General features: G+C 42.8%; 41 protein-coding genes and 1 pseudogene (1 of these 42 running past the window's edge). 33 read left to right on the plus strand and 9 right to left on the minus strand.

Features of this window, described 5'->3' with window-relative positions; all coding sequences use genetic code 11:
- On the plus strand, nt 1-180 hold a 180-nt coding region (locus tag AACZ11_RS01755; protein WP_290627505.1), incomplete at its 5' end, for a hypothetical protein.
- 13 nt (nt 181-193) lie between these two features.
- Here AACZ11_RS01755 and AACZ11_RS01760 read toward each other — a convergent pair.
- Nucleotides 194-1,369: a GlmU family protein gene (locus AACZ11_RS01760; RefSeq protein ID WP_290627507.1), complete on the minus strand. Its 1,176-nt coding sequence runs from the start codon at nt 1,367-1,369 to the stop codon at nt 194-196.
- A gap of 118 nt (nt 1,370-1,487) precedes the next feature.
- The gene (locus tag AACZ11_RS01765) at nt 1,488-1,772 is read right to left on the minus strand and encodes a type B 50S ribosomal protein L31 (RefSeq protein WP_034258631.1); all 285 of its coding nucleotides are present in this window, start codon (nt 1,770-1,772) and stop codon (nt 1,488-1,490) included.
- A 248-nt stretch (nt 1,773-2,020) separates the two neighbouring features.
- Between AACZ11_RS01765 and AACZ11_RS01770 the strand changes: the two genes are divergently transcribed.
- From AACZ11_RS01770 to AACZ11_RS01800, 7 genes are all read left to right on the plus strand, one after another.
- On the plus strand, nt 2,021-2,551 hold the full coding sequence (locus tag AACZ11_RS01770; RefSeq protein ID WP_034258632.1) for a DUF4199 domain-containing protein: 531 nt from the start codon (nt 2,021-2,023) through the stop codon (nt 2,549-2,551).
- 10 nt (nt 2,552-2,561) lie between these two features.
- A complete protein-coding gene (locus AACZ11_RS01775; RefSeq protein WP_290627510.1) occupies nt 2,562-3,515 on the plus strand; it encodes a glycosyltransferase family 2 protein in 954 nt (317 codons plus the stop codon).
- Between the two features lie 39 nt (nt 3,516-3,554).
- Nucleotides 3,555-5,264, plus strand: a complete 1,710-nt coding sequence (locus AACZ11_RS01780; RefSeq protein ID WP_290627512.1) for a phospho-sugar mutase — start codon at nt 3,555-3,557, stop codon at nt 5,262-5,264.
- Nucleotides 5,264-7,090, plus strand: a complete 1,827-nt coding sequence (locus tag AACZ11_RS01785) for an ABC transporter ATP-binding protein (protein WP_290627514.1) — start codon at nt 5,264-5,266, stop codon at nt 7,088-7,090. The genes AACZ11_RS01780 and AACZ11_RS01785 overlap by 1 nt, the downstream gene beginning before the upstream one ends.
- A 493-nt stretch (nt 7,091-7,583) precedes the next feature.
- Nucleotides 7,584-8,135 (plus strand): RNA polymerase sigma factor, encoded by a 552-nt coding sequence (locus AACZ11_RS01790; RefSeq protein WP_290627516.1) that lies wholly within the window; start codon nt 7,584-7,586, stop codon nt 8,133-8,135.
- Nucleotides 8,136-8,159: 24 nt separating this feature from the next.
- Nucleotides 8,160-8,663 carry a hypothetical protein gene (locus tag AACZ11_RS01795; RefSeq protein WP_290627518.1) on the plus strand — a complete coding sequence of 168 codons (504 nt, stop codon included), beginning with the start codon at nt 8,160-8,162 and terminating at the stop codon, nt 8,661-8,663.
- The gene (locus AACZ11_RS01800) at nt 8,663-9,097 is read left to right on the plus strand and encodes a sensor of ECF-type sigma factor (protein WP_290627520.1); all 435 of its coding nucleotides are present in this window, start codon (nt 8,663-8,665) and stop codon (nt 9,095-9,097) included. The genes AACZ11_RS01795 and AACZ11_RS01800 overlap by 1 nt, the downstream gene beginning before the upstream one ends.
- A gap of 73 nt (nt 9,098-9,170) precedes the next feature.
- On the opposite strand, the gene AACZ11_RS01805 is transcribed toward AACZ11_RS01800, so the two are convergent.
- Nucleotides 9,171-10,214, minus strand: a complete 1,044-nt coding sequence (locus tag AACZ11_RS01805; RefSeq protein ID WP_290627522.1) for an oxidoreductase — start codon at nt 10,212-10,214, stop codon at nt 9,171-9,173.
- Nucleotides 10,215-10,291: 77 nt separating this feature from the next.
- Between AACZ11_RS01805 and AACZ11_RS01810 the strand changes: the two genes are divergently transcribed.
- Both AACZ11_RS01810 and AACZ11_RS01815 read left to right on the plus strand, forming a co-directional pair.
- Nucleotides 10,292-11,509 carry a methyltransferase domain-containing protein gene (locus AACZ11_RS01810; RefSeq protein WP_290627524.1) on the plus strand — a complete coding sequence of 406 codons (1,218 nt, stop codon included), beginning with the start codon at nt 10,292-10,294 and terminating at the stop codon, nt 11,507-11,509.
- Entirely contained in the window at nt 11,506-12,552 is a 1,047-nt protein-coding gene (locus tag AACZ11_RS01815) for an endonuclease (RefSeq protein ID WP_290627526.1), read from the plus strand. The genes AACZ11_RS01810 and AACZ11_RS01815 overlap by 4 nt, the downstream gene beginning before the upstream one ends.
- Before the next feature lie 50 nt (nt 12,553-12,602).
- On the opposite strand, the gene AACZ11_RS01820 is transcribed toward AACZ11_RS01815, so the two are convergent.
- Complete coding sequence (locus tag AACZ11_RS01820; RefSeq protein ID WP_290627528.1) at nt 12,603-14,786, minus strand: T9SS type A sorting domain-containing protein; 2,184 nt, start codon at nt 14,784-14,786, stop codon at nt 12,603-12,605.
- Nucleotides 14,787-15,032: 246 nt separating this feature from the next.
- On the opposite strand from AACZ11_RS01820, the pseudogene purL reads away from it, so the two are divergent.
- The 12 genes and pseudogenes from purL to AACZ11_RS01880 all read left to right on the plus strand — a co-directional run bounded on the left by purL (nt 15,033) and on the right by AACZ11_RS01880 (nt 34,860).
- Nucleotides 15,033-18,710, plus strand: a pseudogene (gene purL / locus AACZ11_RS01825) (phosphoribosylformylglycinamidine synthase).
- A gap of 61 nt (nt 18,711-18,771) precedes the next feature.
- On the plus strand, nt 18,772-21,171 hold the full coding sequence (locus AACZ11_RS01830) for a M14 family metallopeptidase (RefSeq protein ID WP_290627531.1): 2,400 nt from the start codon (nt 18,772-18,774) through the stop codon (nt 21,169-21,171).
- A 110-nt stretch (nt 21,172-21,281) separates the two neighbouring features.
- Nucleotides 21,282-23,060: an AMP-dependent synthetase/ligase gene (locus AACZ11_RS01835; protein WP_290627533.1), complete on the plus strand. Its 1,779-nt coding sequence runs from the start codon at nt 21,282-21,284 to the stop codon at nt 23,058-23,060.
- Between the two features lie 168 nt (nt 23,061-23,228).
- On the plus strand, nt 23,229-23,675 hold the full coding sequence (locus AACZ11_RS01840; protein ID WP_290627535.1) for a MarR family transcriptional regulator: 447 nt from the start codon (nt 23,229-23,231) through the stop codon (nt 23,673-23,675).
- Nucleotides 23,676-23,681: 6 nt separating this feature from the next.
- The gene (locus AACZ11_RS01845; protein WP_290627537.1) at nt 23,682-26,090 is read left to right on the plus strand and encodes a 3-hydroxyacyl-CoA dehydrogenase/enoyl-CoA hydratase family protein; all 2,409 of its coding nucleotides are present in this window, start codon (nt 23,682-23,684) and stop codon (nt 26,088-26,090) included.
- Between the two features lie 62 nt (nt 26,091-26,152).
- Nucleotides 26,153-27,343 (plus strand): acetyl-CoA C-acyltransferase, encoded by a 1,191-nt coding sequence (locus AACZ11_RS01850; RefSeq protein ID WP_290627539.1) that lies wholly within the window; start codon nt 26,153-26,155, stop codon nt 27,341-27,343.
- Nucleotides 27,344-27,375: 32 nt separating this feature from the next.
- Nucleotides 27,376-27,735, plus strand: a complete 360-nt coding sequence (locus AACZ11_RS01855; protein WP_290627541.1) for a four helix bundle protein — start codon at nt 27,376-27,378, stop codon at nt 27,733-27,735.
- 64 nt (nt 27,736-27,799) lie between these two features.
- On the plus strand, nt 27,800-29,611 hold the full coding sequence (locus AACZ11_RS01860; RefSeq protein ID WP_290627543.1) for an acyl-CoA dehydrogenase family protein: 1,812 nt from the start codon (nt 27,800-27,802) through the stop codon (nt 29,609-29,611).
- A gap of 127 nt (nt 29,612-29,738) precedes the next feature.
- Nucleotides 29,739-31,280: a nuclear transport factor 2 family protein gene (locus tag AACZ11_RS01865; RefSeq protein ID WP_290627545.1), complete on the plus strand. Its 1,542-nt coding sequence runs from the start codon at nt 29,739-29,741 to the stop codon at nt 31,278-31,280.
- A gap of 43 nt (nt 31,281-31,323) precedes the next feature.
- Complete coding sequence (locus tag AACZ11_RS01870; RefSeq protein WP_290627547.1) at nt 31,324-32,655, plus strand: M28 family metallopeptidase; 1,332 nt, start codon at nt 31,324-31,326, stop codon at nt 32,653-32,655.
- Nucleotides 32,656-32,659: 4 nt separating this feature from the next.
- Nucleotides 32,660-34,288 (plus strand): M1 family metallopeptidase, encoded by a 1,629-nt coding sequence (locus AACZ11_RS01875; RefSeq protein WP_290627549.1) that lies wholly within the window; start codon nt 32,660-32,662, stop codon nt 34,286-34,288.
- The gene (locus AACZ11_RS01880) at nt 34,288-34,860 is read left to right on the plus strand and encodes a YdeI/OmpD-associated family protein (RefSeq protein WP_290627551.1); all 573 of its coding nucleotides are present in this window, start codon (nt 34,288-34,290) and stop codon (nt 34,858-34,860) included. The genes AACZ11_RS01875 and AACZ11_RS01880 overlap by 1 nt, the downstream gene beginning before the upstream one ends.
- Here AACZ11_RS01880 and AACZ11_RS01885 read toward each other — a convergent pair whose 3' ends face one another.
- On the minus strand, nt 34,861-35,826 hold the full coding sequence (locus tag AACZ11_RS01885; protein WP_290627553.1) for an App1 family protein: 966 nt from the start codon (nt 35,824-35,826) through the stop codon (nt 34,861-34,863).
- 66 nt (nt 35,827-35,892) lie between these two features.
- Between AACZ11_RS01885 and AACZ11_RS01890 the strand changes: the two genes are divergently transcribed.
- Complete coding sequence (locus AACZ11_RS01890; RefSeq protein ID WP_290627555.1) at nt 35,893-36,777, plus strand: diacylglycerol kinase family protein; 885 nt, start codon at nt 35,893-35,895, stop codon at nt 36,775-36,777.
- Nucleotides 36,778-36,874: 97 nt separating this feature from the next.
- A complete protein-coding gene (locus AACZ11_RS01895) occupies nt 36,875-40,168 on the plus strand; it encodes an amidohydrolase family protein (RefSeq protein ID WP_290627557.1) in 3,294 nt (1,097 codons plus the stop codon).
- Nucleotides 40,169-40,341: 173 nt separating this feature from the next.
- On the opposite strand, the gene AACZ11_RS01900 is transcribed toward AACZ11_RS01895, so the two are convergent.
- The gene (locus tag AACZ11_RS01900) at nt 40,342-40,971 is read right to left on the minus strand and encodes a fasciclin domain-containing protein (protein WP_290627559.1); all 630 of its coding nucleotides are present in this window, start codon (nt 40,969-40,971) and stop codon (nt 40,342-40,344) included.
- A 209-nt stretch (nt 40,972-41,180) separates the two neighbouring features.
- Between AACZ11_RS01900 and AACZ11_RS01905 the strand changes: the two genes are divergently transcribed.
- Nucleotides 41,181-41,558, plus strand: a complete 378-nt coding sequence (locus tag AACZ11_RS01905) for a LysM peptidoglycan-binding domain-containing protein (RefSeq protein WP_290627561.1) — start codon at nt 41,181-41,183, stop codon at nt 41,556-41,558.
- Between the two features lie 49 nt (nt 41,559-41,607).
- Nucleotides 41,608-42,372: a sulfite exporter TauE/SafE family protein gene (locus AACZ11_RS01910; RefSeq protein ID WP_290627563.1), complete on the plus strand. Its 765-nt coding sequence runs from the start codon at nt 41,608-41,610 to the stop codon at nt 42,370-42,372.
- Here AACZ11_RS01910 and AACZ11_RS01915 read toward each other — a convergent pair.
- Both AACZ11_RS01915 and AACZ11_RS01920 read right to left on the minus strand, forming a co-directional pair.
- Nucleotides 42,367-43,830 (minus strand): magnesium chelatase, encoded by a 1,464-nt coding sequence (locus AACZ11_RS01915; RefSeq protein WP_290627800.1) that lies wholly within the window; start codon nt 43,828-43,830, stop codon nt 42,367-42,369. The genes AACZ11_RS01910 and AACZ11_RS01915 overlap by 6 nt on opposite strands.
- A 9-nt stretch (nt 43,831-43,839) precedes the next feature.
- A complete protein-coding gene (locus AACZ11_RS01920; protein ID WP_290627565.1) occupies nt 43,840-44,979 on the minus strand; it encodes a VWA domain-containing protein in 1,140 nt (379 codons plus the stop codon).
- A 128-nt stretch (nt 44,980-45,107) separates the two neighbouring features.
- Here AACZ11_RS01920 and AACZ11_RS01925 point away from each other — a divergent pair, with 128 nt between their 5' ends.
- The 6 genes from AACZ11_RS01925 (at nt 45,108) to AACZ11_RS01950 (ending at nt 53,385) form a co-directional block, all read left to right on the plus strand.
- Nucleotides 45,108-48,326: a hypothetical protein gene (locus AACZ11_RS01925; protein WP_290627567.1), complete on the plus strand. Its 3,219-nt coding sequence runs from the start codon at nt 45,108-45,110 to the stop codon at nt 48,324-48,326.
- A 12-nt stretch (nt 48,327-48,338) separates the two neighbouring features.
- A complete protein-coding gene (locus tag AACZ11_RS01930; protein WP_290627569.1) occupies nt 48,339-50,291 on the plus strand; it encodes an alpha/beta fold hydrolase in 1,953 nt (650 codons plus the stop codon).
- Between the two features lie 3 nt (nt 50,292-50,294).
- On the plus strand, nt 50,295-50,993 hold the full coding sequence (locus tag AACZ11_RS01935; RefSeq protein WP_290627571.1) for a DUF2490 domain-containing protein: 699 nt from the start codon (nt 50,295-50,297) through the stop codon (nt 50,991-50,993).
- 3 nt (nt 50,994-50,996) lie between these two features.
- The gene (locus AACZ11_RS01940; protein ID WP_290627573.1) at nt 50,997-52,211 is read left to right on the plus strand and encodes a bifunctional alpha/beta hydrolase/OsmC family protein; all 1,215 of its coding nucleotides are present in this window, start codon (nt 50,997-50,999) and stop codon (nt 52,209-52,211) included.
- 3 nt (nt 52,212-52,214) lie between these two features.
- Nucleotides 52,215-52,709 (plus strand): YdeI/OmpD-associated family protein, encoded by a 495-nt coding sequence (locus AACZ11_RS01945; RefSeq protein ID WP_290627575.1) that lies wholly within the window; start codon nt 52,215-52,217, stop codon nt 52,707-52,709.
- 82 nt (nt 52,710-52,791) lie between these two features.
- Nucleotides 52,792-53,385 (plus strand): superoxide dismutase family protein, encoded by a 594-nt coding sequence (locus AACZ11_RS01950; protein WP_290627577.1) that lies wholly within the window; start codon nt 52,792-52,794, stop codon nt 53,383-53,385.
- Nucleotides 53,386-53,651: 266 nt separating this feature from the next.
- Here the strand turns inward: AACZ11_RS01950 and AACZ11_RS01955 are convergent, their stop codons facing one another.
- Nucleotides 53,652-57,095, minus strand: a complete 3,444-nt coding sequence (locus AACZ11_RS01955) for a M36 family metallopeptidase (RefSeq protein WP_290627579.1) — start codon at nt 57,093-57,095, stop codon at nt 53,652-53,654.
- Nucleotides 57,096-57,309: 214 nt separating this feature from the next.
- On the opposite strand from AACZ11_RS01955, the gene AACZ11_RS01960 reads away from it, so the two are divergent.
- On the plus strand, nt 57,310-57,671 hold the 5' portion of the coding sequence (locus AACZ11_RS01960) for a sigma-70 family RNA polymerase sigma factor (RefSeq protein WP_290627581.1). It continues 175 nt past the right edge of the window; 362 of the gene's 537 nt are visible here — the first part of the coding sequence; its start codon is at nt 57,310-57,312; the stop codon falls past the right edge of the window.

Below are 57,671 nucleotides of genomic sequence, written 5' to 3' on the forward strand. Positions count from 1 at the left end.
CTCAATAGTACGTTCGGTGAACTTATCGATCATAAAAAAATGACTCCGGAAGCGTTTGAGGTCTTTAAACTAAAACTGAAAAAAGAAAAGAACGCTGCTCAGCGAAAGCAAATTATCATAATACTTGCTACCCTACTTATCTTAGCGTTCCTCTTTCTTGGCATGCCTTATCTATTCTGAAAGCGGTGAGCAGTTAATTGCGTCGCCAGCGTGCCGTTTCTTCAAACACATGTTCGAGTATGGTTGCATCTATTTCTGAAAATTCGATACCGCGCCGTTCCATAACGACTTTAGCCACCTCGAACGCTTTTTGTGTTTTATACGTGGTCATACCGCCACTGCCGCCCCAACTGAAGCTGGGAATAAAATTTCGCGGAAAACCACTTCCGAAGATATTGGCACTTACCCCAACAACCGTCCCTGTATTGAACATGGTATTGATACCACACTTGCTGTGATCTCCCATCATGAGTCCGCAAAATTGCAGTCCGGTGCGGGCAAATCCTTCGGTCTCATAGTCCCAGAGACGCACTTCGGCATAATTGTTCTTTAGGTTCGAATTGTTCGTGTCGGCGCCTAAATTGCACCATTCCCCTATCACCGAATTGCCCAAAAATCCGTCATGACCCTTATTGGAATAACCAAAGATCACCGAATTGTTCAACTCCCCTCCTACTTTGCTGAAGGGTCCTACGGTACAACCGGTATATATCTTGGCATTCATCTTTACGGTAGCGCCTTCACAGAGTGCAAAAGGCCCACGGATCATACTTCCCTCCATGATCTCTGCATTGGCGCCAATATAGATAGGTCCTTCGGTGGCGTTGAGGGAGCAAAGCGGCAAGCGGGCACCCTCCTCAATAAAGATCTGTTCTTTGTTGAATGCAACGGTCATTTCCGGAATGGGTTGTGAGGTTCGGCCCTTCGTCAACATGTCAAAATCACGGGCAATTGCTTCATGATTCTTTGAAAAGATGTCCCAAGTATGTTCAATGCGTAATACGTCGTTATGCGTATATTGGATCACTTCGTACGATTCAAAATCGACCTCTTGTCCTTCGGTAGTAAAAAAAGCAAGAGGTTCATCGTTATAGAATAGCGCTTGATTTTCCGTGAGTCCTTTAACAAGGTTTGCAAGATTTTCAGAAGGGATAAAAGAAGCGTTGATCAACACGTTCTTCTCCAATTCTACCAAGGGCCATTTTTCGGCTAAATAATCTTCAGTTACGGTGGTGGTTGTAAACCCCAAGAGGTGTTCCCATTTTTCCCGTATGGTAAGGATCCCGATACGAATATCGGCCACAGGGCGGGTAAAAGTGAAAGGGAGTAATTGATTGCGTACGTTACCGTCGAATAAAATATAATTCATGCGTAAGAACTGGCGTTGGTTTTTGTAAAGATAGTAAAGAAGTTAGGTTGCACTGTAACCTAAAATAAAAAAGCCTTCGATTTCTCAAAGGCTTTATTATATCTACAGAAATGAAGGCTTATTCTTCAGACTTCGTTTCTTCTTTTTTAGGTGCTTTCTTGAACTTGTCGTACTTGTTCTTGAACTTGTCGATACGTCCTGCAGTATCGATCAACTTAGACTTACCTGTATAAAACGGGTGAGATGATCTCGAGATCTCCAACTTCACTAACGGATACTCAACACCATCAACTTCGATTGTTTCTTTCGTATCTGCGGTAGATTTCGTTAAAAAAACATCGTCGTTAGACATGTCCTTAAACGCTACTACTCTATAATTTTCAGGATGGATTCCTTGTTTCATCAGTTCTATTTTTAAAATCTTTCTGTTTTTTTAAGTCTGCAAATTTAAGGATAATTTAGAAATGAACAATTTTTTTCAAGTATTTTTTATTCTGAAGTATTTTATCGTTCGCTTTGGCGTTCGATCCAGCTTAGATTGTTTGGAATGCCCTTCAGAAATACCCCTCAAGAATACCTTCTTCACAGCAATTATGTGTAACGTTTTCCTATCTTTGTTTACTAACAGACCAAACCAAAAAACTTCAATACATGGAAACTCAAACACCCTCAGTGAAAAAGATCGCTCTTAATTACGGATTGCTATTAGCACTTGGAACCATTGTGGTTTCGGTAATCGTATATGTTTTAGGCATGCACATGGACCAACCGTGGTGGCAATCGGCATTGAATTTTATCATTATGGCAGCGGCCATTGTCTACGGACTGAAAACATTTAAGAAAGAAAGTGGCGGATTTTTATCGTTAGGAGAGGCCATTAAGACCGGACTTGCCATATCCTTGGTTGCCGGTGTTATTGGTTCCATTTTCACCTACATTTTTGTTACCGTGATCGAACCGGATTTTGTAACACAACTCTTAGATGTAACCCGCGAAAACATGATAGAGCAAAATCCGCAAATGACTGAAGAACAATTGGAAATGGCCATGGGTATGACCGAAAAGTTCATGACTCCTTGGTTCATGACTGCCATGGGCCTTATCGCCTCTTTGTTCTTTGGCTTTATCATTTCGCTGATCGCCGGATTGATCATGAAACAAAACCGCCCGGAAAACTACTAGAAACAACTGCATGAATCTGTCTATTGTCATCCCACTTCTTAACGAAGAAGAGTCAATTACCGAATTATACCATTGGATCGCAAAAGTCATGCGGTCCAATGGTTTTTTATACGAATTGATCTTTATAGATGATGGTAGTACAGACGGCTCTTGGGAGATCATAGACCGTTTGGCAAAAGAGCATGCAGAGGTGAAAGGAATTCGGTTTTTGAAGAACTTCGGAAAGTCGCAAGCCTTGCATGCCGGATTCGCAAAAGCGATTGGCGATGTTGTCATCACTATGGACGCAGACCTACAAGACAATCCCGAAGAGATCCCGGAACTCTATACCATGATCACCACGCAAGGCTTTGATCTGGTCTCCGGATGGAAAAAGAAGCGCTTCGACTCGGTTGTTGCTAAAAATCTACCCTCAAAGCTGTTCAATTTTGCAGCACGAAAGACATCAGGCGTGCGATTACACGATTTTAACTGTGGTTTAAAAGCCTACCGAAACAATGTTGTGAAGACCATTGAGGTAACCGGCGAAATGCATCGCTATATTCCGGTGCTGGCTAAAAATGCAGGATTCAATAAGATTGGTGAAAAGGTGGTGGTTCACCAAGCTAGAAAATATGGCACGACCAAATTTGGCGCAGAACGTTTTGTACGCGGATTTCTGGACCTTATCACCATTTGGTTCTTATCCCGCTTTGGGAAACGTCCCATGCATCTGTTTGGTGCCTGGGGAGCATTCACGTTGTTCGTTGGTTTTGGATTCGCCTTGTATCTGGGAATCGACAAATTGTTTATCAACCCTACCGGACGACTTATAACTGAACGTCCGCAGTTCTATATTGCCTTGACGGCTATGATCCTGGGAACACAATTATTCTTAGCCGGATTTCTTGGCGAATTGCTCTTACGAAGCAAAAAAGAAGCAAAGAACTACATCGTTAAAGAACAACGAAACTTCAATCAATAACCACTAAGAATCATTATTTTTGCAGAATAATAAAGCAGAATGATTTACGTAGATCCAAAAATCTTAGAACGCCTGAACGCTTGGCTTACTCCTTTTTTTGACGAAAAAACCCGGGACACCATTAAGGAAATGATTGCCCACGACCCTGAAGGGCTTGAGGATAGTTTTTATAAAAGTCTTGCCTTTGGAACCGGCGGGATGCGGGGAAAGATGGGCGTTGGAGACAATAGAATCAATAAATATACGCTGGGGAAGAATACGCAAGGACTTTCCAATTATCTAAAGAAACAATTCCCGAATCTAAAGATTAGTGTGGCTATCGCATACGATTGCAGACATAACAGTAAGGAACTCGCGAAGGTAGTAGCCGATGTGTTTTCGGCCAATGGCATTCATGTTTTTTTGTTTTCTGAATTACGCCCTACTCCGGAACTTTCGTTTGCAGTAAAGCATCTTAATTGCCAGTGTGGAATAGTGTTAACAGCGTCCCACAACCCACCGGAATACAACGGATATAAAGTGTACTGGGAAGATGGTGGTCAGTTGGTGCCCCCCCAAGATGCCGAAATAATTTCAGAAATAAATTCGTTACAGTACACCGATGTAAACTTTGAAGCCAATGAAGCACTCATTGAAACCATCGATGCTGAAGTCGACACCGCTTTTGCGGAAGCGTCTCTTCGCAACGGGAGTTTTAATACGCCTAAAGAAGCAAAACAAAACTTAAAGATCGTATTTACGTCGCTTCACGGCACCTCCATCACCATGATACCGAAGGTTTTGGAGCAAGCCGGTTATACACAAGTACATATTGTAGAAGAACAAGCCACACCTAACGGTGATTTTCCTACCGTGACATCCCCTAATCCGGAAGAACCGGAAGCCTTACGTATGGCTATGGAACGTGCTGAAGCGTTACAAGCAGATATCGTTATAGGTACCGACCCCGATTGCGACCGCTTGGGCATTGCCGTACGGGATGCGAATGGCACTTTAACCGTTCTCAATGGCAATCAGGCCATGGTCATTATGACCTATTTTCTGCTGGAACAATGGAAAAAAGAGGGAAGACTCGATGGAAATCAGTTTGTGGCAAGTACGATCGTATCCACGCCCATGGTACGAAAGATCGCGCAACATTTTAATGTTGATTACAAAGAAGGTCTAACCGGTTTTAAATGGATCGCGAAAATGGTCAACGATTTCCCCGAAATGGAGTTCATTGGTGGCGGCGAAGAAAGTTTTGGATACATGGTAGGTGATTTTGTACGTGATAAGGATGCCGTCACTGCTACCTTATTGGCATGCGAGATCGCTGCTCAAAAAAAAGCCGCCGGAAGCAGTATGTTCGATTATTTACAAGCGATCTATCGCAAGGTAGGAACCTATCAAGAATACTTGGTGTCATTGGTAAAGGAAGGAAAAAAGGGAGCGGAAGAGATCGCCACTATTATGAAGAACCTTCGGGAGCATCCATTTAAAGAAATTGCGGACAGCCCGGTCATACGCATCGAAGATTATGAGTCGGGAGTTGCAAAAGATGCGCAGAACAATACTTCCGAAGTTTTAAAAATTCCGAGATCGAACGTCCTTATTTATTATACCGAAGACGGCAGTAAGATCGCAGCACGACCCAGCGGCACAGAACCTAAGATTAAATTCTACATAAGCGTCCACGACCCTTCAGGAGACCTTTCACTTCTTCAGAAGAAGATAGATAACATTCGCACTCACCTAACCCTTTCTTGATGAAGTACTTTAAAAAAATTCTTCGTTATGCCCGGCCTTATAAAGGGTATGCATGGCTTAACATTATCTCGAATGTGTTTTATGCGTTGTTCGGAACACTGGCATTTGTCTCCCTGATGCCAATGCTTAAAGTATTATTCGATAATTCGAAACGGGTAAGTGAAAAGCCTACATATGAAGGCGTTTTGAAACTAGGAGATTATTTTGAGAATTATATGAATTATTTCATCAATGAGAAGATCGCTTCAGATGGTGAAATGAATACGTTAATGCTAATGATTGGCTTGGTGATCGCAACCTTCTTATTGAAAAACCTGTTTGGATATTTGGCCATGTTCTTTATTACGTTTCTTCGGAATGGCGTCCTGAAAGACCTTCGGAACGACTTATACAAGAAGACTGTCGATCTTCCGGTCTCTTTTTATTCTGAAAAGCGCAAAGGTGATACCATAGCCAGAATTACGAGCGATGTGTTGGAGATACAGCATTCATTCCTGTCCATCTTAGAATTGATCGTACGGGAACCCTTGATGATACTGTTCACCATCATCGCCATGCTCGCCATTAGCACAGAGTTAACCATTTTCGTATTTATCTTTATTCCCGTATCAGGTTTTATCATCTCCCGAATAGGAAAAAGCCTAAAGAAGCATTCCGATAAGGTACAACAAGAACAAGGGTACTTCTTGTCGATCTTGGAGGAGACACTTGGCGGACTTAAAATCATTAAAGGATTTAATGCCGAAAGGATCTTCAGAAATAAATTCTCTGAATCTACCGATCGCTTTTTCAAATTTTCAAACACCTTGTTAAATCGCCAAAATCTGGCTTCTCCTATTTCTGAATTCCTTGGGATTGTAGTAATTGCCATACTCCTATGGTACGGCGGTTCGATGGTCTTGGTTGAACAGACCTTGGCGCCGGAATTCTTTATAGTATATATGGGACTTGCATATAATATTTTAACACCCGCGAAAGCAATTAGCAAAGCGAGTTATGGTGTAAAGAAAGGAAATGCTGCTGCCGAGCGGGTATTGGAGATCCTTGAAACAGAGTCTTCCATAAAGGATAAACCAAACGCCGTACAAAAAGAAGCGTTCGAGGATGCAATTGAGATTGAAACTGTTTCTTTCAAATACGAAGAAGAATGGGTGCTTCAGGATTTCTCATTACGTGTTCCCAAAGGTCATACCGTAGCATTGGTAGGTCAAAGCGGAAGCGGGAAAAGTACCATAGCCAATTTGATCACCCGGTTCTACGATGTGAATGCCGGAAAGATCACCATAGACGGCATTGACATCAAGGATATGACCCAGGAGTCACTTCGTGCGCTTTTAGGCTTGGTAACTCAAGATTCTATATTGTTTAACGATACGGTAAAGGGAAATCTCTTAGTTGCAAAAAAGACAGCGAGTGATGAAGAGATCATCGACGCTCTAAAAGTGGCTAACGCTTGGGAGTTCGTGCAAAGTTTACCAAACGGCATCAATACGAATATTGGAGACAGTGGCAATAAACTAAGCGGCGGACAAAAACAACGGCTTAGTATTGCTCGCGCCGTCTTAAAGAACCCTCCTATTATGATCCTCGATGAGGCCACTTCGGCCCTTGACACCGAAAGTGAACGACTGGTGCAACAGGCATTGGAGAATATGATGAAGAATCGTACTTCTGTAGTCATCGCACACCGATTGTCGACCATCCAAAATGCAGATCTTATTGTTGTCCTTTCCAAGGGGAAAATTGTAGAACAGGGAAAACACAACGAATTATTGACTAAAAAAGGAATCTATTATAATTTGGTGGAAATGCAATCATTGGCTTAAAAAGAAAAAGAGCGATTTGGGGCACCGCTCTTTGACTTCTTTTGTCATCGCATTTGGGGCACGCGATGACGGTTTTAACATAAGTATGATTCAAATATATATTTAACTTTTGAATCCACCAAATTTTTTTTGCATTTAATCTATGATCTGTGCATTTCATCGATTTTTTAATGAACTAATGTTAATATAATTCCTACATTTTTAGAATGTGTGGCGTGTTCAATATAGGGCATAAAAAAAACGGGTCAGCCCCCGCTTAGACCCGTTTAGTGCGTTCTTATTACAGTTGGGGCTAATAATAAAGAACATATACATAAGAAGTATGTGATAAAAGTAGTAAAAATTTTCCTACAAAAAAATATTTTCTACTTTTTAACTGAATTTTTTGCATTTAATCGATAAACGGCATGTTTTCAAAAAATATAGGGTCACATTTATTTTCATTTAAACCATTGCCAGTACCTTTAGTCCTAATAACATATACATCGATTTCGTGATCGAAGAACAAACATTAGTAAGTGCCTTACAATCGGAGGAGCAAAAGGAAGCTGCCTTCCGGGAGTTGGTATCCCAATACAAGGAGCGTTTGTACTGGCATATCCGTAAAATTGTTCTGGACCATGACGATACAGATGATGTGCTTCAGAATACCTTCATCAAGATCTTTCGCAACATAGATTCCTTTAAAGGGGACAGCAAACTTTATACATGGATGTATCGTATCGCCACAAACGAAGCGATCACTTTTATAAACAAACGCGCGAAGCGGGCACAGATCACTTCCGAAGAAATAAAAGAAAATGCTATTAAAAAACTGGAAAGCGACGTTTATTTTGAAGGTTCTGCCATTCAACTTAAATTACAAAAGGCCATACATACCCTTCCCGAAAGACAACAGCTTATCTTCAACATGAAGTATTTTGACGATATTACATACGAAGAGTTATCGGAGGTGCTAGAAACATCGGTGGGCGGATTAAAAAGCAGCTATCACATTGCCGTTAAAAAAATTACTGCCTTCCTTAAAGCAGATGAAACTATTTAATTTTTTTAGAGTCATAGTATTAGAATGAACGACGAACACAACATACCGGATCACGGTTTCAAGGCGCCAAAAGATTATTTTGATTCCTTGGATGCGCGGCTTTTCGAATCGATTGCTTCGGAAGAAATTCCAAAAAACACCGGTTTTTCAATGCCCAACAGGTATTTTGAAACACTGGATGAACGAATTATGGAATCTGTACTTCACAAAGAAGATGTCGGCAAAGTTCGACCGCTATTTAACCGCCGTTTTGTGGTTGCTGTCGCAGGGATCGCCGCAAGTCTCTTGTTGTTCTTCTCCTTACTGCAACAAAGTTCTCTAATGTCGGAAGGAGTCGAATACATAGAAACAACTATGCTCACTCAGTATATCGAAGAAGACGTGGATATCGATCTTTACGATGTGGTAGCCATCTTAGAGAATGAAGATGGTCCCGAAGTAACCTTTGAAAATTCCTTATTTACAAAAGCCGCTATGGAAGAGTATCTTTTGGAAAATGTGGAAGAAACAACCTTAATACAAGAATAATGAGAAGAATCGTATTTCTTTTGGTGTTTATTGGTGTGACCGCAACGGGACAGGAAGACCGCCATGAAAAGATAAAGGCACTAAAACGTGCATACATTACCGAAGCCCTGGAACTTACAACGACCGAAGCTGAAAAGTTCTGGCCTATCTACAATGCCTATGAAGAGAAGATGCATACACTAAAACGCAATGAGCGAAAAGAGTTTCGAATCTTCAAGGATGACGGTATCGAAACACTTAGTGAGTCGGAAGCGAATGCACTTATTGAAAAGGTAAATGACTATCATGCCAAAGAATATCAATACCGTACAGCCTTGCTTCAAGATCTTAAAAATGTGTTGTCGGCAAAGAAAATTCTTAGGTTAAAGAAAGCAGAAGATGATTTTAAAAGACAGTTGCTTAAACAATACAGGCAGCGAAAAGGAAAAGAATAATTGGTTGGTTTTTTGTGAATTGTGATTTTTTGTTAAATTCAATTCGAAAATGGGGTCTTCGGACCCCATTTTTTTATTGCTCAAATTGCAGTTTTGCTATTTTGTACTGACCGCTTGCGTATGCCAATGAATCGTTTACAAACTCCAAGGCAAAGAATCCTTCCGAAGATAATTCACTCCAAGACCGGCCTTCGTCCGGGCTGTAGGAGATACCCGGTGATCCAACAGCAACAAGTCCTTTTCCCTCACTGCCGGGTACAAACTTAACAGAAGATCGGTACCCCGGTCCGGTTCCGTTACTAATAAGATTCCATGTCTTCCCCCCATCTTTTGTCAAGGCTTTATTACCTTCATTGAACGCTTTATTCTCCCAGTCACCCCCAAAGATCACTCCCACTTTATCATTATAAAAATCGATACTGTAGATCCCGGTCATAGCCTTTCCTTGAATGATAGGCGTATTAAAAACCTCCCATGTCTTGCCTCTATCGGGCGAATGGAATACACGAGCACGTTTGCCACCGGTTGCGATCCAGGTGTGGTCACCAAAGATAGCGATGTTTGAATTACTTGCTGCAAAAGCTGCCTCTCCTTCCGTCACAGGAGGCAAAAGGTCGCAACTTAATTTCTCCCACGAATTTCCACCGTTTCGGGTAATAATGACCGACAAGCATCCATTGGTAGGATCGCCCATGGCAATGCCCTCTTTGTCATTCCAAAATGCCATTGAATCGTAAAAAACTCGTTCTCCTTCTTCAAAATAAACCTCTTCAATAAAGGTAGCACTTCGGCCGTCAAATCCAATTTTATAGAGAACTGCAGGATTGGAAATACTCAAAACAAATACGGCATTCTCGATGGCGGTGATCGCTCGAAAATGTAGAAAAGATTCCTCGTATTTAATAGTTGCCAGTTTTGGTATCGTTCCGTCTATGAGACCTACCATGCCCTCGTTGGCAGCAAACCATACTTTGTGGTCATCAATGGGCGCAATGGCTCGAATACTCAGGCTATCTGAAAAAATAGGTGTTATGCTGACGGAAGTGAATGTTCTTTTTGGCTCTGTGGAACAGGACACTAACAGTAAAGAAACGAAAAGGGCAAGAATCAAGCGCATGAAAAAAATTTTGTCAAAAGTAATCAAAACAATTCATACCGATTGTGATACCTTTGCAGTCCACATTTAATAAAGCAATGAAATTACATAGAAACTTAGTTTTTGCCACCATAGATTCACTTCACATGATCTTCAATGAGCAGAAGCAAGCAGATAAAGTCTTGAGGAATACGCTTAAGCGCGATAAGCGTTGGGGTTCACGGGATCGTAGTTTCATCGCTGAAACTACCTACGATATTGTTCGCTGGAAGCGACTGTATGCAGAGATTGCCGAAGTGAAGGAGCCATTTGATAGGCCCAACCTTTTTCGTCTCTTTGCTGTTTGGGCGACGCTCAACGGGATCAAACTTCCCGATTGGAAGCAACTGGAAGATACTCCGGTACGACGTATTAAAGGTCGCTTTGATGAACTGTCTAAAATTAGAAAATACAGAGAGTCCATACCTGATTGGTTGGATGAGTTAGGAGAAAAAGAATTGGGCAAACGATGGGACAAAGAGATCGCTGCGCTCAATGAATTAGCCGATGTTGTACTACGTGTAAACCCATTAAAAGCTACGGTAGTTCAGGTACAAAATGAATTGTCCGATCTAGAGATAGAAACCGAAACCATTCCCGGCAGCCCCTATGCCTTAAAGCTAAAGGAGCGCGCCAATGTTTTCAGCACGGACGCTTTTAAAAACGGTTGGTTTGAAGTGCAGGATGCATCGTCCCAATTGGTGGCGCAATTACTCGACCCGAAGCCCGGTATGCGCGTAATCGATGCCTGTGCCGGTGCAGGCGGCAAAAGCCTCCATATCGCTTCACTTATGGAAAATAAGGGTCAGGTGATCGCTATGGATATTTATGAAAATAAGTTACATGAACTAAAACGTCGCGCCCGGCGGGATGGAATTCACAATATTGAAACCCGTGTGATCGATTCGACCAAGGTGGTAAAAAAACTGATTGAAAAAGCTGATAAGGTCTTGATCGATGCACCATGTTCCGGTTTGGGGGTGTTGAAACGAAATCCCGATTCCAAATGGAAGATGGATCCGGAATTTTTGGAACAGATCAAAAAGAATCAAGCAGAGATCTTAGATTCCTATTCCAGAATGGTAAGACCCGGTGGAGAACTTTTATATGCCACCTGCTCAATTCTTCCTTCAGAGAATGATGCTCAAATCAAGGCTTTCCTAAAACGTGATGAAGGGAAGGAATTTAGTTTAGTAAAAGACAAAAAAATATGGCCAAGTGAATCCGGTTTTGATGGATTCTACATGGCGTTGCTTAAAAAAAATGATGCAGAATGAAAAACGTAATACTCCTTGGCTTTCTATGGGCTGTTCAATGTGCGTACGGGCAGCAACCGTATTATAACGACGTCGATCTTTCCTTAACCGGTCAAGATCTATACTTCGAATTACAATCCAAGATCGATATATCCAACAATACATTTACGTATGGGGATGTACGCGATGCCCTAAAGATTACAGATGAAGACCCAAATAACGCGAACAATGTTCTTTTGATCTATGGTTATAATGACACCGATGGAAATTGTACTACAGATAGGACAAGAGACGAGGACGACTTTGGCGGTTTAAGCTGTGAATATAATCGTGAGCATGTCTTTGCCCGTTCCAATGCAAACCCCGATATGGGTGATGTGAGCAATGGTACGACCGGCATTGGGGCAGATCCTCATAATTTACGAGCCAGTGACCAGCAAATGAACAATAATAAAGGCAGTAAGAAATTTGCAGCCGGCTCCGGTACTGCGGGAAATGTGGGTAGCGGTCATTGGTATCCCGGTGACGAATGGAAAGGTGATGTTGCGCGTATGATGATGTACATGTACACCCGTTATGGTGACCGCTGCCTGCCTGCTCTCAATGGAGTTGGAAGCACACAAGGTAGTACACAAATGCTTCAAGTTCTTTTGGAATGGAATGCGGAAGACCCTGTGAGTGAATACGAAGACCAGCGTAATCCTTATTTGGAGACTGCCTATGGAAACCGAAATCCTTTTATTGATAATCCGTATTTGGCAACCCTAATTTGGGGAGGTCCGGCTGCAGAGGATCGTTGGAACTTACTCTCGGTAAATGACGCTGTTGGTGACGCATTCGTGGTATATCCTAACCCTGCTTCGGAAGTGGTCCATATTAAAGTCACAGGTGCTTTTCAGCCTTCTTCGGTTGTTCTTTATGATACGATGGGACGCATCGTTCTTCAGCGTAATCTAAACACACAACAGACCACTATTTCCCTTGCTTCTTTTGCTGAAGGAATTTATCTTATAGAACTTCAGAATAGAGAAATGAAAGTAATCAAGAAGGTGGTAATTGAATAAAAAAAGAGCGGACATTGTCCGCTCTTTTCTTTTATAATTCTCTATAGAATTTATTCGACTATGATCTTCGCCGATTTGTAACCGTTCGACGTAAGTCCTCCCACTTTTACAATATAAACTCCGCTAGCAGCATAAGACATATCCAGTTTAAGACGGAACGCTCCCCCTTCATTCTGGACTGTTTTCACACCCATTTGCTGTCCTAACGTATTATATACAGCAATATAAGCCATACCTTCGTACTGTGACTTTAGTAAGACATCGTATTGGTTTTTAGCATTAGAAGTAATAATGAGTTTAGCATCGTCTGTAGCGAAATCATCAATACCAAGCGTAATGTTCTCCACTTCTTTAACGAATGCATCATTTGCAGCCAACTGATCTCCGGCTAATACGGTTCTCGCCTCCAACTCATAGGTTTGCTCTGGTGTGGATAAATCTACGGTAGCAGTAAATGTATAAGAACCTGCTTCGTTAGGAGCTATAGTGCCGGAAAACGTTTCTGAAGCAACTAAGTTTCCATCAAGATAAAGTTCTAACGGAATATTAGTTTGCGGTGCCAATCCGAAATTACGAATAGAGATATCCACTGTCTCGGCAGCGGTAAGTTCCCCGTCATTGGGCTCTATAATATTGTCAACTCCAACATCGTTTGCCAACTGCGTAGACAGCGAGAAAGAAGCGATTCGTGTTCTCCAAAAATTAGTTGGATTAAAATACTGAGCCGTATGCCAGAAGGTAGTTCCATTTGGATCCATACTTAGGTGAGAGTAATCTCCAAATCGGTTAGAAAAGGTTTGCACGCCGTTTCCATCGACAATTACTTGTTCGGCTTGTGTCATGACTCCCAAAGGATCATTATTGAATCGGCCTGTAAATCGAACACCAACTCGCAAAGTGGCACTGGCTATATTGAATCCCATTCCAATATTGCCTAATTCATCCATAGCGGCACTCCCCATGAATCGACTGTGTCCGTCATCTGGAGCATAGGTACCTTCTTGAAATAAGGTCCATGGACCCACTCCGCTATTTCGAAGCTCTATCCATCTCACACCGGATGTGTTTGCTAAATCTACATCCACATTAAAAGTAATAACCCATGAATTATGGGTGGCAAAACTTCTGTAATTTGCTGCGTACGAGATAATCCCTCCTTGCATATCAATTTTTTGAGAGGTCCCCGGTTGATTTACATCTCCTTGACCGAAAGGTGAAAAGGTAGAGTTGAAATCAGCTACCGGAATTTCCAAAGGTGCCGAAATCGTTGAGTTACCTATAGTAGTCCAATCCACGTCTATTTCCCAAACCTTTATATGGTCGAAACTAACACCACTCCAACCATCGTCTTGTAAGAACGTAATATATCCGGGGACATTTGCCGGAAAATTTGTGCCTAGCAAGTTCGCTGGCTCCGGACTCTCAATAGTGTTAGGATTAAAGACTATTCCCGGTAACGGGAATCCTACTATTTGAGGAGAGGGCCCTCCGGCCAATATAACATCGCGTTCCATGACATATACCCTGTTTGCGTCTCCACCAAGCTTATTTGCTGTAAGGTAATAACCGTCGGGCCAAACCGTGTAATGAGGGTAATCCGGAAAACCTGCAAAAGTAAACGTATATACGTTGTACGTTCCGGTAGGGTCGTTGGTAGTAGATACTCCAACAACCAAGGTGTTTGTTGGCGCCGAAGGATTTGCCGTTCCAAACTGACTCACAAAGAATCGATCTGCCAATTGGTCATACATCACAATGGGATCTCCATTGTTCATTCCGTTTCCTAAAAAAGTACCTAAGGCCACCGGCCCCACCAATAAGTTTCCTGTTTTATCAAAAATCTTCACCGCCGAATTAAAGGCGTGAACATAGTGATTTGGTCCTACAGCTCCAGTAGGGTCTGGTGGAATGAAGCCGGACTCATTCGCTAACCCACCGTCAAAATTTTGCTCCAATGCAAAACGATACTGATCGCCAAAGTCATCTTGACGCAACGGATCTTCACCGGTTGGTAATGCATTAGGGTTGGTTTGTTCGTTCGATCTTCTTCCATTGGCAACGATCTTTAATTCTTGGATCGTTCGGGTTGGATCGCTTTCAAGCTTTGCGTAATCCCGAAGAGGCATGGTCTCTCCCAAAAAAGTTCCCACGATCACATCGGTAGGACCGGAACCTTCTTGAGCAATAATACCCACTCCAAAGAGAAAAGCAAACGCCATTAGTAAATTTTTCATTTTCATAGTGTTGTTTTTAAATTAAGTTGATGTTTAATGATGGCTAAATATTGCACTTAGAATCTGCAAGATAAGTTATAAAACTGAAACTAAAAACCCACTAAGCCGATAGACCACTGTATTTCTTTACAATTCTTTTAATCAGGGGCAACTATTTAGCACACAAGAATCCACTAAAAATAATTACCTTTGCATTTTGCTAAATAAGGCAATACGACTTTTAAAATTCATTTAAATACTCTCTGGATGATCCACTTTTTTGGGAATGTAAAAAAAACACTTTTTGCTGTCCAATCTACCGCCCAACTTACTCCTTCTTCCATTCAAAAATTGGAATGGCTTTTTGGCAACCAGCCTAAATTAGAGGAATCCGTTGTTGCGGATTTTTTTATTGGACCACGAACCAGCATGGTGACACCTTGGAGCACAAATGCCGTAGAGATCACTCAAAATATGGGTATCTCAGGAATCGTTCGAATTGAGGAGTTCACACAGGTGAGTGAAGACTTCACCAACTTCGATCCCATGCTTTCTCAAAAATTCAGTGTTTTGGATCAGGATCTTTTTACAATTAAGATCCAACCCGAACCCATTAAAGAGATCGATGATATCGCTGCGTATAATGTGCAAGAAGGCTTGGCTTTAAATGCTGAAGAAATTGAGTATTTGGAAGCGCTTTCAGAAAAACTGAACCGCAAACTTACCGATAGCGAAGTATTTGGCTTCAGCCAAGTGAACAGCGAGCATTGCCGTCATAAGATATTTAACGGCACCTTCGAGATCGATGGCCAAGAAATGCCTTCTTCTCTTTTCAAACTTATAAAAAAAACGTCTCAGGAACATCCCAACGATATCGTTTCTGCGTATAAGGACAACGTAGCCTTTATTAAGGGCCCGAAAGCAACCCAATTTGCCCCTAAGAGTGCCGATACGCCGGATTATTACCAACATACCGAGTTCGACAGTGTCATCTCCTTAAAGGCCGAGACCCATAATTTTCCAACAACCGTCGAGCCCTTCAATGGTGCCGCAACCGGAAGTGGCGGAGAGATCCGTGACCGATTGGCAGGAGGAAAAGGGTCCCTACCCTTGGCAGGAACCGCTGTGTATATGACCTCATATTCTCGCCTCGAAGCAAATCGTCCGTGGGAAAATGCGGTTCAAGAACGTGATTGGTTGTACCAAACTCCTTTAGACATCTTAATTAAGGCGAGCAACGGTGCTTCCGATTTCGGAAATAAATTTGGACAACCGCTTATTGCAGGATCTGTACTCACATTCGAACACAAAGAAGATGCCCGCATTCTCGGTTTCGATAAAGTGATCATGATGGCCGGCGGTATAGGCTACGGAAAAGCAGACCAAGCGATTAAAGAAACGCCTAAGACAGGAGATCAAGTTGTGATCCTCGGAGGCGAGAACTACCGGATAGGGATGGGCGGTGCGGCTGTTTCTTCGGCAGATACCGGTGAATTTTCAAGCGGTATCGAACTCAATGCGATCCAACGGTCCAATCCTGAAATGCAAAAACGTGCTGCCAATGCCATTCGGGGCATGGTGGAAAGCGAAAAGAATCCGATTGTCTCCATCCACGATCACGGTGCGGGAGGACACCTTAACTGTTAAAGTGAACTCGTAGAGGAAACCGGTGGTAAGATAGATCTTGACAAATTGCCCGTTGGTGACCCAACGCTGTCAGCAAAAGAAATCATAGGCAATGAATCGCAAGAGCGTATGGGTCTTGTTATTGGTAAAGAATATATTGAAACATTGCAACGAGTGGCCGCACGAGAACGTGCTCCCATGTATCAAGTGGGTGAAGTTACAGGCGATCACAGATTTACTTTTGAAAGTGCGAGCAGCGGTGCCAAACCTATGGATTTTGAACTTACCGATATGTTTGGAAGTTCTCCTAAAACCGTCTTAAAGGACACTCGTATTCAACGGACCTACAATGATCCTTCGTACGATCTGGAAAATATAGAAAACTATGTACATCAAGTATTGCAGTTGGAAGCTGTAGCCTGTAAAGATTGGCTTACGAATAAGGTGGATCGTTGTGTGACCGGACGTGTTGCGAAACAACAATGTGCCGGGTCCTTACAACTTCCATTGAACAATTGCGGTGTAATGGCGTTGGATTACAATGGTAAAGAAGGCGTTGCCACTTCTATTGGGCACTCCCCCATTAGCGGTTTGGTAGATCCGGTAGCAGGATCGAGAAATTCCATTACCGAAGCACTTACAAACATTGTTTGGGCTCCTTTGGAAAAGGGGTTAAAAAGTGTTTCTTTATCTGCCAACTGGATGTGGCCTTGTAACAATCCTGGTGAAGATGCCAGATTATATGAGGCAGTACAAGGCGTGAGTGATTTTGCTATCGATCTTGGAATCAATGTGCCCACCGGTAAGGACTCTTTGTCCATGAAACAAAAATACAAGAATGAAGAAGTCATCGCTCCGGGTACTGTGATCATTTCGGCGGCAGGACATTGTAAAGACATTAAGAAGGTCGTTGAACCGGTCCTGCAAAAAAACGGCGGTAGCATTTACTATATCAATATCTCACAAGACAGCTTTAAGCTGGGCGGCTCTTCCTTTGGGCAAATCCTGAATGCTGTTGGATCTGAAGTACCAACAGTTAAAAATGCTGCATATGTTAAACATGTATTCAACACATTACAACATTTAATCATGGATGATCAAATCCTAGCCGGACATGATGTTGCTTCGGGTGGGTTGATCACAACCTTATTGGAAATATGTTTTGCAGATCGCGATCTTGGCGCGAATCTCGATCTTTCGGGCATGGGAGAAGACGATCTAATTAAAATTTTGTTTGCTGAAAATTGTGGCGTAGTGATCCAAGCTTCGGAAGATGAAGCATTTGAAAGAGTTCTTTCAGAAAATAAGATCGATTGCGTTAAGATAGGAATCGTTACTGAAGCTGAGGTCCTTCAGCTGAAGCACCCACAAAAAGAATTACATTTCAGAATTCCTGAAACACGTGACCAATGGTACCGCACCTCCTATTTGCTGGACAAACGACAAAGTGGAGCACAACTTGCGAAAGAGCGTTTCGACAATTATAAGAATCAGCCGTTACAATTCAAGTTCCCAAATACATTTACAGGCAAGTTATCGACTGCGAATATAGGAGCAGCAGTCGACAAGCCTAGACTAAAGGCTGCTGTGATTCGTGAAAAGGGAAGTAACAGTGAGCGGGAGATGGCCAATGCACTCTATTTAGCCGGATTTGACGTCAAGGACGTTCACATGACCGACCTTATTGAAGGACGAGAAACTTTAGAGGACATTCGTTTTATTGCAGCAGTAGGCGGATTCTCAAACAGTGATGTTCTTGGAAGTGCCAAGGGATGGGCCGGCGCCTTCTTATACAATGAAAAAGCAAATAAGGCCTTAAAGGATTTCTTTGCGAAAGACGATACACTATCACTAGGCGTTTGTAACGGGTGTCAATTGTTCATAGAACTAGGACTTCTCACACCAAATGATACAGAAAAACCGAAGATGTTGCACAATGACACAGGAAAATTCGAGTGTCATTTTACATCGGTGACCATTCAGAAGAACAATTCGGTCATGCTCTCTTCGCTGGAAGGAAGCACGCTGGGAATCTGGGCAGCGCATGGTGAAGGAAAGTTCAGCTTTCCGAAGGAAGAATCACAGTACAATATCGTTGCCAAATACGGCTATGAAGGCTTACCTGCCAATCCGAATGGAAGTGATTACAATACGGCAATGATGACAGACGTCACCGGCAGACACTTGGTAATGATGCCTCATTTAGAGCGTTCCACATTCCCGTGGAATTGGCCCTATTACCCCAAAGACAGAAACGATGAAGTTTCACCTTGGATAGAGGCATTTGTCAATGCACGAAAATGGTTAGAGCGTAAGTAAAAATAACATGGTAAGTGAAATTGATTTTAAAAGACTAACTTACCTATTAAAAGAAAAAACAATGAAAAAATTCGCAATAATACTTTTTCTGGCATTCAGCATTCCGTCTTTAGCCCAAGAATTTCAGGAGATTTATCAACGAGCTCAAATAAACTATACCGCTCAAGAAGATCTTGCCCGTTTGAATTCGCTTGGCATACCCATAGATCATGGAACTCACAAAAAGGGGTTCTATATTATTTCAGATTTCTCGCGTACCGAACTGGCAGTAGCGCGCAATGCCGGATTTACCGTCGATGTCCTCATTGAAGATATAGCGGATTATTTTTTGCAACGAAATAACAATACCGAAGCTCCTCAAAAGAACCCTGGCTGCGAAGGGAACGGAACGATCGATTATGCAACCCCGGCAAACTTTGAATTGGGCAGTATGGGAGGGTATTTAACTTATCAGGAGCTGTTGGACCAATTGGATGCCATGAAAAATCTGTATCCAGATTTAATTACGACGAAGGCCAATATTAGTAATTTCCTTACCGAGGGGCAACCCGATGCCTCTACGACGCCACCCATTGGAGGAAACGGTATCAAGTGGGTTAAAATTAGTGACAACCCGGACAGCACTTCCGAAGGAGAACCCCAAATATTATACACGGCAATTCATCATGCCAGAGAACCTGCTTCACTTTCACAATTGGTCTTCTTTATGTGGTATTTATTAGAAAATTATGATACGGATCCTGAAGTACAGAGTATCTTAAACAATACCGAACTCTATTTTGTCCCTGTAATAAATCCCGACGGATACCTTTACAACGAAAAGACCAATCCCAACGGAGGCGGATTATGGCGAAAGAATAGAAAAAACGGCACAGGTACAGACCTCAACCGAAACTACGACTACTATATAAACGGAGATCCAAATAACGGTATTTGGGGTGGCGAAGGTGCTTCGTCTAATCCCACCAGCCAAACCTATCACGGACCCTCCCCCTTTTCTGAAGTAGAAACACAAGCAATGAAATGGTTTGTGGAAAATCATGATTTTGTGATGGCCTTCAACAATCACACTTCCGGTGACTTATTATTGTATCCTTATGGCTATACAGCAAATGCTCCTACTCCCGAAAATGCTTTGTTTGTAGGAATTTCTGAAGAATTAGTATCACAAAACGGTTTTAATAACATCCTATCCTCCGAGCTTTATCCTGCTTCCGGTGTGAGTGATGACTTCATGTACGGTACCGTGGGTACCCACAATAAGATCTATGCTTTTACACCGGAAATCGGTCCTGAGTTCTGGCCTCCTTCCAATCAGATTGAAACTATTAGCAAAGGCATGATGTATCATAATATCACTGCTGCCAAAATGGTAAACAATTATGCCACTATAAAAGATACAGCGCCTTTATTCACGGGTGCCGATGTAAGTGCAGATGCGAATTTTTCTATTAAACGATTAGGTGTTGCAGGATCAGGTACATTCGCTGTTCGCCTCAACCCCATTTCTTCAAATATTATTGCCAACGGCGATCCTGTGAATTTTACTGCAATGGATGTGCTACAGGAAGAAACCGGGAGCATTTCGTATACCTTGGCAAATACCACACAAGCAGGTGATGAGATCTTGTATGAACTCATTATAAACAATGGAAGCTTTGACACTCCCGTGTTAGTCACAAAAATTGCCGGCAGTACCCTGGCGGTCTTTCAAGACTCAGGCGACAGTGTCACAGAAAATTTTACAAATAACGGATGGGGTACCACCTCAGCAAAATTTGTATCTCCTTCGAGCTCTATTACCGACTCCCCATCCGGAAATTATTCGGCGAATGCCAATAAAACCATTACCCTAAGCGAACCAATTGATCTTACCACTGCAATTGGGGCAACCGCTACCTTCTTTGCCACTTGGGAGATTGAAAACGATTACGACTATGTTCAATTTGAAGTATCCACTAACAATGGAGGCACTTGGATCCCTCAGTGCGGGAATTTTACGAATCCGGGAAGTACGAATAGTGCACAACCTACCGATGAGCCTCTGTACGATGGCGCTCAACCCGAATGGGTTCAAGAGGAGATCAATTTAAGTGATTATTTGGGAGAAACCATTTTAGTTCGTTTTCAATTCCGATCAGACAATGGTTTACAACAGGACGGTTTTTATTTTGATGATTTAACCATCAACATCGTAGAAGAAGGTGTTTTAGGACTTCCTAACCTTTCAGAAGAGGACTTTAAGATCTATCCTAACCCTGTTCAAGACATACTGCATATCACCACCAATACGGTTAATTACAATGTATCCGTATTCTCCATTCAAGGGCAACAAGTGTTACAATCAGAGATACTTTCGGGGTCACAAAGCATTAATTACGGGTATTTAGCTTCAGGTATCTATGTAATGAAAATTACTTCGGAAACAGGAACGCATACACTGAAAATTATAAAAGAATAGTGTAGGTTTCTTAAATACATAGTTTTGAACCACGGCCATCGCCGTGGTTTTTTTATTTCAGAAAAACTGAATAATTTTTCCTAATTTGCAATTTCACAATTGTATCAACCATGACAGATCCAAAACGCCTATTTGACTTCCCCTATTATCAGTTAGAGAAATATCCTCAGGAAGCAGCCCTTGTTAGTAAAGTAAACGGAACGTGGGTAGCTACGTCTACACAAGAATATATAAATAAAGCACAAGCGATAAGCCGTGGTCTTATGCGATTGGGAGTACAACCTAACGACAAGGTGGCTCTCATTTCCATGACCAATCGTACCGAATGGAATATTTGTGATATTGGTATCCTGCAAACGGGTGCTCAAGATGTGCCTATTTATCCAACAGTAAGTGAAGATGACTACGAGTACGTATTGAACCACAGCGAATCGGTATACTGCTTTGTTTCCTGCGCTGAAGTATATGCGAAGATCGCTAATATAAAAGACAATGTCCCTTCCCTGAAGGGAGTGTACAGTTTCGATGAACTTGACAACTGCCCTAATTGGAGCGAAGTCCTTTCCTTGGGAGAAGATACCTCAAACCAGAGTGAACTCGATTCCAGAATGGAAGCTATCAAAGAAGATGATCTGGCCACCCTTATTTACACCTCCGGAACGACGGGACGCCCCAAAGGGGTCATGCTCTCACATAAGAATATTTCGAGCAACGCCAAGAATAGCGAAAAACGATTACCTATAGAATTCGGAAAATCGAAAGCGCTCAGTTTCCTGCCGGTTTGCCATATTTATGAGCGCATGTTACTGTATATGTACCAATACTGTGGCGTGAGCATTCATTTTGCCGAAAGTCTTGAAACCATAAGTGACAATTTAAAGGAGATTAAACCTCATGTAATGACCGCGGTTCCTCGACTGCTGGAAAAAGTATACGATAAGATCATCGCGAAAGGATCTGACTTGACAGGCGTTAAGAAAAATTTATTCTTCTGGGCAGTGGAATTAGGTCTTCAATGGGAACCCTACGGAAAGAACGGCTGGTGGTATGAAACCAAATTAAAAGTGGCACGCAAATTAATCTTTAGCAAATGGCAGGAGGCACTGGGAGGTAATTTAGAAGCGATTGCATCGGGTAGTGCTGCACTACAACCCCGTTTGGCCCGTGTATTCAATGCTGCCGGCATTCCGGTTATGGAAGGATATGGGCTTACAGAAACCAGCCCTGTATTGACCGTAAATGATATGCGTAACGGTGGTTTTAGGATTGGAACCGTTGGAAAACCGCTCGCAGACACCGAAATCAAAATTGCAGACGATGGTGAGATCCTTGCCAAAGGACCACAGGTCATGATGGGTTATTACAAAGATCCCGAACAAACGGCACAGGTGCTTAAAGACGGTTATTTTCATACAGGAGATATCGGAGAGATCGACAGTGATGGTTTCTTAAAAATCACCGACCGAAAAAAGGAAATGTTCAAGACCAGCGGTGGCAAATATGTGGCACCACAACTTATCGAAAATGCCATGAAACAATCCAGATTCATCGATCAGATCATGGTCATTGGAGAAGGCGAAAGAATGCCCGCGGCGCTCATCCAACCCAATTGGGAGTTTGTTGCCGATTGGAACAAACGCAAAGGCAAGAACCTTTCCACAGACCCAAAAGAATTGGTCCATGACGAAACGCTTATTGCACGAATTCAAAGAGAAGTCGATTTCTATAATGAACGCTTCGGAAAGTGGGAAAAGATAAAGAAATTCGAACTTACTCCAGATGTATGGAGTATTGAAGATGGTCACCTTACCCCTACTATGAAAATGAAAAGGAAAGTGATTAAAGAGAAATACATGGATCTGTACAAAAAGATCTATGAACAGGAGTAGAGACTAAAAGAAATAGATAAAAAGAGCCTTCAACCAAAGGCTCTTTTCTTTTAATTGGATGCGCCGGTGTTTTACTAATTATAATATTTTTCCTACAAACTAAAATTTTTGCTTATTTGTTATGCATGCATAACAATATTTTGTATATTTGAGATTCAATTGTTTTGTATGAAGGAAAAGACCATTGATTATGTACTTCGATCCACATGGATGACCATTCAGAAGATGTATAATGAAGAGGCGGGCAAAAAAGGGAGTACCATGGCTACAGGCTTCGCGCTAATTAGCATCGATCCTGAAGAAGGTACGGCTTCAACAGCTTTAGGACCAAAAATGGGGATGGAATCCACCAGTTTGTCCCGTACCTTAAAGGTCATGGAAGAGAAAGGGCTCATTGTTAGAAAACCCAATCCGTTAGACGGAAGAGGTGTTATTGTTCACCTTACGCCTTTCGGAAAAGAAATGCGTGAATTCTCTAAAAGTGTGGTGTTCCGGTTTGACGAAGCCATTAAAGAATCTGTTTCCGAAGAAGACCTGCAAACGTTTAAGAATGTAGCACACACTATCGTGGAACTCATAAACAATAAAAAGATTTATTCTACTGAAAAAATTTAGCATATCATGTCAAAAAGAAGAATTAACAAAGTAGCTGTAATCGGTTCCGGAATTATGGGAAGCGGTATAGCTTGTCATTTTGCAAATATTGGAGTTGAAGTGCTTTTGCTCGATATCATCCCGCGCGAACTGACCGATAAGGAAAAAGCAAAAGGACTTACGTTAGAAGACAATGCGGTTCGAAACAGATTGGTCAACGAAGCTTTGACTTCTGCCATAAAATCGAAACCCGCACCGTTATATCACAAGGATTTTGCCAATCGTATCACGACCGGAAATCTGGAAGACGATATAGCGAAGGTAAAAGATGCCGACTGGATCATTGAAGTGGTGGTCGAACGATTGGATATCAAAAAACAAGTGTTCGAAAAGCTGGAAAAGCACAGAACTCCCGGCACATTGATCACATCGAACACCTCAGGGATTCCTATCGCATTTATGAGCGAAGGACGCAGCGAGGATTTCCAGAAACACTTTTGCGGCACCCATTTCTTCAATCCGCCGCGATACCTAAAACTCTTTGAGATCATTCCCGGTCCTAAAACATCCAACGATGTTCTTGATTTCCTCAACGGATACGGTGAGAAGTTCCTCGGAAAGACCACTGTAATTGCTAAGGACACTCCGGCTTTTATTGGGAACCGTATTGGAATCTTCGGAATACAAAGTCTGTTTCATTTGGTAAAGGAAATGGGACTAACCATAGAAGAAGTAGACAAGTTGACCGGACCCGTTATCGGGAGGCCTAAATCGGCTACCTTCCGAACAGTGGATGTAGTAGGATTAGACACTTTGGTGCATGTTGCCAACGGTATTTACGAAAATGTTCCCGATGATGAAGAACACGATGTTTTTGAACTGCCCAATTTCATCAATACCATGATGGATAACAACTGGCTGGGAAGCAAGACAGGGCAAGGTTTTTATAAAAAAGTGAAGAAAGACGATGGAAGTAGTGAGATTCTTGGTATGGATCTCGAAACCATGGAATACCGCTCTGCGAAAAAAGCCTCCTTCTCCACCCTCGAGCAAACTAAGTCTGTCGATAAAGTGGTCGATCGTTTTCCCATCCTCATCGATGGAAAGGACAAAGCCGGTGAATTCTACCGCAAAAACTTTGGTGGGATGTTTGCTTACGTATCTAAACGAATTCCCGAGATCACCGATGAACTCTACAAGATTGACGATGCTATGAAAGCCGGATTTGGATGGGAGAATGGACCGTTTGAGATTTGGGACGCCGTAGGGGTCAAAAAAGGGATTGAACTTATAAAAGCAGTAGGTAAAGAACCGGCGTCATGGGTGCATGAAATGCTCGACGCGGGTGTCGATTCGTTCTACACTTTAAAAGACGGAGCATCCTACTATTACGATATTCCCAAAAAGAAACATGTTAAGGTTCCCGGTCAAGATGCTTTTATCATTTTGGACAACATCCGAAAATCGTCTGAAGTCTTTAAAAACAGCGGCGTTATTGTAGAAGACTTGGGAGATGGGATCTTGAATGTTGAGTTCCAAAGCAAGATGAACAGCATTGGAGGTGATGTGCTGGCAGGGCTGAATAAAGCCATAGATATTGCCGAGCAGGATTTCGATGGTCTTGTGGTTGGAAATCAAGGGACCAATTTCTCTGTGGGAGCCAATATCGGGATGATCTTTATGATGGCTGTCGAGCAAGAATATGACGAATTGAATGCAGCAGTTAAATATTTTCAAGACAGTTGCATGCGCTTGCGCTACTCTTCTATTCCAACTGTGGTTGCACCTCACGGCATGACCTTGGGCGGAGGCTGTGAAATGACCCTTCACGCCGATCGTGTTGTAGCAGCTGCCGAGAGCTACATAGGACTTGTAGAATTTGGAGTGGGTGTGATTCCGGGCGGAGGCGGATCGAAAGAAATGGCGCTTCGAGCAAGTGATACGTTTCAGAAGAACGACGTAGAGCTAAACAGGCTTCAGGAGTATTTCCTTACCATAGGAATGGCAAAAGTCTCGACTTCGGCGTACGAGGCATTTGATACTGGTATCCTTCAGAAAGGAAAAGATATTGTGATCGTCAATAAAGACAGACAGATCGCTGAAGCAAAAGCAGTAGCGAGAATGATGGCAGATCAAGGATATACCAAACCGGTGAAGCGCAAGGATGTAAAAGTGTTAGGTAAACAAGCCCTTGGAATGTTTTTGGTTGGCACCGATTCTATGGAAGCAGGTAATTACATAAGTGAGCACGATAAGAAGATCGCCAATAAATTAGCGTACGTAATGGCGGGTGGGGATCTTTCTGAACCTACCATGGTAAGCGAACAATACTTGCTTGATCTAGAGCGTGAAGCGTTCTTGTCCTTGGCCGGAGAACGTAAGACCTTAGAGCGTTTACAGCATATGATACAAAAAGGAAAGCCTTTAAGAAATTAGATACTTAGATTCTCAATTTTCAGGATTCAAAGGATCCGACATTAAAAAACAAACTCTAAAAAATGAAAACAGCATATATAGTAAAAGCATATAGAACGGCCGTCGGAAAGGCTCCACGAGGATTATTTCGTTTCAAGCGACCTGATGAACTGGCAGCAGAGACTATCGAGTACATCATGAAGGAACTTCCGCAATTGGAAAAGACCAGAATAGACGATGTCATGGTAGGTAATGCAATGCCGGAAGCCGAGCAAGGACTTAATATGGCGCGTCTTATATCCCTTATGGGATTGAAAATAGAAGATGTGCCGGGCGTTACCGTGAACAGGTATTGCGCTTCAGGAATTGAAACCATTGCCATGGCTACAGCAAAAATTCAAAGTGGGATGGCCCAATGTATTATTGCCGGGGGCGCCGAAAGCATGAGCTATATCCCCATGGGTGGTTATAAACCTACACCAGATTATGATGTGGCAAAATCAGGCAATGAGGATTACTATTGGGGAATGGGACTTACTGCGGAAGCAGTTGCCAAGCAATTTAATGTTTCCCGTGAAGATCAGGACCAATTTGCATATCAATCGCACCAAAAAGCACTCAAAGCTCAGAAGGAAGGTAAATTTGATGACCAGATCGTTCCTATCAAGGTGGAACATACGTTTGTGAACGATGCCGGGAAGAAGGAAACCACCTCCTATACCGTTGCGAAAGACGAAGGACCCCGAGCTGATACATCCCTGGAAGTACTTGCGAAATTGCGTCCTGTCTTTGCTGAAGGAGGAAGTGTAACCGCAGGGAACTCCTCGCAAATGAGTGACGGTGCTGCTTTTGTGATGGTCATGAGTGAAGAGATGGTCAAAGAACTTAATCTAGAACCTATTGCACGCCTCGTAAACTTCGCCGCTGCCGGTGTGGAACCTCGCATTATGGGTATTGGTCCTGTGAAAGCGATTCCAAAAGCCTTAAAGCAAGCCGGTTTACAACAAAAGGATATGGAATTAATTGAACTAAATGAAGCCTTTGCTTCCCAATCCCTTGCTGTTATTAGAGAGCTGGACCTTAACAAAGAGATCGTTAATGTCAACGGAGGCGCAATTGCACTTGGCCACCCCTTGGGTTGTACAGGTGCAAAACTTTCGGTGCAGTTGTTCGACGAGATGCGAAAGCGCAGCATGAAAGGTAAATACGGCATGGTTACCATGTGCGTTGGAACCGGACAAGGTGCAGCGGGTATTTATGAGTTTTTAAAATAAGAAGAGGGAATACAGAAGAGAGAATACAGAGAATGAGGAAAAGGCACAATTATAAGAATTTAAAAATTTGGCAATTGGGTTTGGAGTTTGCGAACGATATTTCAGATATACTTATGACTTTTCCAAAACATGAACGTTACGATTTAAGTTCACAAATGAGCAGTTGTTCAGTTTCAATGGCAAGCAACATTGCAGAAGGTTCGGGGAGAACTGACAAGGCATTCAAGGCTTTTTTAGATTATTCCATTGGTTCATCTTATGAACTTGAAACACAATTGTTGGTTGCCAAACATAGAAAATATATTGATGAAGATACTTTAAAAGCATTAGAGAATAAAATAGCCGATTGGCAACGAATGACGATGGGATTTCAGAACGGATTGAAGGGTTAACATCTCTTCTCTCTATTCTTTATTCCCTTTTCTAAAATTTTATAAATATCAAAAAAAAATCCAAATGAACAAACCAAATAAAATTGAGAATGACCTCCTTCGCGGCGGACAATTCTTAGTGAAAGAAACACCATGCGAGGCAATTTTCACTCCCGAAGATTTTTCCGAAGAACAAAAAATGATGCGTGACTCGGTCAAAGAATTTGTTGATCGCGAGATATGGCCGCACAAAGAACGTTTTGAACATAATGATTACGCTCTTACCGAGGAGATCATGGAAAAAGCGGGTGAACTAGGGCTTCTAGGTATAGCTGTGCCTGAAGAATACGGCGGACTGGGAATGGGGTTCGTGACCACCATGCTGGTGTGTGACTACATCTCCGGGGCTACCGGTTCTATTGCTACGGCATTTGGTGCACATACCGGTATTGGAACGATGCCCATTACGCTCTATGGAACAGAGGAACAACGTAAGAAATATGTTCCCAAACTAGCTACGGGAGAGTGGTTTGGCGCCTATTGCCTGACCGAACCGGGCGCAGGAAGTGATGCCAATAGCGGTAAAACAAAAGCTGTCTTGTCTGAAGACGGCTCTCACTACAAGATCAGCGGTCAGAAAATGTGGATCTCTAATGCGGGTTTCTGTGACCTGTTCATTGTCTTCGCTCGCATTGAAGACGATAAGAACATCACCGGTTTTATTGTGGAGAATGATTCCGGCAATGGTATTTCTATGGGTGAAGAGGAAAAGAAATTAGGAATACACTCATCTTCCACCCGTCAGGTGTTCTTTAATGAGACAAAGGTGCCTGTGGAAAATATGCTTTCTGAAAGAGGGAACGGATTTAAGATCGCTATGAATGCATTGAACGTCGGAAGAATCAAATTGGCAGCCGCAAGTCTGGACGCACAACGACGCGTAATTACCGAAGCTGTAAAATATGCAAACGAACGGGTTCAATTCAATACACCCATTGCGAAATTTGGCGCGATTAAATTGAAGATCGCAGAAATGGCCACCAATATGTTTGTAAGTGAAAGTGCCACGTATCGTGCCGGAAAGGATATTGAAGACCGGATCGCCATCCGACAAGCCGAAGGAAACACACACCAAGAAGCAGAATTGAAGGGTGTGGAAGAGTATGCCATTGAATGTTCTATTCTGAAAGTTGCTGTTTCTGAAGACATTCAAAATTGTGCCGATGAAGGTATTCAGATCTTTGGAGGTATGGGCTTTAGTGCCGATACCCCTATGGAAGCTGCCTGGCGTGACGCACGAATCGCAAGGATCTATGAAGGAACCAACGAGATAAACAGAATGCTGGCCGTGGGAATGCTCGTTAAAAAAGCAATGAAAGGCCATGTGGACCTGCTGGGTCCTGCTACCGAAGTGGGAAAAGAACTTATGGGCATTCCATCTTTTGAAACACCCGATTACTCCGAATTGCTTTCTGAAGAAAAAGCCATGATCGCCAAGCTAAAGAAAGTGTTTCTTATGGTGGCTGGAAGCGCCGTCCAAAAATACGGCCCTGAATTGGAAGAACACCAGCAAATGTTATTGGCAGCAGCAGATATCCTCATTGAGATCTATATGGCTGAAAGCGCAATTTTACGCGCTGAGAAAAATGCAAAACGTTTTGGACAAGATGCCTATAAAGAACAGATCGCCATGGCACAACTTTATTTGTACCATGCCGTTGACATCATTGATACCAAGGCGAAAGAAGCGATCATTTCCTTTGCTGAAGGAGACGAACAACGGATGCTTCTCATGGGTCTTAAGCGATTTACGAAATACCAAAACATGCCTAATATAGTAGCATTACGCAAAATGATTGCTGAAAAAGTTACGGCGGAGAATAAATATCCGTTCTAAGATTTCAATTTTTTCATAAATTGAAAATTGGTTAGTTAGTTGAAAAAGACCGCTTCAAATGAAGCGGTTTTTTGATTCCTGTATTTGGCCTAAACTTTGTTATCTTGTAGATCGAAAATTATGCAACATGAGATTACTTTTCATTTTTGGTATCGCCATAGTAAATAGCATCCAGGTGGTGGGTCAAACGAATACTGATATTTTTCTAATGGAACTTCCGAATACCCAATCTTCTTGGAAGATTGAAACTATTACGAATATCTCACAGGATCCCGGCTATGATAGTCAGCCGTATTTCTTAAATGATACACAACTCCTTTTTGCCGGCAATAACAAGGGTCAGACAGATATTGCGCTTTATCATCTTGATTCCGCCAAAAAAGAATGGCTAAACACTCCTACTCTGGGGGGTGAATATTCGCCGCAAAACATTCCAAACACGAGAGCTATAGCCGCGGTTCGCTTGGACACGAATGGTTTACAGCGTTTGTATCGTTATGAAGGTAGTACAGGAAAGGCGACCCCCACAGAAATGTTCCAAGGGCTACAAGTTGCGTATTTTGCTGCTTTTGATGAACGGGAACTTCTAGCCTCTGTACTAAGTGAGGATCGGTTGGACCTAGTGCTTATTGACCTTCAAAAGAAAACGATCGACACCCTGTTACAAAATTCTGGAAGGTCTATCCATAAAGTTCCCGGAGTAAATTCACTCAGTTATACAGCGGTCAATGATGAAGGAAATCACGACATCTACCTTCTGGATATGGATACCAAAGAAAGTTTTTTTATAACAGAGTTGCCTATTGGCATTCAGGATTATACTTGGTTGGACTCCAGCCGTATGCTTCTCGGCAGTGGTACAGGTCTTTTCGTATACGATACATTTTCCGATAACGATTGGCAGCGAGTGGGTGATCTTTCTGCCTTTTCTATCAAAAACATCACGCGTATGGCCATAAGCCCCGACGGAACAAAGTTGGCCGTAGTCGCCGAACCTTCGGCAATCACTCCTGCCGCAGTCGTTCAAAGTCACATTGAACCCTTTAACAAAAGGGATCTGGAAGGATTCGTGAACACATTTTCTGAAGATGTGATTGTTCGACGCTTTCCGAACAAGGTGCTCTATACAGGAAAAAACAACCTACGCAGCGAATATGCTACATTCTTCGACAGGACGCCTGAGGCTTCAGTTTCGGTAATAAAAAGAATTAGCTTGGGCAATACCGTAATTGACGAGGAACTGGTTGATATTTCAGGGAAAAAATACAAACAGGTTACCATATATGAAGTGAACGATGGAAAGATTAAAAGCATGACATTTATAGATGATATTGGGTTTGAGGGAAATCCGGTGCCTATTGTACAGGAACAATTAGATGCGTACAATAATCGAGATATCGGTGCATTTATGGATACGTATACTGATGATGTCGAACTTTACAATTTTCCCGCCGTTCTATTTTCAGAAGGAAAAAAAGGCATGCATAATTCGTACGCCAGCTTTTTTGCAGCTACACCCAATTTACATTGTAAGATACTAAACAGAATCGTGATCGGAAACAAGGTAATCGATCAAGAAAAAGTAACCGCTAATGATGGTACCATACAAGCCGTAGCAATCTATGAGGTTGCAAATGGTTTGATCTCGAAAGTTACTTTTGTACAATAAGAAAGCTTAAGAACTTTTAGTATTTTTAATAAAAATTCAGAAAATGAAAAATCAATTCTTACCCCTTATTCTACTCTTTAGTGTTTCAATTTTTGCACAAACCGATGCGCGTATCTATGAAATCATCAATGCAGTTTCTGCGGAAAGAATAGAAGCGGATATTACAAAACTCGCCGGATTTGGCACCCGGAATACTTTTAGTGATACGGTAAGTGATACGCGTGGCATTGGTGCTGCGAGGAGATGGATAAAATCTGAGTTCGAAAAAGTTTCCTTTGATTGTGATAATTGCTTAGATGTCTTCACACAGAAGGATTTTGTTAAAGCTGATGGCAATGACCGCATCCCAAAAGATACGTGGATCGTAAATGTAGTCGCAGTGCAAAAAGGAACTAAATATCCCAATAGATTCATCATCATGAGTGGTGATATCGATTCCCGAAACAGCGATGGTAGTGATTATACAAAAGATGCTCCAGGCGCCAACGACAATGCCAGCGGGATGGCCGGCACCATTGAAGCAGCGAGAGTACTGTCCAAGTACAAATTTGAAAGTAGTATTGTCTATCTTGGATTAAGTGGCGAAGAACAAGGGCTTTTTGGCGGAAAGGGATTTGCCGAATATGCCAAGGCTCAAGGTTGGGAAATCATAGGTGTTCTTAACAACGACATGATCGGGAACATACAAGGTGTGGACGGTGTTATTAGTAATGTGGATTTCAGGATCTTCAGTGAGCCGGTCCCTCCTACCGAAACAGAACGCCAACGTAATGCACGTCGTTTTTACGGCGGTGAAGTAGATGGAATATCGAGACAGCTGGCCCGCTATGTTCACAAGACCACCCAAACCTACATGCCCGAAATGAACCCAATGCTAATCTATCGCTTGGACCGTTTTGGCCGTGGGGGACATCATCGCCCTTTTAACGATCTAGGGTGGGCCGGAGTTAGAATTATGGAGGCGCACGAGAATTACACCCAGCAGCATCAGGATCTCCGCACAGAGAATGGGATAGAGTACGGAGACAAACTAAAATTCGTCAACTTCGACTATGCCAAAAAATTGACGGCTGTCAATGCCATCACCATGGCAAGCCTCGCTTGGGCACCCCCTGCCCCCGAAAATGTCGCAATAGGCGGAATTGTAGAACCTTCTGCGAAATTAAGATGGGACAAAGTTGATGGTGCAACGGGTTATAAGATCTATTGGCGAGATACTACTTCGCCAACTTGGGATCACAGCAGATATGTTGGCGATGTAACTGAGTTTACCCTTGATGGTATTGTTATCGACAACTTCTTTTTTGGTGTTGCTTCGATAGGTGTCAACGGTCATGAGAGTGTCGTGGTTTTTCCATATTCAATTTTCAGATAATCCCATGAAACAAACAATTCTTATACTTGGCCTCCTTATTTTCAATATCGTAAGTAGTATTGCTCAAACCTTCGATCGGCAGGATTCGCTTCGTGGCAGTATCACTCCCGAGCGTGCTTGGTGGGATTTGAAGCATTACAAACTTATGGTATCTGTTGATCCCGACTCGAGAAGCATTCAAGGCAGTAATACCATTACGTATCGTGTATTGCAACCTGAAAGTGTCATGCAGATCGACCTGCAGGCACCTATGAAGATAGATTCTGTGATTCACGATAAAAAGTTACTTACATTCACTTCGGAAGGAAGTGCCCATTATATCCAATTTCCTAAAGAACAATCTAAAGATGGTGAAGAACAGCTCACGATCCATTTTTCCGGGGCACCGCGAGTAGCCAGACGCCCTCCTTGGGACGGCGGGTTTACCTGGCAAAAAGATGCGAACGGAAAACCTTTCGTTGCGAATGCCAATCAGGGTATTGGAGCCAGTGTCTGGTGGCCTAATAAGGATCATCCTTATGATGAGCCGGACAGGGGTGTTCAATTGAGCATCACGGTGCCAAAAGACTTAGTGGCTGTAGGAAATGGTCGGTTAGTGGGTACAAACGAAAGCACCAACGGCACAACTTGGCATTGGAATGTAAGCAATCCCATAAATAATTATGGTGTAAACATCAACATTGGAGACTATGTGCATTTTGGTGAGACCTATAAAGGCTTGAAAGGTGATCTTGATATGGATTATTGGGTGTTGCGAGACAACGAGGCGAAAGCCAAGAAACAATTCCAACAAACAGCCGGAATGATGGAGGCTTTTGAACATTGGTTTGGTCCTTACCCGTTCTACGAGGATAGTTTTAAGCTTGTCGAGGTGCCTTATCTCGGCATGGAGCATCAAAGCAGTGTGACCTACGGAAATAATTACGGAAACGGCTATCTTGGGAACGATCTTTCAGGGACCGGATGGGGTTTAAAGTTCGATTTTATAATTATTCACGAAGCCGGTCATGAATGGTTTGCAAATAATATTACCAACCAAGACGTGGCCGATATGTGGTTGCATGAAGGTTTTACAGCCTATTCCGAAAACTTGTATCTGGATTATCACTTCGGAAAGGAGGCCGCTGCCGATTATGTGATCGGGACACGTCGGATGATACAAAACGACCGACCTATTATAGGCACCTACCACGTGAGCCATGAAGGGAGCAGCGATATGTATTACAAGGGTGCCAACATCTTACATACCCTTAGGCAACTGCTGGAGGATGACCAAAAGTGGCGGTCTATTCTAGTGGGTCTGAACAAAGATTTTTATCACCAAACTGTTAGCAGTGCCATGGTTGAGAAATATATAAGTAAGGCTGCGGGCATTGACCTCACCGAGTTCTGGGGGCAATATTTGCGCACTACTATGATTCCGTTAGTAGAATATAAAATAGAAGGCAATCGCCTATCCTTTCGGTATGAAGACGTAATAAAAGGGTTCGATATGCCGGTGATTGCTGTGATCAATGGAAAGGAAGAATGGATCTTTCCTACCTCAGAATGGAAATCGAGAACATTTTCAGAAACCATACAATCCATGGAGATTAAAAGGGACTTTTACGTAAACTCCGAAAAATTGGAATAATGCAAGAAAGGCCGGAGCTGTATTTTCCTAGAGATATCGAATGGCGTGAATGGTTGGATGCGAACCATCACACGCACCCTCAAGGGGTCTTGCTCATATTTTACAAATTAGAATTAAACGTGCCCACCATGCGGTGGGAAGAGGCCGTACGGGTTGCGTTATGCTATGGTTGGATTGATAGTACCGTGCAAAGCTTAGGCAACGGAAAACGGCAACAATATTTCTGTCCTCGCAATCCTAAAAGTTATTGGAGTGCTCTCAACAAATCATATATTGAAGAACTAGAAGCAGCCGATCTTATACATGAAAGTGGCTGGAAAACGATACGGCAGGCCAAAGAATCCGGTACGTGGAGTGCCATGGACGACGTGGAAAATGGTGTGATTCCACCGGAGCTTCAGAAGGCTTTTGATACATCTCCCATGGCTTTAGACAATTTTAATCAGTTTGCCCCCGGATATCGTAAAAGTTATTTAAGTTGGCTCTTTCAGGCGAAGCGACCCGAAACCCGGGCAAAGAGGATTAAAGAGATCGTACGATTGTGTTTGGAAGGTATAAAATCAAGACAGTGATTAGATGATCCCTATCTCTTTTGAGTGCGCAATAGCATCATGGCTGTGCTTGTAATAGTATGTAATGACCCCCAATTGCTCGATATTGGCTAACGCCTTAACCACTTTCTCCTTTTGTTTCTTTCTTGTTTGCCGTATATAGATGACCTTTATGTTCTTCGGAAAAATTTTACAGATCCGTTCATATAAAAAAGGATCCCTTTGCGAATCATCCCCCAATAGTACATACGTAAGCGCCGGATAAAAACTGATGATATCCTTGATCTTTTCAAATTTATGGTCGTGCGACCCTCCTCCCGTAAAAAGAAAATCGGTGATACCGGATTTTATCTTTTTCAATTTGACCACGGCTTTGGGGAGTTTGTGTATCCTTGCAAACTCATCGATAAAAGCGTAGAGGTTCCATTCACTGCTACTCACATAAAAAAAAGAATTGAAGGCACGGTCGTTCTCTTGACCGGACCTGCTTAATGCTTGATAATGTTGAACCACATCTTCAAAGATCTTACGCTTGTTGATATTCTTGGAAAGAAGCACATATAGTTTCTTAAAGATATTATGGCTGTGAGAAATTAGAAACGTGTCGTCAATGTCTGATATGATCCCAAACTGGCTCTTAAAGGGTTTTAAGAGCTCTCCTTTTTCTACCACTCCAAAGCGACCCGTGTCGCAACTCACAGTATAACTGTGCCATCCACTCTCCAAAGGTTTATTGTAGGGTATGGTAAATCGAAAATACCCATCACTCAAAGTCTTTGTAGTCACAGAAATATCGTTGAATTCCAAAGTGATTTTTGCATTGCTCATTGGAGAAATAAGGAACATGTGTAAAATGGAGTAGGCGTGTTTAAGTCCGCGGCGGTCAATACGATACTTGTCCGGCGCCCAAGATTTGAAAACATGGCCGTAAACTACCAATTCTGCTTCATTTACATAACCCCGATATAACTTTAGATCTACTTTCACAAATTAAGATTTTCCTAACGTCAGGTGTATCACAAATTAACTAATTTTAATCATAAATACCTCTGAATGCAGGCAGATTCAAATATTTTACTAATTATAAATCCCATTTCGGGAGCTATTGATAAAGACGGCATTGTGCGCTCTTTACAAGAAGAAGCGAGGCTTCGGAAATTACAAGTGCAATCCTTTGTTACCTCGGGAGAGAATGATCTAACCAAACTGAAGCAATTACTTTCCGAAAACCACATGGAGCGAATTATTGTACTCGGAGGTGACGGTACCATAAAACTTGCTGCCGAAGCCCTCACCGATCAACCCATTCCGCTAGGTATCCTGCGGGGAGGTTCTGCTAATGGCTTAGCCAATAACCTAAAGATCCCCAAAAACTTGGATGCACAGATTGCTGTGGCGCTTGGAGATTCCATCGCTCAATTGGATCGCATACGTATCAATGACCAATATTGCCTGCATATTTCCGATCTGGGCATCAATGCAGAACTTATAAAAAATTACGAAGCTTCCAATATTCGCGGTGCATTAGGATATTTTTTACAGTCCATTCCTACCTTGTTTACTTGCGATTATCCCTTTGATTTTGAGATAACGCTGAACGGGGATCGCTTTCAGAAGAAAGGGATCTTATTGGCTATCGCAAATGCACAAAAATTTGGGACTGGTGCCACTATCAATCCCGAAGGAAAGGTGAACGATGGTAAGTTTGAAGTGGTTATTTTTAAAAGCCTCGATGTTATCGAGATTCTAAAGACACTTCGTGATGAAGTAGAACTTCCTGCCGAATTTGCAGAATATTTTTCTACTACCGAAGCGCGCATACAATGCAAGGAACCGGTCCCTTTTCAAATAGATGGAGAATATCAAGACAGTGTTACAAGTATACACGCTACCATGTGTGATACACCGCTAGCGATCGCTGTTCCTGCATCTTGTTGAGAACTATCTTCCAGAGAAGATTTTGTATTTCTTATACAAGACCACCCGCTCACTTTATTCATAAATTGTATCTTTAGCATTCTTTAAACAATTGATTATGCGATTTGTACTCCTATTGATAACCTTGACCCTAACATTCAATCTTTCAGCGCAAAGGAAAAAGGATAAAAAGGAAGAGAGCACCTCTTGGAATGTAGCGGCACCCTGGAAAGATTTCAAGTATAAACCACACAATTTTACCACTACCGAAGGTACCTGGATGAACTTGGATGTAAGTCCAAACGGTCAAACGATTGTTTTCGATCTTTTGGGAGACATATACACCTTACCTGTAACGGGAGGAAAAGCAAAGCCAATTCGTACCGGGATTCCTTTCGAGATCCAACCGAGATTTAGTCCGGACGGCACAAAAATATCCTTTACAAGTGACGCAGGTGGTGGTGACAATATTTGGATCATGGATGCAGATGGCAGTAATGTCAAACAAGTTACTAAAGAAGATTTTAGGTTACTTAACAACGCTGTCTGGATGCCGGATGGCCGTTTTTTAGTAGCCCGAAAACATTTTACTTCGGGGCGCAGTCTGGGTGCCGGCGAACTATGGCAATACCATATTACGGGCGGAAGCGGACTTCAGCTTACCAAACGAAAGAACGATCAGCAGGATGTGAACGAACCCATCGTTTCATCTGATGGAAAGTACCTATATTACAGTGAGGACATGTATCCGGGCGGTTTTTTTCAATATAATAAGGACCCCAACAAGCAGATCTATGTTATTAAAAGGTACGAATTTGCGACCGGAGAAACAACCACCATCACCGGCGGTCCGGGCGGAGCTGCACGTCCTGCTGTTTCCCCTGATGGTACCAAATTAGCATTCGTAAAACGTGTCCGTACCAAAAGTGTACTCTACATCCACGATCTGAATACAGGTGAAGAATGGCCTGTTTTCGATCAATTAAACAAAGACCAACAGGAAGCTTGGGCTATCTTCGGGGTATATCCGAATTTTAGCTGGATGCCCAACAATACCGAGATCGTATTTTGGAGTGGTGGAAAGATTCATAAAATCGACATCGAGTCGCTTTCAGTAACCAACATTCCGTTTCAAGTAGATGTAACCATTGATCTTGCCGAAACAGTACATTTTACAACCCCTGTTGAAACCGACACCTTTACCCCTAAAATGATTCGACAGGCCGTGACCTCCCCTAACGGAAAAATGCTTATCTTTCAGGCGCTGGGATTCCTTTGGAAAAAAGAACTACCCAACGGAACACCAACAAGACTTACAACCGGCACCGATTTTGAGTTCGAACCTGTATTCTCCCCGAATGGAAACGATATTGTTTTCGTTACTTGGAACGATCTTGAGAAAGGTGCCATTTTTAAAATTCCCGCGTCTGGAGGAACTCCAGTAAAATTAACTTCAGAAAAAGGTATCTACCGTACTCCTTCATTTTCCCCCGATGGCAGCCTGCTGGTTTTCAGAAAAGAAAAGGGAAATATCGATCAGGGTAATTCATTTGCCAAAAACACCGGAATCTATACCATGCAGCCAAACGGAAGCAATGTTATGAAAGTAACCGAAGAAGGTGAATATCCGCTGTTCTCTAGCGACGGAAAACGTATTTTCCTACAACTAGGCGGTACGTATTTCGGCGATTTGGAAAAAAAATTGATAAGCGTTACTTTGAAGGGAAATGACAAACAAGTCCATGTCTCTTCCAAGTATGCAAACAGATTGATCCCCAGCCCCGATAACAAATGGATCGCTTTTACCAATCTTCACAAAGTATTTGTAGCCCCTTTGGTAATGAACGGTCAATCCATCGATCTCGACAATAAATCTAATTATGTTCCTGTCTCGCTGATCGCCGAAGATGCCGGGATAAGCATTCATTGGTCTCCGGACAGCAACAGAGTGATGTGGACCTTAGGAGATCGCTATTACAGCAACGAACTAAAGAACCGCTTCACCTTTCTTCCGGGTTCACCGGACACGGTTCCCGAACTTGAGAATGAAGGAATCCCGATTGGTCTAACCGCTTCCGTGGACAAGCCGAACGGAAGAATTGCGTTTACAAATGCCCGTATTATTACTATGGATGGTGATACTGTTTATGAAGAGGGCACCCTTGTGGTAAACGGTGCTGTTATTGAAGCCGTAGGTCCTTCGTCTAAAATATCGATACCTTCGGACGCGAAGATCTATCCCGCCAAGGGGAAAACGATCATGCCGGGACTTGTGGATGCACATGCTCATATTGGCGCATTTCGAGATGGGTTGACCACACAGCAGAATTGGCAGTTCATGGCTAATTTGGCCTTTGGCGTCACTACCGCTCACGATCCTTCAGCAAATACGGAAACCGTTTTCTCACTTTCAGAATTACAGAAAGCAGGCCTTTTAGTTGGACCACGCCTCTACTCCACAGGATTCATACTGTACGGAGCCGATGGTGATTTCAAAGCGCTTATCAACAGTTTAGATGATGCACGTAGCAGCATTCGACGTACAAAAGCCTTTGGTGCAAAAAGTGTGAAAAGCTACAATCAGCCACGACGTGAACAACGACAGCAAGTTTTGCAAGCCGCGCGTGAAATGCAGATCAACGTCGTCCCCGAGGGTGGTTCTACCTTTTACCACAATATTACCATGGTGATCGACGGACATACCGGTGTTGAGCACAACATTCCAGTAGCACCTGTTTATAAAGATGTCTTGGAAATATGGGGAAAAAGCGGCACCGGCTACACGCCTACTCTGATTGTAAACTATGGAGGATTAAACGGAGAATTCTATTATTATCAACGTGATAACGTATGGGAAAATGAAAAACTTCTAAGGTATACTCCCAGAAGCGTGATCGACAGTAGGGCCAGACATCGCACCATGGTACCTGATGAAGAATACCAGTGGGGTCATATCCTAGTATCTGAAACGGCCAAGGATTTGAGCGATGTGGGAGTCAAGGTGAATATGGGTGCACACGGCCAACTACAAGGACTTGGCGCACACTGGGAGACCTGGATGCTAAAAGCGGGAGGGATGACCAACATGGAAGCCTTAAAAACCGCCACGATCAACGCAGCACAATACATTGGTGCCGGAAAGGATATCGGTTCGCTAGAAACTGGTAAACTGGCAGATTTGATCGTTCTTAGCGAAAACCCTTTGGAGGCAATCGAGAATACGCGTACCATTGAGATGGTGATGTCTAATGGGCGATTGTACGATGCCGATACCATGAACGAAATTGGCAATCGGCCTCAAGAGCGTAAACCTTTCTACTGGGAGCAGAACAAATACAATCAAGCTTTCCCTTGGCATGAGGACAGTCATAGTTTTATGGATGGCGGTTGCAGTTGCAGAACACATCAATAGCGTATAGTGAAATTCAGTTTGGAGGTTCTGTGGCAATGTCACAAGATGCGGTAATTGCTTATATCTTTAAAAAGTCAATTTCACACTTAAGTTAGTTATCAATATACCTAGATAGGGTATAAAAAAAGACCCCGATATCGAGGTCCTTTTCATTTGCTGTTTAGAATATCAGTTTAGTTCTTAGGCATTACTACCTTGTCGATCGCATGGATCACACCGTTTGAAGCGTCCACATCTGCCATAACAACAGTCGCTGTTCCACCTTTTGCATCTTTAACCATTACCTTATCACCACTAAGTGACAATACAAGGTTTTCTCCCTGCAACGTAGTTACATTGTATTTGTTGTTATTTTCTTGAATGGCTTTTACAACCGCATCGGCTTTCCATTCTCCCGAGACTACGTGATATTTCAATAAATTTTGAAGCTGTTCTTTATTCTCCGGCTTCATCAAATTATCCAAAGTAGCCTGTGGTACTTTCGCAAAAGCATCGTTGGTAGGAGCAAATACTGTATACTCACCTTCTTCCATAAAGGTTTGAGCTAGTTCGGCAGTTTTTAAAGCTGTAACGAGCGTAGAGAAATTTTCGTTCCCCATAGCGATACCGGCAATAGAGTTCTTCTCCATTTCCATTTTCGCCATTTTAGCTTCTTCTTCAGCTTTTTCGGCAGCCATTTTAGCTTCCATTTCCATTTTTTCAGCCTCAGCCTTCGCTTCAGCCTCTTTTTTCTTAGAGTCATCACAAGATGCAAAAAGCATTCCTACAACTGCTAAGGACAATAACATTGATTTAAATTTCATAACGTTGATTTTTTGTTTGAGTCAAATGTACCTCTAGTATTGTGAATATTGTATTAAAGCCGAATTAATTATATGTTAAATCTTCCTTAAACGCCAAACCGCTTATCGCAACGAAAACAGCCAATTAGACGGTTAAAAATAACCTAAAGTTAAAAATTTTCATTTTCGAAATTTGTATCTTTAAAAAATCAACTTAAAAAAAGGAAAACATGGTTAAAGCAAAGTATCAAAGCGTACTCGATCTGGGTGAAAAATTAAAGATCCAAAACGGAGATGTTCAAGTGAAAGGAAATACCTTGGAAGTACGCGGGGTGGCAAATACGCAATATGACAAAGACCGTCTGTGGGATGAGATAAAACGTGTGGGCGGTGAGAATCCAAATGACATCATGGCCGATATCAAGGTGGCAGATACAACAGTGTATGCACGTCATACTGTTAAGAGTGGCGAATCCCTTAGCAAAATATCTAAGCATTACTACGGGGATCCTATGAAGTACAACGCTATCTTTGAAGCGAATCGGGATCAGTTAAAGAATCCTGACATGATCCATCCAGGACAAGAACTGGTCATTCCAAAACAATAATTCTTTAAAATAATGTATTTTAAGACTGCCGTTTTACGGCAGTTTTTTTATGGCTGAGTTTTTCGCAGATATACAATTTTGGTTGCTTGCAGTACTTTTTATATTGGGGGCTGCCGCATTTACGCTCTCAACTGTTAGTGGAGGCGGTGGTGCATTGATGCAAATTCCAATCCTGAACTTTCTTATTGGAACCTCTCAAACAGCGCCGGTACTAAATTTGGGTACTATGATAAGCCGCCCGTCGCGGATCATCATTTTTTGGAAACACATTGTATGGAGTGTCTTCTGGTATTATGTTCCTGCAGCCATGGCAGGTGCCATCCTTGCGGCCTGGCTATTCACAGAAGCAAATATTGTTTGGATACAGATTGTAGTGGGACTTTTTCTGATGAGTACCTTTTTCCAATATCGCTTCGGAAAAAAAGAACGTTCCTTCCCTGTACGGCACTGGTATTTCATTCCATTGGGTTTCTTCATCTCTATTATAGGAACTTTTACCGGCGGGATGGGCCCTATCTTAAATCCGTTTCTACTCAACGCGGGAATCGAAAAAGAGGAACTCGTAGGCACCAAGGCGGCTCAGGCTTTTTTCTTGGGGCTGGCTCAAATAGGCAGCTATACCTACTTCGGTTTACTCTCCAAAGAACTTTGGATCTATGGCATTGCCCTTGGACTTGGAGCAACTTTAGGTAATCTCTTCGGAAAGATTCTCCTTAAGCGCATGAGTAAACTTGCTTTTAGAAAGTGGGTCATCACTATCATGGTTATAAGCGGATTAGTCCTTTTGGTTCAGGCTTTGAACGAGCTTTTATAACCCGCTGATATAGCTTCCGTAGAGATCTTTAAAGCGAACGCCGTCACTAAGATTGTACTTGCTCAACTTCTTGAATTCGACCAATCCCCACAGAATAAATTCTTTAAAAAAAGGCTTGTCCTCATTAGGAATATCCGGCGCGTACGTAGCTAACAAATCTTCCAATGGAGCAATACGATCTAATTGAGCTCTGTAGGCTTCATTTGAAAGAGAATCAAGTAACTCGAAACCGCTCTCTTCAAAGAACCACGCAACGGTTGCACTATAAGGATCCGGATCACCTTCCTTTTGAAGTTTTTCAATTTTGGGAAAATATTCTAAGAACTGACTTCGAATAGCATTTGATATAAGCTGCCGCGCCACGTGAGAAGCTCCTTCCTGTTCACCTTCATACACCAATTCCACTTTCCCTGTGATCGCAGGAATGATACCCATAAAATCACTCAGTCGAACGGTGGTATTGGTAGCTCCGCTTTGTAGTGCCCTTCGTTCTGCAGTACTCAATAAATTTTCGAAAGCAGTAATACTCAAGCGTGCGCTCACGCCACTTTTTGCATCTACAAATTCACTTTCACGAGCTTCAAAACTTATTTGTTCTAGAATATCTTTGGCAAGTTCGGGTACGTAGATATGCTGTTTTTCTCCGGCAGCTCCGGAGGTTTCTTGTTGCGTGATCGTGCGTGCAATATGAATATCTTCGGGATAGTGTGTTAATATCTGAGAGCCTATCCGATCCTTCAGGGGTGTTACGATGCTACCTCTATTGGTATAATCTTCAGGATTGGCAGTAAACACAAACTGTATATCCAGAGGCAAGCGCAGCTTGAATCCACGAATCTGGACATCCCCTTCCTGTAAAATATTGAATAATGACACCTGAATGCGCGCTTGCAGATCGGGTAGTTCATTGATAACATAAATACAACGGTTCGCTCTGGGGATCATTCCAAAGTGAATCACACGGTCATCGGCATATGTAAGTTTTAAATTTGCAGCCTTTATTGGATCGACATCTCCTATTAGATCGGCCACAGTAACATCCGGCGTTGCAAGTTTTTCGGCAAAACGATCGTCACGATGCAACCATGAGATAGGTGTATTGTCACCTTTCTCTTGCAGCAATTCCTTAGCATATCTGGAAATAGGTGCAAACGGATCGTCGTTGATCTCACTACCTTCTACAACAGGAATGTATTCGTCCAAAAGTTGGACCATTTGACGAGCCAAGCGTGTTTTTGCTTGTCCGCGTAAGCCTAACAAATTGATGTTGTGTTTGGACAAGATAGCACGTTCCAATTCAGGTATCACGCTGTATTCATAACCATGGATTCCGTGGAATGTGGTTTCTTTCTTCATTAATTTCTGAAGAAGGTTTTGTCGTAATTCATCTTTAATTAAACGATGTGTGTATCCCGCTTTTTTTAATTCTCCGAAGGTTCTAATATTTTCTAATTTCATCATTTTCCGCTATCTAATTCTTTTTTTTCGATTTGTTTCGTAATCGGTAAAGATCATTTCTCCTAGGCCCTGTAGTCCGGTATAAAATGCTTTTCCTTTATTTGCGAGTGTAAATTCATCCACGAACTGTTGCAGATACGGGTCATTGGCGATCATGAAGGTTGTGATTGGAATGTGCAGCTTTCGCGCTTGTGCTGCCATGGCATAACATTTATTCACAATATAGGGGTCTAACCCATTGCTGTTTTTGTAATACTGCCCATCGGGAAGTTGCAGGCAACTGGGCTTACCATCTGTGATCATAAAAATCTGCTTATTCGTGTTGCGCTTTCTTCGCAACATGTCCATGGCGAGCTGTAGCCCTGCTACAGTATTTGTATGGTACGGACCTACATTTAAATAAGGTAGATCTTTGATCTTTATAGGCCAAGCGTCATTTCCAAAAACCAGTATATCCAAAGTGTCCTTCGGATATCGGGAGGTAATCAACTCAGACAGGGCCATGGCTACTTTTTTAGCCGGAGTTATACGATCCTCACCATATAAAATCATACTATGACTAATATCGATCATCAAGACTGTGCTCATTTGTGCCTTATAGGTTGTTTCCTCCACTATAAGGTCTCGTTCTTCCAGATTGAATGTTCCCAAGCCGTGATTTATTTGAGCATTCTTTAAACTTTCGGTCATTGAGATCTGTTCTAATCGGTCGCCAAATTGATAGTCCCTGTATTCTCCTGCTTGTTCATCGCCGCGTCCTGTAAATCGAGTCTTGTGATTTCCGGAACCGCTGCGCTTCAACTTTCCGAAGATCTGTTCCAACGCTCTTTTTCGCAATGAACGTTCCAACTTTTCTGTCATGGTATTCTTTCCTTTTCCCCCTCCTTCTCCGCTGCCATCGGGCCGAAATTCTTCTCGAATGTATCCGCGTTTCTTCAGATCCTCAATAAAATCATCGATCGAATACTCAGCCGTTGTAAGCTTGTATTCTTCATCCAATTGGCGAAGCCAATCGATCGCTTCATCAAAGTCGCCCGAGGTATGTGTGATAAGTTCTTGAAATATCTCGAAGAGGCGATCAAACAATGACTGCTCTTGAGGAGTGTGTTTCGTGAATAGAAAGCCGGAGCGTGCCAATTTCTTTTTCATCTTCTAAATTTACTATAATTTAAGAGGATGAAAAAGGGATTAACAGCTATTTAAGACTTGGCGGCTTGGAACATTTTAGTAACTTTATAAGTTCAAAAACAATTCAAAATTCTATCAATCAAGAAACAATGAAAAAACTCTTCCTTCTTGCCCTATTGTTCATTACGGCAACCCTTACTGCCCAAGAATTGTCCATGGATATTTTAAAAGACATGAAACCCAGGAATATCGGTCCGGGCGGTATGTCAGGTCGTGTAACAGCGATTGATGTGGTCACGAATAATCCGGATATCATGTATGTTGGGACAGCATCGGGTGGCTTGTGGAAATCCACCAGTGGCGGTATCAAGTGGTCCCCTATTTTCGATGATCAGATCACGGGTTCTATTGGTGCCGTCGCTATCCAACAATCCAATCCTTCTGTGATCTGGGTAGGAACCGGTGAAGGAAATCCGCGTAACAGCTTGAACGGCGGCTATGGAATTTTCAAATCATTGGACGGTGGCAAGACCTGGAAATCGATGGGTTTGGAAAAGACTCGGCACATCCATCGGGTAATTATTGATCCTAACAATCCAAATACAGTATACGTAGGCGCGATTGGATCTCCATGGGGTGAACATCCTGAACGCGGTGTATTTAAAACTACCGATGGCGGAAAGACATGGAATAAGATACTTTTTGCAAATAATAAAACGGGGGTGGCAGATATGGTCATGGATCCCACCAACCCCAACAAATTGATCGTTGCGTTATGGGAACACAAACGGGATCCGTGGTTCTTTACCTCGGGAGGCGAAGGGTCCGGTATCTTTATTACACACGATGGCGGCGAGACTTGGGAGGAGCGTACCGATGCGGACGGGCTTCCAAAGGGCGACTTGGGACGTATTGGTATTGCCATAGCACGCAATAAACCCAATATAGTCTACGCATTGGTGGAAGCAAAGAAAAACGCTTTATATAAAAGTGAGGACGGCGGATTTACTTGGAAAAAGATAAACGATAAAGAAGATATTGGAAATCGTCCTTTTTATTATTCTGAAATTTATGTCGACCCACAAAACGAGAATCGGGTCTATTCGGTGTTTACCTACGTGAATGTTTCTGAAGATGGCGGAAAGAATTTTGAAGAGTTAATGCCGGCTTACGGTGTAGACAATGGTGTCCATCCAGACCATCATGCATGGTGGATTCATCCTACCGACGGAAGTTTTATGATAGACGGGAATGATGGTGGAATGAACATCACACACGATGGCGGAAAAACGTGGCGCTTCGTTGGAAATTTACCTGTCGCCCAATTTTATCATATCAATGTAGATAACGAATTTCCTTACAATGTATACGGCGGAATGCAAGACAACGGAAGCTGGAGAGGTCCTGCTTATGTATGGAAGGACCAAGGCATTCGCAACGACTATTGGCAAGAGATCTCCTTTGGGGATGGCTTCGATGTGGTTCCTGATGTAGATGACAGCCGTTATGGCTGGAGTATGAGTCAGCAGGGTTTTGTAAGTCGGTATGACTACCTTACCGGCAACAATTACACCGTACGCCCCACCCATCCCGACCCGAACGTAGAACTGCGTTTTAACTGGAACGCTGCCATTAATATCGATCCGTTTAATAATAATACCCTTTACTTCGGAAGTCAGTTTGTGCACAAGAGTACAGACAAGGGGCTCACTTGGGAGATCATATCTCCTGATCTTACCACCAACGATCCGGAAAAGCAGAAACAAAGCGAAAGTGGTGGCTTGACCATGGACGCAACGGGAGCAGAAAATCATACAACTATTTTGGTAATTGAACCTTCTCCCCTAGAGCAGAATATGCTTTGGGTAGGAACCGATGACGGTCGGGTACACTATACCCAAAACGGAGGCCAAAACTGGACAGATGTTTCAAAGAACATAAAAGGTCTCCCTGAAGGCAGTTGGATCACCCAAATTAAAGCTTCCAATAAAAAGCAGGGAGAAGCACTTCTAGTCGCAAACGATTACCGAAGGTTCAATTACACCCCCTATGCGTATCGCACCAAAGATTACGGAAAGACTTGGGAACGCATTGTAGATGCTAACGATGTTGCCAGTTATACTCTCAGTATAGTAGAAGATCCCGTAGAACGCAATTTGATGTTCTTGGGAACGGATGATGGCTTGTACCTTTCGATAGATGCCGGAAACAGCTGGATGAAATGGACGCATGGGTTTCCAACGGTCTCGGTAAAGGATTTGGTGATCCATCCTCGGGAGCATGATCTCGTAATAGGAACGTTTGGGCGGGCTGCTTGGGTTCTGGATGATATTCGTCCGCTACGGGAAATTGCAAAGAACAAAACAATCCTGTCTTCAGATATTAAGGTATTCGATCCTCCCACAGCCTATCAAGCTTCCTACCAACAACCTACAGGCAGCCGTTTTGGTGCCGACGCTATTTACAATGGTGAGAACAGACCCTATGGAGCACAGATCGCGTATTACTTTCAGAAGAAGGAGGAAGCCAAAAAAGAGGAAACAACTACAGACGATTCAAAGGAAGCTTCCGAAGAAACAAGTGCTTCCGAAGAAAAAGAAAAGGGACCCTCTAAAGATTCACTCTATATGAAGATCTATGATGGCAATCGTCTTATTCGAACGTTAAAGACCAAAGTTCCGGACAGCACAGGACTATATAAATGGACGTGGTATATGGATGAGGCAGGAGTCGATCGCCCTTCCAGAAATGTACGGGAACGCAAGAACGAACCGGGGGGTACTTCGGTAAAACCGGGATCGTATAAAGTGGAATTACACTATATGGATAAGACTACTACCACGACCATCAATGTGGCTACAGATCCACGATTGAATATTCCAAAAAAAGCGATCGATGAAAGCTATGCAGCATCTAAACAATTAGAAGCCCTTACTCAAACTGCGGCCGACGCAGTAAAACAATTGGTAGAAAGTAAGAATACCGCCGAGGATTTCAGTAAAAAATTGAAAAAAGAGGATGAAGAAAGGTATAAGGAAGAGATCAAAGCGAGCAAAGTGATCGTAAAGAGGATCGATTCGATCGTCGCCTTATATCTAGGCAAAGAAGACGACCGTCAAGGAATTACCCGAAATCCTGAAGTAACCGTCATGCAGCGAATAGGAACAGCAAACTGGTACAGCGGTAGCCGTCCTAATGGTCTCACAGCTACCGAAAAAACCCTTTTACGGCATGCTGAGAACCAATTGGACGACGCTTTGAAAGTGACCAATGCCTTTTTTGTAACCGAATGGCCCGAATATAGGTCTAATATGGAAAAACTTACGCTCTCACCTTTTGATGAGGTAAAAACCTTTAAAACCAACTAATCACGAAAACCCATGAAAAGAATTCTAATTTTAACTACGCTCTCGATACTTTTCTTTGCCTGCAAGGAAAAAGAGAAAAAAGAAACTGAAGTTGCCGAAACTGTAGAACAGTATACCATCGAGCAATTTATGGACAATGAGAACGCCTTTGCAAACGGGTATTCCCCCGACAAGTCAAAAGTATTAATGACCAGTAATAGGTCGGGGATTTATAATATGTACACCGTACCTTCAACGGGAGGCGAATGGATACCGGTCACGAAATCGGACAGTGCTTCGGTTTTTGGCATTTCCTATTTTCCGGAGGACGAGCGTATTTTATTCCGAATGGATGGCAATGGCGATGAGATCTATAAACTTTATGTGAAGGATGGTGAAGAGATCACCAGACTTACCCCTGCGGAAAATGTGCGTGCACTCTTTAGAGGATGGTCCAAGGACGGAAAGCGTTTTTTCTACGGAAGCAACGAACGTGACCCACGGTATATGGATCATTATGAGATGGACATCGCTACTTTTACATCGAAATTGCTTTATAAGAATGAAGATGGTATGGAATACGGCGGGATGAGCGATGACGGAAAATACATGGCCTTGTCTAAAGCGGTCAATACCAATGATGTGGATCTGTTTCTTTTAAATACTGAAACCAATACCACGACAAGGATCAATGACACGATTAGCGGGAACGCTGCACAGGATTTTTCTCCTGACGGCAAAGCGTTTTATTACACGACCGATAAGGACGCTGAATTCAGTTATTTGATGAAATACGATATTAAAGAAGGTACCAAAGTGAAAGCTATGGAGAAGCCTTGGGATATTACCAGCTTTTATTTTACTGAAAATGGCACCTACCAATTACTATTCACTAATGAAGATGCAGAAACTGTATTGGAGGTGGTAGAAGTTGCCACAGGAGACCGCATGACTTTACCCAGGTTTGACGGACAGAACATTTACGGCGTAGATTTCTCAAAAGATGAGCGCATGGCATTGTTGAGTGTTGGAGGATCCCATACACCAAGTAATACTTACAGTTATAATGTAGAGACCAAGGAAGTGGTACAGCTTACAGATGTGCTAAACAAAGCAATTGATGCGGATGACCTCGTGGCTGCCAAAGTGGTAAGGTTTAAATCTTTCGACGGACTTGAGATCCCGGCCATATACTATGAGCCGAAGCAAGCCTCTAAGGACAATAAGGTCCCGGCATTGGTCTGGGTTCACGGCGGACCGGGAGGACAATCACGTCAAGGCTTCAATTCTACGATTCAATATTTGGTAAATCACGGATATGCTGTTCTAGCTGTGAACAACCGCGGAAGTAGCGGTTATGGAAAGACATTTTTTAAGATGGACGACCAAAATCATGGCGATAAGGACCTAAAGGACTGTATTGCCGGTAAAGATTGGCTTGCCGAACAAGAAGTGATTGATGGTGAAAAGATCGGTATTTTAGGAGGATCTTACGGAGGATATATGACCATGGCCGCCCTTACTTATGCACCCGAAGAATTTAAAGTAGGTGTGAATATTTTTGGAGTGACCAATTGGTTACGAACCTTAAAGAGCATCCCGCCATGGTGGGAATCTTTCAAGGACGCCTTATACACCGAAATGGGGGATCCCAATACCGAGGATTCTATTCGTTTGCGTGCCATCTCACCATTGTTCCATACCGAAAAGGTTACCAAGCCCTTAATTGTACTTCAAGGGGCTCAAGATCCCCGTGTACTGAAAGTGGAGTCCGATGAGATTGTAGAGGGCGTTCGTAAAAACGGAGTGCCTGTTGAATACGTACTCTTTGAAGATGAAGGTCATGGATTCGTAAAAAAAGAGAATCAGATAGAGGCCTACGGAAAAATTAAGGAATTTTTAGACAAATATTTAAAAGGGGAAGGAATGGAAACCATGGAAGATGGTACTTCCAATAGCACTAAGATCGAAGCAGATTCGAAGTAATCTATGAAAAGCTATAAGCTTTCCTTGCTAGGAATCTTGACCTTTTTTGGGTGTATTACAACGAATGCCCAAGATACCGGTGAAAACACCTTGGGAGCTTGGTATATTTACTTTGGCACGAACACCATTAGTAATACGCTGAGCATTCACACCGAATTGCAGTATAATGTATATGAAATTACATCCAATTTAGAACAATTCTGGGCCATTACAGCGCTTAACTATTCTGTAGCGCCAGATGCACAAGTGTCTTTGGGATACGGCTATTTTAACGGTGATCCTACGTTTGAGGATACACCTTTAGAAGAAAATACTTGGGAGAACAGGGTATTTGAACAATTTACACATAGTGCTCGAATAGGCAAGTTCGCTTTACAGAATCGCTATCGAATAGAACACAGATTCATAGAACTTCCCGCACAGTCCATAACCCGACAACGGGTTCGTGGTCGATTGCAAGTGAATTATCCGCTAACTGAAAAATGGTTCTTAATAGCCTTTGACGAAATATTCTTAGACTTGCGAGAACCTGTTTTCAACCAAAACAGATTGTTTGGTGCTTTGGGCCGAAAGATCACACCGAATGCGGCTGTACAAGTAGGCTATATGAAACTGCACCTCCCCGGCAGAGCTTATGACCGACTGCAATTGGTATTGAACATAAACACCGACCTGCGCAAGAAAAAAGATGTAATCAATTAGCGAATGAATTTTCAAAAAATAAGTTTTAAGAATCAAGATGGGCAAACCCTTTCAGGTCGTTTGGAACTTCCTGTAGATAGACACCCACATAATTTTGCTGTGTTTGCACATTGCTTTACCTGCACCAAGAATTTATTGGCTGTCAAGAATATAAGCAGGGCACTCACGGCTTCAGGGATTGGGGTATTGCGGTTTGATTTTACGGGATTGGGAGAAAGCGAAGGTGCCTTTGCCGACACCAATTTTTCGGGAAATGTGGAAGATCTTATTGCTGCTTCAGAGTATCTGTCAGAACATTTCAAAGCCCCCTCCTTATTAGTAGGTCATTCGTTGGGAGGGGCTGCCATTATCTACGCCGCAAAACAACTGTCCTCCGTCCAAGCCGTAGCCACTATTGGTGCACCAAGCAATCCGGTGCATGTGCAACATTTGTTAAAAAGTGAACTGGCCGAGATCCAAGAAAAAGGAATGGCACAGGTAAGCTTGGGTGGCAGGGATTTCAGAATAAAGAAACAATTCTTAGACGATCTTAAATCCAAATCTCTCCAAAAGGTATTAAAAGAGCTGAGTAAGGCAGTACTTGTACTCCATTCGCCACAGGACACCATTGTTGGCATCAAGAATGCAGAAGAGTTGTACATGGCAGCACATCACCCCAAGAGTTTTGTTTCGTTGGACGGTGCAGACCATCTCTTATCATCAAAGAAAGATTCTTTGTATGTCGGACGAGTGATCGCAGGATGGGCTTCGCGTTATCTCAGCATCCCCGAAGTATCCAAAGTTAAGACGCAACACGACGTGGTTGCGAGTTTGGAGGCAGAGAACGGTTTCACTACCCAAATGAAATTAGGCAGTCATTATATGGTGGCCGACGAACCTACACGTGTGGGCGGCAACGACTTCGGGCCTACCCCTTACGAACTGGTTTCGGCAGGTCTCTCGGCATGTACTGCAATGACCATTCAAATGTATGCACGCCGAAAGAAGTGGGATTTACAACATGTTGAAGTGCATATCAGCTATAATAAGGATTACGCTATAGATTGTGAGAATTGCGAGCAAGACTCGGCCAAGATCGATACCTTCCTGCGTGAAATACGACTGGAAGGCGATCTAGATGAAAAGCAAGTAAAACGCCTTCTTGAGATCGCCAACAAATGCCCGGTTCATAAGACACTGCACACAGCCACACAGGTCATCACCAAGTTAATCTCGTAACCTATGGGATTAATGCGGTCTAAACGATTTGAGGTTTCCCTATTAGGCACACACACGATTGAGATCCCGGAGGCCTTTGCCATTCCTTTTGCAGAAAAAGGACACAGCCGGGTAGAATTTCACGCTTTTTTTAAGGCTACTGAAATTCGGTTTCATGGAGCGCTTAAACGCATTAAAGGGCGGTTTCTTGTGAGCTTCGGAAAGCGTTACCAAAAGGAATTGGGGGTGTCATCCAAGGATTGTTTTATGCTAGAGATGGTGGAAGATGTCACAACATATGGTGTTGAAATGCCCGAAGAATTTACGGCTGTGTTGGAAAGTGATCCTGAAGCCGAAGCTAAGTTTGAAGCCTTGAGTGATGGGAAGAAACGCTCTCTTATTTATTATATCCTTCGGTTTAAGAATTCTCAAACACGCATCGATAAAGCACTGCACATTTCAGAAAACATAAAAAGAGGGATCACAGATACGAACGATTTGATAAAATCCTCTTACTAATTGCTAAGATTTTGTAAAGGTTTTGGCAGTAGCGCCGATTCACAGTACCTTTAATATTATAATAACCATAAAAACTGAAACAATGAAAAAAATAGCCTTATCCATTGCAACCATAGCTCTGCTGGGCACTGTGAGTTGTAAGAATGATAAAAAAGAAATGGATGCCGAAAATGAAATAACCGAAGAAATGGTAGAAGATACCAAAGAAGTGGAACAAGAAGTTAAGAGTGTCGAGATTCGTCTTATGTCCAAAAGCGACTCAAAAGCCTCCGGGAAAGCGTATTTTACAGAAGAGAACGGAATCGTGACCTTTGAAGCTAAGGTTGAAGGTCTTGATCCGGGAACCCATGCAATACACATTCATGAATCTGCCGATTGTTCTGCAGCAGACGGTTCCTCGGCGGGAGGCCATTGGAACCCTACCTTTGCACCGCACGGTAAGTGGGGAGATGCAGGAGGCTACCACAAAGGCGATATAGGTAATTTTGAAGCAGATGAGTCCGGAAGTGGTTCCATTTCTATGCAAACCGATGAATGGTGCATAGGATGTGGTGATGAAAAGAAAGATATTTTAGGTAAGTCCATTATTGTACACCAAGGAGCCGACGATTTTAAGAGCCAGCCCAGCGGTGATGCCGGTGCTCGAGTAAGTTGCGGCGGAATTATTCAGCAATAAAAAACACATTCTTTAAAAAAGTTTAGCCAATAAAAAGCCCGTCCCGGAAGAACACTTCCGGGACGGGCTTTTATGAAAGATGCTAATTGTAATGTTTCTTTTTAGGGACACAGGGGATTACGCATGTTTACTTTATGTTTCATTACAAGCATCTATATAGTATACAGTTATAGAAACAAAAACCCTACCAAACTTCTCAAATAATAAAAAACCCTCGAACTTACTGATAAGCACGAGGGTTTGATGTTTAAATATCTAAGCTTAGCTTATTGCTTCACAATTCTTTTAACAATCGTAGTCGTTTCGGTTTGTATGGTAATAAAATACAGTCCCGTAGACAACGTTTCAATGGTAAATTCGGTAGCTCCGGTGTGATCTATAAGATCGATCGTTTGGATCGTTCTTCCGTTCACATCGGTAATTACCGCATCTATTAATGGTGTTGTTGAATTGTTTAACAATGTAAGTTGTCCGCTTGTAGGATTAGGATACAACGTAATAGCGGCATACAGTTCTGAATCTGCAACTCCTAATACTTCTTCCACCGTAAGCGTAAACGTACATTCTGCGTCATTTGCTGCCTCATCTGTGGCGGTCATCGTGATCACAGTTGTACCGGCACCTATCATCGTACCCGCAGGGGGATCCTGAGAAATTAGAGGAGTCGCAGTACAATTGTCGGTTGCTGTTGTTAGCGTTGTATAATCCGGAATTGTGTACATTTCCCCTTCATCAACAGTCACGGTTTCATCTGCCGGGCAAGTGATCACCGGATCGACTGTTTCCACAGTAGCTTCGGTAGGAGTACGATCCCCTAAACAACCTGCGAACCCTAGGTTAATGTCGCTATTCGCAACTCCATAATCGGATGCCTCACAGCCAGCAGCCCAATCGGCAGCACCATCGGAATCCCCGTGCCGTCTATACGAATCGTTACAGGCTACAGAGAAATCGGCTCCATCGCCGGTCCAGTCAAGGTCGGCCGCTGTGATATTGAAACCATTAATAGTAACATTGAAGTTTGCGATACCGGCGGCTGTCCAATTCCAGAATACAGAATCCACGACATTTCCAGTGTCATCGATAATGATGATCCAACCTGTTCCATTGTTATCCCAAAAGATGTTGTTGCCCCAATCGTTCGGACCACCGTCATCATTGTACTCAATTGCCGAATCTGCAGCCATGGCACCCAAGGTTTGGGTGATGGAATTTACGTCGTTGATATCGGTATAGTTATCGCTTACTGCCACAGTATATCCGGTATAATCTGCAGCTAAGCCCACATTTTGGATCTCCAATCGATCCGGTACTTCGGTGGTAACTTCAGATATTTTTAATTGTGATAATGGTCCCGGAGGTGTTTCCTGCGCGTAAACCGTAACATCCCCTGTGGGTGTAAAGGTATAGCTTGTTCCTTCAAACAAGAATGTTCCTCCCACCTGTGCGTCGAACCACCGAATTACATTCGCAGGATCCACTAAAGTAGCGGTGAGCGTTACAGAATCTCCCACACAAAAATCACTTGCGCCTGTAGTTGTAGGTCCGGGTGGAATTGACAATACCTCAATGGTATCGGAAGCGGAAGTAGCCGGAGCACATGCACTCGCTGCAACACTATATGTAATTGTATGTACTCCTACGCCAGCTGCAACAGGGTCGAAAGAGTATGTAAGTCCGTTTCCGTCATCGGTAACACCCGGTCCACTGTAGATCCCCCCTATAGGTGATCCACCGCCTAGCCCTGTCAATACTTCGGTATTTGCACATACATCATCTGCAGCGGTAAAAGAAGCTACACCGGAAGGCGTATCAAATGCTTCCGTTCCATCGGTACGACTGTTTGACGATCCTTGATCGGCACTTGCACCCAATCCTCTGGCTGCAAAAGCCTCCCAAAGAAGACAATAGTTTGCACCACCGTAGATCGCTTGGTCGGCAGCAAGAATCGCATCACGACCATCCACAAACCCGGGACTACATGGTTGTAGCTTCATACCTTCGGTCACTAATGCAAAGGCTTGTACGTTTCCGGCGTCCTGGTTTGGGTCTCCGGTAAAATTGTAAAAATCTGTATCAAAACCATGTTCATCGATCAACGCCCATGTCACATCCCACAGCATGGTTGCCCAAATGGACCCAAGGGGGTGCGGCCCCGATGTTGTCTTAATATCATCATACGTTTGAGGATTTACGGCAAAATCTGTACTGTAAGGGAAATTTCTTATTCCGGGGCCCCCGGCTCCTTGTCCAAACAGATAGGTTCCAACGCCACGTGCATCTGTTCCGGTATCTCCTGCTTCAATGGTCATCAATGCACCGTAGAAATCACTCCAGCCTTCTCCCATTTGCTCATTGTTCCCAAGACATCCAGCGGCAGCAGGTCCTCCGGTCAATCGGTTTGAAATTCCATGACCGTATTCGTGAATGATTACCAAATTATCAAAATCACCATCTTTATCGCTGCAAACGTACATTTGCATCGTAGGGTTCCCACCATCGGCAGGTGTTCCGAAGTTTGCGTTACAGGTTCCGGAACCGTCCTGAGCTTCAGCGTTGACAGAATCGCTTCCTGAACCTCCATTTCCGTAGTTATTCTCCTGGAAGTTCCCTGCTGCTTCATCAAATCCGTATTGATACAGCACATCATGAATTATATTATTCCAATAAAAAAGGTTGGTAATTGCGGCATTCTCATACTGGTTCGCCGCTGAATAAATTTGGCTGAAAGGGAATCCCGGCCCCGAAAAGTTAAGGTTAGCTCCTCCGTCTGGCTGATATCCCGGGTTATCCCCATCTTCATAAGCATTTACGTTATTCCCTCGTGTCGTGGTGAATTCGGCTCCCGGAGCGCCATTGGTATCGTGCCATCCAAAAGGTGATGCTGTTACATCGGAAGGGTCACTCAAAATCGAGCGCGTACCGTAGTACGGACTTTCAAGCGGCATGGCAAAAACTTCATAGCAGGTTGTAGAACATCCGTTGGCAACTATTTCAGCATAGTTAGGAATATCGAACAGATTCTTATTATAATCGTATTCTATTTCATGTTCGCTGTGATCGTGTTCGAATGAACAGCTCACCATCCAATTCACTTTATCAATAATAGCACCCGAAGCTGCGTCTACCCGCACACTCCACCAATTCTGCTGGGCTTTTTCTTGAATTGAGATGTCCCAAGACAGCACAAGCTCATTAGCTTCATTTAATTGATACATTAACCGCGCCGGTATTGGATTTAAGGAGATACCTCCCTCACTTAATAATGATTCTTGATCGAGCGTATTTTTTCTTGTAAGCACCTCTAATGAACCGCTAACGGTATATCCCAACTGACTGGCAGCTGCTTGTACAGCTTGTACGGCTCCTAAAGAAGGAGTTGCGGTACCACGTACTTTGGCAGAAGTCCCACCTATGAACTTGGTGTCGGCCGCCAAGATCTCTCCATTAGAAAGAATATGAATACCGGATTCAGTACCATAGACTTGTAGACCATTTACCACCTGTCTATAATAAATATGGTGGGTGTTACTAATACGACTGGTATGTTCGCTAGTAATTTCCCACTGCACATCCTGTGCCTCGTGGGTACCGTTCTCTATCAATTGACGCAGTTGGTCATTGATAGCCTTCGCGTTGTCTTGGGCTAAAATGCTTCCTGAAAAGACACATAGCATTCCCATGACGATGCTTAAAGTAAATTTCTTCATTGAATAAAAATTAAAAGATTAGATATAAGTAGGTTACTTGATGATTCACAAAGCTATCAAAATTAGCGTGGTAAACAAATTTTTAATGACAGTAAGATCAATTTTAACACACTGCAAATCATATTCTTTAAAAAAATATCGAATTCGTTGAAACCGAAGTAATCGTAGAAATGAAAAAAAAAAATTGTTACATTAGCGCATTAACAAAAAAGCTATGGAACAACCCAATTCGTTGATCTTGGAAATGCAGAACAAGAATGAAACAGCCTTTTCGAGAATTTATTCGCTGTATTCTGAAGCGACTTACGGTATTATTTATAGTATTGTCTTGGATGAGGACATTGCACAGGAAGTGCTGCAAGATGTGTTTGTGAAGGTTTGGGACAACTCGGCTTCGTACGATATTACCAAGGGACGCTTCTTTACTTGGCTATTGAATATTGCCAGAAACGCATCAATCGACAAGACACGGTCCAAAGCCTTTAAGAACAGTAAGAAAAACCTAAGTACTACAAATTTCGTAGATATTTTGTCTGGAAGTGATAACCTAAACCAAAAGACAAATGCCATTGGAAT

Origin of the sequence: uncultured Altibacter sp. (assembly GCF_963972995.1) — a bacterium.
Taxonomy (GTDB): domain Bacteria; phylum Bacteroidota; class Bacteroidia; order Flavobacteriales; family Flavobacteriaceae; genus Altibacter.

Bases quoted from the DNA above. Each gene is read 5' to 3' on its own strand.
- AACZ11_RS01855 (WP_290627541.1), top strand. From the start codon at position 27,376: ATGAGGAAAAGGCACAATTATAAGAATTTAAAAATTTGGCAATTGGGT.
- AACZ11_RS01860 (WP_290627543.1), top strand. From the start codon at position 27,800: ATGAACAAACCAAATAAAATTGAGAATGACCTCCTTCGCGGCGGACAA.
- AACZ11_RS01800 (WP_290627520.1), top strand. From the start codon at position 8,663: ATGAGAAGAATCGTATTTCTTTTGGTGTTTATTGGTGTGACCGCAACG.
- AACZ11_RS01865 (WP_290627545.1), top strand. From the start codon at position 29,739: ATGAGATTACTTTTCATTTTTGGTATCGCCATAGTAAATAGCATCCAG.
- AACZ11_RS01850 (WP_290627539.1), top strand. From the start codon at position 26,153: ATGAAAACAGCATATATAGTAAAAGCATATAGAACGGCCGTCGGAAAG.
- AACZ11_RS01760 (WP_290627507.1), bottom strand. From the start codon at position 1,369: ATGAATTATATTTTATTCGACGGTAACGTACGCAATCAATTACTCCCT.
- AACZ11_RS01810 (WP_290627524.1), top strand. From the start codon at position 10,292: ATGAAATTACATAGAAACTTAGTTTTTGCCACCATAGATTCACTTCAC.
- AACZ11_RS01925 (WP_290627567.1), top strand. From the start codon at position 45,108: ATGAAAAAACTCTTCCTTCTTGCCCTATTGTTCATTACGGCAACCCTT.
- AACZ11_RS01935 (WP_290627571.1), top strand. From the start codon at position 50,295: ATGAAAAGCTATAAGCTTTCCTTGCTAGGAATCTTGACCTTTTTTGGG.
- AACZ11_RS01830 (WP_290627531.1), top strand. From the start codon at position 18,772: ATGAAAAAATTCGCAATAATACTTTTTCTGGCATTCAGCATTCCGTCT.
- AACZ11_RS01900 (WP_290627559.1), bottom strand. From the start codon at position 40,971: ATGAAATTTAAATCAATGTTATTGTCCTTAGCAGTTGTAGGAATGCTT.
- AACZ11_RS01815 (WP_290627526.1), top strand. From the start codon at position 11,506: ATGAAAAACGTAATACTCCTTGGCTTTCTATGGGCTGTTCAATGTGCG.
- AACZ11_RS01775 (WP_290627510.1), top strand. From the start codon at position 2,562: ATGAATCTGTCTATTGTCATCCCACTTCTTAACGAAGAAGAGTCAATT.
- AACZ11_RS01870 (WP_290627547.1), top strand. From the start codon at position 31,324: ATGAAAAATCAATTCTTACCCCTTATTCTACTCTTTAGTGTTTCAATT.
- AACZ11_RS01910 (WP_290627563.1), top strand. From the start codon at position 41,608: ATGGCTGAGTTTTTCGCAGATATACAATTTTGGTTGCTTGCAGTACTT.
- AACZ11_RS01840 (WP_290627535.1), top strand. From the start codon at position 23,229: ATGAAGGAAAAGACCATTGATTATGTACTTCGATCCACATGGATGACC.
- AACZ11_RS01765 (WP_034258631.1), bottom strand. From the start codon at position 1,772: ATGAAACAAGGAATCCATCCTGAAAATTATAGAGTAGTAGCGTTTAAG.
- AACZ11_RS01770 (WP_034258632.1), top strand. From the start codon at position 2,021: ATGGAAACTCAAACACCCTCAGTGAAAAAGATCGCTCTTAATTACGGA.
- AACZ11_RS01890 (WP_290627555.1), top strand. From the start codon at position 35,893: ATGCAGGCAGATTCAAATATTTTACTAATTATAAATCCCATTTCGGGA.
- AACZ11_RS01940 (WP_290627573.1), top strand. From the start codon at position 50,997: ATGAATTTTCAAAAAATAAGTTTTAAGAATCAAGATGGGCAAACCCTT.
- AACZ11_RS01920 (WP_290627565.1), bottom strand. From the start codon at position 44,979: ATGAAAAAGAAATTGGCACGCTCCGGCTTTCTATTCACGAAACACACT.
- AACZ11_RS01930 (WP_290627569.1), top strand. From the start codon at position 48,339: ATGAAAAGAATTCTAATTTTAACTACGCTCTCGATACTTTTCTTTGCC.
- AACZ11_RS01780 (WP_290627512.1), top strand. From the start codon at position 3,555: ATGATTTACGTAGATCCAAAAATCTTAGAACGCCTGAACGCTTGGCTT.
- AACZ11_RS01785 (WP_290627514.1), top strand. From the start codon at position 5,264: ATGAAGTACTTTAAAAAAATTCTTCGTTATGCCCGGCCTTATAAAGGG.
- AACZ11_RS01875 (WP_290627549.1), top strand. From the start codon at position 32,660: ATGAAACAAACAATTCTTATACTTGGCCTCCTTATTTTCAATATCGTA.
- AACZ11_RS01820 (WP_290627528.1), bottom strand. From the start codon at position 14,786: ATGAAAAATTTACTAATGGCGTTTGCTTTTCTCTTTGGAGTGGGTATT.
- AACZ11_RS01950 (WP_290627577.1), top strand. From the start codon at position 52,792: ATGAAAAAAATAGCCTTATCCATTGCAACCATAGCTCTGCTGGGCACT.
- AACZ11_RS01895 (WP_290627557.1), top strand. From the start codon at position 36,875: ATGCGATTTGTACTCCTATTGATAACCTTGACCCTAACATTCAATCTT.
- AACZ11_RS01915 (WP_290627800.1), bottom strand. From the start codon at position 43,830: ATGAAATTAGAAAATATTAGAACCTTCGGAGAATTAAAAAAAGCGGGA.
- AACZ11_RS01945 (WP_290627575.1), top strand. From the start codon at position 52,215: ATGGGATTAATGCGGTCTAAACGATTTGAGGTTTCCCTATTAGGCACA.
- AACZ11_RS01880 (WP_290627551.1), top strand. From the start codon at position 34,288: ATGCAAGAAAGGCCGGAGCTGTATTTTCCTAGAGATATCGAATGGCGT.
- AACZ11_RS01835 (WP_290627533.1), top strand. From the start codon at position 21,282: ATGACAGATCCAAAACGCCTATTTGACTTCCCCTATTATCAGTTAGAG.
- AACZ11_RS01845 (WP_290627537.1), top strand. From the start codon at position 23,682: ATGTCAAAAAGAAGAATTAACAAAGTAGCTGTAATCGGTTCCGGAATT.
- AACZ11_RS01905 (WP_290627561.1), top strand. From the start codon at position 41,181: ATGGTTAAAGCAAAGTATCAAAGCGTACTCGATCTGGGTGAAAAATTA.
- AACZ11_RS01805 (WP_290627522.1), bottom strand. From the start codon at position 10,214: ATGCGCTTGATTCTTGCCCTTTTCGTTTCTTTACTGTTAGTGTCCTGT.
- AACZ11_RS01955 (WP_290627579.1), bottom strand. From the start codon at position 57,095: ATGAAGAAATTTACTTTAAGCATCGTCATGGGAATGCTATGTGTCTTT.
- AACZ11_RS01795 (WP_290627518.1), top strand. From the start codon at position 8,160: ATGAACGACGAACACAACATACCGGATCACGGTTTCAAGGCGCCAAAA.